Source organism: Hymenobacter sp. NBH84, assembly GCF_014217645.1.
In the GTDB taxonomy this organism is placed as follows: Bacteria; Bacteroidota; Bacteroidia; order Cytophagales; family Hymenobacteraceae; genus Hymenobacter; species Hymenobacter profundi.
Genome location: NZ_CP043648.1, coordinates 1 through 57,113, shown reverse-complemented (window position 1 = coordinate 57,113; position 57,113 = coordinate 1). Strand labels below are relative to the sequence as shown.

General features: G+C 60.3%; 55 protein-coding genes (1 of these 55 running past the window's edge). 39 read left to right on the top strand and 16 right to left on the bottom strand.

The window, feature by feature from the left end:
* From F1C16_RS22025 to F1C16_RS21985, 9 genes are all read left to right on the top strand, one after another.
* A protein-coding gene (locus F1C16_RS22025) for a heavy metal translocating P-type ATPase (RefSeq protein WP_185284663.1) crosses the window boundary here: on the top strand, positions 1-281 show its 3' portion. 1,789 nt of this gene lie to the left of the window's left edge; 281 of the gene's 2,070 nt are visible here — the last part of the coding sequence; its start codon lies beyond the left edge, outside the window; it ends in the stop codon at positions 279-281.
* A 27-nt stretch (positions 282-308) separates the two neighbouring features.
* Positions 309-995, top strand: a complete 687-nt coding sequence (locus F1C16_RS22020; protein ID WP_185284662.1) for a DUF305 domain-containing protein — start codon at positions 309-311, stop codon at positions 993-995.
* A 186-nt stretch (positions 996-1,181) separates the two neighbouring features.
* Complete coding sequence (locus F1C16_RS22015; protein ID WP_185284661.1) at positions 1,182-1,532, top strand: helix-turn-helix transcriptional regulator; 351 nt, start codon at positions 1,182-1,184, stop codon at positions 1,530-1,532.
* Between the two features lie 29 nt (positions 1,533-1,561).
* Entirely contained in the window at positions 1,562-2,020 is a 459-nt protein-coding gene (locus F1C16_RS22010) for a DUF6428 family protein (protein ID WP_185284660.1), read from the top strand.
* Positions 2,021-2,092: 72 nt separating this feature from the next.
* Positions 2,093-2,866 (top strand): metallophosphoesterase, encoded by a 774-nt coding sequence (locus tag F1C16_RS22005; protein WP_185284659.1) that lies wholly within the window; start codon positions 2,093-2,095, stop codon positions 2,864-2,866.
* Positions 2,867-2,878: 12 nt separating this feature from the next.
* On the top strand, positions 2,879-3,373 hold the full coding sequence (locus F1C16_RS22000; RefSeq protein WP_185284658.1) for a GNAT family N-acetyltransferase: 495 nt from the start codon (positions 2,879-2,881) through the stop codon (positions 3,371-3,373).
* An 11-nt stretch (positions 3,374-3,384) separates the two neighbouring features.
* On the top strand, positions 3,385-4,491 hold the full coding sequence (arsB, locus tag F1C16_RS21995; protein WP_308461669.1) for an ACR3 family arsenite efflux transporter: 1,107 nt from the start codon (positions 3,385-3,387) through the stop codon (positions 4,489-4,491).
* A gap of 24 nt (positions 4,492-4,515) precedes the next feature.
* Positions 4,516-4,947 carry an arsenate reductase ArsC gene (locus F1C16_RS21990; protein WP_185284657.1) on the top strand — a complete coding sequence of 144 codons (432 nt, stop codon included), beginning with the start codon at positions 4,516-4,518 and terminating at the stop codon, positions 4,945-4,947.
* A 102-nt stretch (positions 4,948-5,049) separates the two neighbouring features.
* Entirely contained in the window at positions 5,050-5,235 is a 186-nt protein-coding gene (locus tag F1C16_RS21985) for a hypothetical protein (protein WP_185284656.1), read from the top strand.
* 57 nt (positions 5,236-5,292) lie between these two features.
* On the opposite strand, the gene F1C16_RS21980 is transcribed toward F1C16_RS21985, so the two are convergent.
* From F1C16_RS21980 to F1C16_RS21970, 3 genes are all read right to left on the bottom strand, one after another.
* On the bottom strand, positions 5,293-5,643 hold the full coding sequence (locus tag F1C16_RS21980) for a metalloregulator ArsR/SmtB family transcription factor (RefSeq protein WP_308461668.1): 351 nt from the start codon (positions 5,641-5,643) through the stop codon (positions 5,293-5,295).
* Positions 5,644-5,779: 136 nt separating this feature from the next.
* Positions 5,780-8,317 (bottom strand): toprim domain-containing protein, encoded by a 2,538-nt coding sequence (locus tag F1C16_RS21975; RefSeq protein WP_185284655.1) that lies wholly within the window; start codon positions 8,315-8,317, stop codon positions 5,780-5,782.
* A gap of 104 nt (positions 8,318-8,421) precedes the next feature.
* Complete coding sequence (locus tag F1C16_RS21970; RefSeq protein WP_185284654.1) at positions 8,422-8,832, bottom strand: hypothetical protein; 411 nt, start codon at positions 8,830-8,832, stop codon at positions 8,422-8,424.
* 493 nt (positions 8,833-9,325) lie between these two features.
* Here F1C16_RS21970 and F1C16_RS21965 point away from each other — a divergent pair, with 493 nt between their 5' ends.
* The 12 genes from F1C16_RS21965 (at position 9,326) to F1C16_RS21910 (ending at position 20,114) form a co-directional block, all read left to right on the top strand.
* Entirely contained in the window at positions 9,326-9,892 is a 567-nt protein-coding gene (locus F1C16_RS21965; protein ID WP_185284653.1) for a hypothetical protein, read from the top strand.
* Between the two features lie 102 nt (positions 9,893-9,994).
* Positions 9,995-10,375, top strand: a complete 381-nt coding sequence (locus F1C16_RS21960; protein ID WP_185284652.1) for a hypothetical protein — start codon at positions 9,995-9,997, stop codon at positions 10,373-10,375.
* A gap of 9 nt (positions 10,376-10,384) precedes the next feature.
* Positions 10,385-10,711 (top strand): hypothetical protein, encoded by a 327-nt coding sequence (locus tag F1C16_RS21955; RefSeq protein WP_185284651.1) that lies wholly within the window; start codon positions 10,385-10,387, stop codon positions 10,709-10,711.
* Positions 10,680-13,295: a VirB4 family type IV secretion system protein gene (locus F1C16_RS21950; protein WP_185284732.1), complete on the top strand. Its 2,616-nt coding sequence runs from the start codon at positions 10,680-10,682 to the stop codon at positions 13,293-13,295. The genes F1C16_RS21955 and F1C16_RS21950 overlap by 32 nt, the downstream gene beginning before the upstream one ends.
* Positions 13,292-14,410, top strand: a complete 1,119-nt coding sequence (locus F1C16_RS21945) for a hypothetical protein (protein ID WP_185284731.1) — start codon at positions 13,292-13,294, stop codon at positions 14,408-14,410. The genes F1C16_RS21950 and F1C16_RS21945 overlap by 4 nt, the downstream gene beginning before the upstream one ends.
* Before the next feature lie 20 nt (positions 14,411-14,430).
* Complete coding sequence (locus tag F1C16_RS21940; RefSeq protein ID WP_185284730.1) at positions 14,431-15,060, top strand: hypothetical protein; 630 nt, start codon at positions 14,431-14,433, stop codon at positions 15,058-15,060.
* Positions 15,061-15,124: 64 nt separating this feature from the next.
* Positions 15,125-15,889 (top strand): conjugal transfer protein TraK, encoded by a 765-nt coding sequence (locus F1C16_RS21935; RefSeq protein WP_185284729.1) that lies wholly within the window; start codon positions 15,125-15,127, stop codon positions 15,887-15,889.
* Positions 15,890-15,916: 27 nt separating this feature from the next.
* Positions 15,917-16,825, top strand: coding sequence for a DUF4138 domain-containing protein (locus tag F1C16_RS21930; RefSeq protein WP_185284728.1), 909 nt, complete (start codon positions 15,917-15,919; stop codon positions 16,823-16,825).
* Positions 16,826-16,871: 46 nt separating this feature from the next.
* Positions 16,872-18,251, top strand: a complete 1,380-nt coding sequence (gene traM, locus F1C16_RS21925; RefSeq protein ID WP_185284727.1) for a conjugative transposon protein TraM — start codon at positions 16,872-16,874, stop codon at positions 18,249-18,251.
* A gap of 26 nt (positions 18,252-18,277) precedes the next feature.
* Positions 18,278-19,165: a hypothetical protein gene (locus F1C16_RS21920; protein WP_185284726.1), complete on the top strand. Its 888-nt coding sequence runs from the start codon at positions 18,278-18,280 to the stop codon at positions 19,163-19,165.
* 6 nt (positions 19,166-19,171) lie between these two features.
* A complete protein-coding gene (locus F1C16_RS21915) occupies positions 19,172-19,711 on the top strand; it encodes a hypothetical protein (RefSeq protein WP_185284725.1) in 540 nt (179 codons plus the stop codon).
* Positions 19,712-19,727: 16 nt separating this feature from the next.
* Positions 19,728-20,114, top strand: a complete 387-nt coding sequence (locus F1C16_RS21910) for a hypothetical protein (RefSeq protein ID WP_185284724.1) — start codon at positions 19,728-19,730, stop codon at positions 20,112-20,114.
* Positions 20,115-20,354: 240 nt separating this feature from the next.
* Here F1C16_RS21910 and F1C16_RS21905 read toward each other — a convergent pair whose 3' ends face one another.
* The 9 genes from F1C16_RS21905 to F1C16_RS21865 form a co-directional block, all read right to left on the bottom strand.
* On the bottom strand, positions 20,355-21,692 hold the full coding sequence (locus F1C16_RS21905) for a type II toxin-antitoxin system HipA family toxin (protein ID WP_185284723.1): 1,338 nt from the start codon (positions 21,690-21,692) through the stop codon (positions 20,355-20,357).
* Positions 21,689-22,015: a helix-turn-helix domain-containing protein gene (locus F1C16_RS21900; RefSeq protein ID WP_185284722.1), complete on the bottom strand. Its 327-nt coding sequence runs from the start codon at positions 22,013-22,015 to the stop codon at positions 21,689-21,691. Before F1C16_RS21900 ends, F1C16_RS21905 begins: the two co-directional genes overlap by 4 nt.
* Before the next feature lie 273 nt (positions 22,016-22,288).
* On the bottom strand, positions 22,289-25,675 hold the full coding sequence (locus F1C16_RS21895; protein ID WP_185284721.1) for a hypothetical protein: 3,387 nt from the start codon (positions 25,673-25,675) through the stop codon (positions 22,289-22,291).
* Positions 25,626-26,876: a hypothetical protein gene (locus F1C16_RS21890; RefSeq protein ID WP_185284720.1), complete on the bottom strand. Its 1,251-nt coding sequence runs from the start codon at positions 26,874-26,876 to the stop codon at positions 25,626-25,628. The genes F1C16_RS21895 and F1C16_RS21890 overlap by 50 nt, the downstream gene beginning before the upstream one ends.
* A gap of 99 nt (positions 26,877-26,975) precedes the next feature.
* Positions 26,976-27,968 (bottom strand): DUF4396 domain-containing protein, encoded by a 993-nt coding sequence (locus tag F1C16_RS21885; protein WP_185284719.1) that lies wholly within the window; start codon positions 27,966-27,968, stop codon positions 26,976-26,978.
* 78 nt (positions 27,969-28,046) lie between these two features.
* The gene (locus F1C16_RS21880) at positions 28,047-28,676 is read right to left on the bottom strand and encodes a DUF305 domain-containing protein (RefSeq protein ID WP_185284718.1); all 630 of its coding nucleotides are present in this window, start codon (positions 28,674-28,676) and stop codon (positions 28,047-28,049) included.
* 111 nt (positions 28,677-28,787) lie between these two features.
* Entirely contained in the window at positions 28,788-29,414 is a 627-nt protein-coding gene (locus F1C16_RS21875; protein ID WP_185284717.1) for an AraC family transcriptional regulator, read from the bottom strand.
* Positions 29,415-29,419: 5 nt separating this feature from the next.
* On the bottom strand, positions 29,420-29,797 hold the full coding sequence (locus F1C16_RS21870) for a cupredoxin domain-containing protein (protein WP_185284716.1): 378 nt from the start codon (positions 29,795-29,797) through the stop codon (positions 29,420-29,422).
* A gap of 36 nt (positions 29,798-29,833) precedes the next feature.
* Complete coding sequence (locus F1C16_RS21865) at positions 29,834-32,179, bottom strand: heavy metal translocating P-type ATPase (RefSeq protein ID WP_185284715.1); 2,346 nt, start codon at positions 32,177-32,179, stop codon at positions 29,834-29,836.
* A gap of 400 nt (positions 32,180-32,579) precedes the next feature.
* On the opposite strand from F1C16_RS21865, the gene F1C16_RS21860 reads away from it, so the two are divergent.
* The 16 genes from F1C16_RS21860 to F1C16_RS21790 all read left to right on the top strand — a co-directional run bounded on the left by F1C16_RS21860 (position 32,580) and on the right by F1C16_RS21790 (position 48,841).
* The gene (locus F1C16_RS21860; RefSeq protein WP_185284714.1) at positions 32,580-33,047 is read left to right on the top strand and encodes a hypothetical protein; all 468 of its coding nucleotides are present in this window, start codon (positions 32,580-32,582) and stop codon (positions 33,045-33,047) included.
* 131 nt (positions 33,048-33,178) lie between these two features.
* Positions 33,179-33,310: a hypothetical protein gene (locus F1C16_RS23185; protein WP_258049200.1), complete on the top strand. Its 132-nt coding sequence runs from the start codon at positions 33,179-33,181 to the stop codon at positions 33,308-33,310.
* Between the two features lie 68 nt (positions 33,311-33,378).
* Complete coding sequence (locus F1C16_RS21855; protein WP_185284713.1) at positions 33,379-34,338, top strand: heavy metal-binding domain-containing protein; 960 nt, start codon at positions 33,379-33,381, stop codon at positions 34,336-34,338.
* 53 nt (positions 34,339-34,391) lie between these two features.
* Entirely contained in the window at positions 34,392-35,114 is a 723-nt protein-coding gene (locus tag F1C16_RS21850; RefSeq protein WP_185284712.1) for a DUF305 domain-containing protein, read from the top strand.
* 88 nt (positions 35,115-35,202) lie between these two features.
* Positions 35,203-35,760, top strand: coding sequence for a heavy metal-binding domain-containing protein (locus F1C16_RS21845; protein ID WP_185284711.1), 558 nt, complete (start codon positions 35,203-35,205; stop codon positions 35,758-35,760).
* A gap of 106 nt (positions 35,761-35,866) precedes the next feature.
* Complete coding sequence (locus F1C16_RS21840) at positions 35,867-37,111, top strand: TolC family protein (protein WP_185284710.1); 1,245 nt, start codon at positions 35,867-35,869, stop codon at positions 37,109-37,111.
* A 1-nt stretch (position 37,112) separates the two neighbouring features.
* Positions 37,113-37,739, top strand: coding sequence for a hypothetical protein (locus F1C16_RS21835; RefSeq protein WP_185284709.1), 627 nt, complete (start codon positions 37,113-37,115; stop codon positions 37,737-37,739).
* A gap of 12 nt (positions 37,740-37,751) precedes the next feature.
* Complete coding sequence (locus F1C16_RS21830; protein WP_185284708.1) at positions 37,752-38,897, top strand: efflux RND transporter periplasmic adaptor subunit; 1,146 nt, start codon at positions 37,752-37,754, stop codon at positions 38,895-38,897.
* 18 nt (positions 38,898-38,915) lie between these two features.
* Positions 38,916-39,419, top strand: a complete 504-nt coding sequence (locus F1C16_RS21825) for a nuclear transport factor 2 family protein (protein ID WP_185284707.1) — start codon at positions 38,916-38,918, stop codon at positions 39,417-39,419.
* A gap of 78 nt (positions 39,420-39,497) precedes the next feature.
* A complete protein-coding gene (locus F1C16_RS21820) occupies positions 39,498-42,719 on the top strand; it encodes an efflux RND transporter permease subunit (RefSeq protein ID WP_185284706.1) in 3,222 nt (1,073 codons plus the stop codon).
* A 10-nt stretch (positions 42,720-42,729) separates the two neighbouring features.
* The gene (locus F1C16_RS21815; RefSeq protein ID WP_185284705.1) at positions 42,730-43,314 is read left to right on the top strand and encodes a helix-turn-helix domain-containing protein; all 585 of its coding nucleotides are present in this window, start codon (positions 42,730-42,732) and stop codon (positions 43,312-43,314) included.
* Between the two features lie 116 nt (positions 43,315-43,430).
* The gene (locus F1C16_RS21810; protein ID WP_185284704.1) at positions 43,431-43,772 is read left to right on the top strand and encodes a four-helix bundle copper-binding protein; all 342 of its coding nucleotides are present in this window, start codon (positions 43,431-43,433) and stop codon (positions 43,770-43,772) included.
* A gap of 163 nt (positions 43,773-43,935) precedes the next feature.
* The gene (locus F1C16_RS21805) at positions 43,936-44,559 is read left to right on the top strand and encodes a hypothetical protein (RefSeq protein WP_185284703.1); all 624 of its coding nucleotides are present in this window, start codon (positions 43,936-43,938) and stop codon (positions 44,557-44,559) included.
* A gap of 127 nt (positions 44,560-44,686) precedes the next feature.
* The gene (locus F1C16_RS21800; RefSeq protein ID WP_185284702.1) at positions 44,687-44,896 is read left to right on the top strand and encodes a heavy-metal-associated domain-containing protein; all 210 of its coding nucleotides are present in this window, start codon (positions 44,687-44,689) and stop codon (positions 44,894-44,896) included.
* Between the two features lie 350 nt (positions 44,897-45,246).
* Positions 45,247-46,377, top strand: coding sequence for a DUF2231 domain-containing protein (locus F1C16_RS21795; protein ID WP_185284701.1), 1,131 nt, complete (start codon positions 45,247-45,249; stop codon positions 46,375-46,377).
* Positions 46,378-46,384: 7 nt separating this feature from the next.
* Complete coding sequence (locus F1C16_RS21790; protein ID WP_185284700.1) at positions 46,385-48,841, top strand: multicopper oxidase domain-containing protein; 2,457 nt, start codon at positions 46,385-46,387, stop codon at positions 48,839-48,841.
* Between the two features lie 486 nt (positions 48,842-49,327).
* On the opposite strand, the gene F1C16_RS21785 is transcribed toward F1C16_RS21790, so the two are convergent.
* The 3 genes from F1C16_RS21785 to F1C16_RS21775 all read right to left on the bottom strand — a co-directional run bounded on the left by F1C16_RS21785 (position 49,328) and on the right by F1C16_RS21775 (position 53,498).
* A complete protein-coding gene (locus F1C16_RS21785; protein ID WP_185284699.1) occupies positions 49,328-50,254 on the bottom strand; it encodes a toxin-antitoxin system YwqK family antitoxin in 927 nt (308 codons plus the stop codon).
* 136 nt (positions 50,255-50,390) lie between these two features.
* Positions 50,391-52,667, bottom strand: coding sequence for a TonB-dependent receptor domain-containing protein (locus tag F1C16_RS21780; protein ID WP_185284698.1), 2,277 nt, complete (start codon positions 52,665-52,667; stop codon positions 50,391-50,393).
* Positions 52,668-52,778: 111 nt separating this feature from the next.
* Positions 52,779-53,498, bottom strand: coding sequence for a TVP38/TMEM64 family protein (locus tag F1C16_RS21775; RefSeq protein ID WP_185284697.1), 720 nt, complete (start codon positions 53,496-53,498; stop codon positions 52,779-52,781).
* A gap of 159 nt (positions 53,499-53,657) precedes the next feature.
* On the opposite strand from F1C16_RS21775, the gene F1C16_RS21770 reads away from it, so the two are divergent.
* Together F1C16_RS21770 and F1C16_RS21765 are read left to right on the top strand one after the other, a co-directional pair.
* Positions 53,658-54,089, top strand: coding sequence for a DUF2141 domain-containing protein (locus tag F1C16_RS21770; protein ID WP_185284696.1), 432 nt, complete (start codon positions 53,658-53,660; stop codon positions 54,087-54,089).
* A 298-nt stretch (positions 54,090-54,387) separates the two neighbouring features.
* Positions 54,388-55,347, top strand: a complete 960-nt coding sequence (locus F1C16_RS21765) for a site-specific integrase (protein ID WP_185284695.1) — start codon at positions 54,388-54,390, stop codon at positions 55,345-55,347.
* 65 nt (positions 55,348-55,412) lie between these two features.
* On the opposite strand, the gene F1C16_RS21760 is transcribed toward F1C16_RS21765, so the two are convergent.
* A complete protein-coding gene (locus F1C16_RS21760; RefSeq protein ID WP_185284694.1) occupies positions 55,413-56,987 on the bottom strand; it encodes a hypothetical protein in 1,575 nt (524 codons plus the stop codon).
* Positions 56,988-57,113: the final 126 nt, after the last annotated feature.

The following is a 57,113-nucleotide window of genomic DNA, read 5'->3' as shown; positions in this document are numbered from 1 at the left end:
ATGCCACCATTGAAACGGCCGATGTGGTCATTCAAACCGACCACCCCAGTAAGATTGCCACCGCCCGGCGCATTGCCCGCGCCACCCACACGGTGGTGTGGCAGAACATCTGGCTGGCCTTTGGGGTGAAAGCCGTGGTGCTGGCCCTGGGCGCGGGCGGCCTAGCCACCATGTGGGAAGCCGTATTTGCCGATGTGGGCGTGGCCCTGCTGGCGATTCTGAACGCCGTGCGCATCCAGCGCATGGACTTCACCAGCAAAGGGGAATCGCCTCGCTCTTAACCCTGACTGACTTTATCAATTCTTATCATGAAACCGCACCTTGTTCTTGTAGCCGGCTTGTTGGCCGGCAGTCTCGCCGCCGCCAGCTGCACCTCCCGGCACGATTCCGACGAATACGAGCAGAAGGACCAAGCCGGAGCCAAGACGAAGCCGGTGCCGGCACCCGTGAAGCGGCCGACCTCCCTGCGTGACACCGTACAGTTACTGATGCAACAGCTCGACACGGTGCGTCGCATCGGCTGCTGGGACGAGGACTTTGCCCGCGTCATGACCGTGCACCACGCCGGGGCTCAGCGCCTGGCATCGGTGGAAATAGCGCAGGGCCAGGATTCAACCCTGCGGGCCATGGCGAAGCACGTGCTTAAAGGCCATGAACGTGACAACCACGTCCTCACGCTGGCCCTTACCCGCGAGCCGCCGGCGGGACAAGAATACCGCCCGGACAATACCAAAGACCCATTTGTGCGGCAGATGACTGCCGCACTGGGGCCCCTACGGGAGTTGCCGCCCGCTACTGGCAGCATTGATGCTGATTTTGCCACCCTCATGCAGTTCCACCACCAGAGCGGCGTAGCCTTAGCGCGGGTGGAGCTGTCTTTCGGCCGCAATGCGGAGGTCAAAGCCGCTGCCCGCAACATTGTTCGGGATGAGCAAGTGGAGGTCCAGCAGTACCAGCGCTGGCTGAAGGCCCATGCCATTGCGCCCTCCAACTAACTACTTCTTGCTGCACCAAAAAATAGGTAGCCAGTCATTTGTTCGAAATACGCCAGAGCCGTGTCGTCCATGCAGTTGCGCGGCGCCGGCTCAGGCTTTTTTTGGCCTTGTGAAAACTATTTTCCTTATGTCGCAAACTTGCGACATACTATGTCGTACATTTACGACATAGTTACTGACCTCTTTATGACAACCGCGAAAACCAAGGCCTTTACGATTGAGCAACAGCAGCTGGCCCGCGTGGCCAAAGCCCTGGCTCACCCCGCCCGGGTGGCCATCATTCAGTTGCTGGCCAGTAAGCAAACCTGCATTTCCGGGGACATTGCGGCGGAGCTGCCGCTCTCGCGCACCACCGTCTTTCAGCACCTGCAGGAGCTGAAAGCCCTGGACCTGATTCGCGGGGAAATTGACGGCCTCACCGTCTGCTACTGTTTGAATACCGAACTGCTGCGCCAGGTGCACCAGCAATTCACGGCCTTTTTCATCGAGGCCACGACGAGCGCGGCCTGTGGGCCGGCCGACGCCTGTGGCTGCTAACCATATCCTTCACCAAACCGCTCCAACCCATGAAAATCTCCGAAATGAAGCAGTCCCTGGCCAAACTCGACGCCGTTAACTTCCGCCTACCCACCGGCGACTACCTGCCATCCCACTTCCACGTGACGGAAGTAGGCTTAGTGAGCAAGCATTTCATCGACTGCGGCGGCGTAGAACGTCGGGAAACCGTGGCCAACTTTCAGCTGTGGGAAGCCGGCGACTACGACCACCGGCTGGCCCCGCAGAAATTCCTGCACATTCTGAAGCTCTCGGAGAAGATTCTCGGCAGCGAGGACCTGAACATCGAGGTAGAATACCAGCAGGACACCATTGGCAAATTCGGCCTTGCGTTCGACGGCACGGACTTCGTGCTGACGCCAAAGCAGACGGCCTGCCTGGCACAGGATGCCTGCGGCATTGCAGAACACCAGATTGCGCTCCCGCAACTGCAAAGCGCCTGCTGCACCCCGGGCGGCGGGTGCTGCTAACCGCACTTAACGGCGCTACCCTACTGGGAAGCGCCGTTTTGCTTTAATCCCCGCATTTCTTCTTGGTTTCTGATGACAATTGCCTTTTTCTCCGACGTGCACGGCAACCTGCCGGCGCTGGAAGCGGTGCTGGCCGATATGGAGCAGCGCCGCCCCGACATGATTTTTTGTTTAGGCGACCTGGTGGGCTACGCCCCCTGGCCCAACGAGGTGGTGAACGAGGTACGGCGGCGCGGCATCCCGACGCTGGCCGGCAACTACGACCAGGGCATCGGGCTGGCCAGCGAGAATTGCGGCTGCGCTTACAAAACCGATGTGGAAAAGGGACTGGGTGCGCAGAGCATTGCGTACACGAATCACATCGTCGGCCCGGACGAGCGGCGCTACCTACGCTACCTGCCCAAGCACATGCGGCTGGACTTTCAGGAGGAGCCCTGCACGCTGAGCCTGCTGATGGTGCACGGCTCCCCGCGCAAAATCAACGAGTACCTGTTCGAGGACCGGCCCGAGGCCAGCTTCCTGCGGGTGCTGGCCGATGCCAACGCCGACATCCTGCTATTTGGGCACACCCACAAGCCCTATCACCGCACGGTTGCCTACGAGCACGAGGGTGAAACCCGCTACCGCCACGCTCTCAACATTGGCTCGGTGGGCAAGCCCAAGGACGGCGACCCGCGGGCCGCTTACCAACTGCTGCACTTGAACGAAAACAGCAAGCTGACGGACCCTAACAGTGTGCGCTCGGAGCTGGTGCGGGTTGAGTACGACGTGGAGAAGGCAGCACTGGCCGTCGAGGCCTCGCCGCTGCCCAACGAATACGCGGACATGCTCCGCAACGCCTATTAAACTGATTCTGCCATGACGATTATTCCGATGACGGACGCCCACTGGCCGGCGGTAAAGGCCATTTACGAAGCTGGCATTGCGACGGGAAATGCCACGTTTGAAACGCAGGCACCGGCCTGGGAAGCATGGGATACCGCCCACCTGGGCCATAGCCGGCTGGTGGCGGTGGACGAGGCCGGCACGGTGCGGGGCTGGGCGGCGCTCTCGCCGGTGTCGAGCCGTTGCGTGTACGGCGGGGTGGCCGAAATCAGCGTGTACATCGCTGCCGAAGCGCGGGGCCAGGGCGTGGGCCGGCAAGTGCTGCAGGCCTTGATAGCGGATTCGGAAGCCCACGGCATCTGGACGCTGCAGGCCGGCACGTTTGAAGAGAACAAAGCCAGCATCGGCCTGCACACGAAGGCGGGGTTCCGGGTGATTGGGCACCGCGAACGAATCGGCCAGCACCACGGCGTGTGGCGCAACACAGTGCAGATGGAACGGCGCAGCCCGACCGTCGGCGTCGCTTAACACTACTCCTTATGATGACTTTGAATCAACCTTTGCCCGCCGCACCGGCTCCGGCCGCGCTGGCGGAAAAGAAGCTCTCGGGCCTGGACCGGGGGCTGACCCTGTGGATATTCCTGGCCATGGCGTTGGGCGTGGCCCTGGGCTATATGGTACCTGGCATCAACGGGGCCATCAACTACTTCTCGGTGGGCACGGTGAACGTGCCGCTGGCCATCGGACTTATTCTGATGATGTACCCGCCGCTGGCCAAGGTGAAGTACGAGCAGCTGCCGACGGTGTTCAAGAACATGCGCATCATCGGGCTCTCGCTGTTTCTGAACTGGATACTGGGGCCGCTGCTCATGTTCTTTCTGGCCATCTGGCTGCTGCCGGATAAGCCCGAGTACATGATGGGCCTGATTCTCATTGGCATTGCCCGCTGCATTGCCATGGTGCTGGTATGGAACGACCTGGCCGACGGCTCGCGGGAATACGCGGCCGGGCTGGTGGCCCTGAACTCCATTTTTCAGGTGCTGTTTTACTCGGTGCTGGCCTGGCTATTCATCACGGTGCTGCCGCCCTACTTTGGGCTGAAAGGCTACGCGGTAAACATCGGTATTTGGGACATTGCGCAGAGCGTGCTGGTGTACCTCGGCATTCCGTTCGCAGCGGGGTTTCTCTCACGCACTATTCTGCGCCGGCTGAAAGGCAACGCGTGGTACGAACAGGTGTTTATCCCGGCCATTAGCCCGATTACACTGGTGGCACTGCTGCTGACCATCGTGGTCATGTTCAGCCTAAAGGGGGAGGCCATCGTGCAGGTGCCGCTGGACGTGCTGCGCATTGCCCTGCCGTTGGCCCTGTACTTCGGCATCATGTTCGTGCTCAGCTTCGCGGCGGGCAAGTACCTGGGGGCTGATTATGCCGAGAATGCGAGCATTGCCTTCACGGCAACGGGCAACAACTTTGAGCTGGCCATTGCGGTAGCCATCGGGGTATTCGGGCTCAACTCGGGACAGGCTTTTGCGGGCGTGATTGGGCCGCTGATTGAAGTGCCGGCGCTGATTGCGCTGGTCAACTTGGCCTTCTGGTTTAGGCGACGCTGGTACGGCGGCAAGACCGTGGCCACGCAAGCTTAGTTCTCTTGCTTTACTTACCTGACTATGTCTGACAAGAAAAACGTGCTGGTGCTGTGCACCGGCAACTCCTGCCGCAGCCAGCTGCTGCACGGCTATCTGGAGCAAGAGCTGGGCGACCGGGCCGCGGTGTACAGCGCCGGTGTGGAAGTGCACGGGCTTAACCCTCGGGCGGTGCGCGTAATGGCCGAAGACGGATTGGACATCAGCCAGCACACCAGCAACCACGTGGACGAGTACGCCGCCGTCCCCTTTGACTATGTAATTACCGTGTGCGACCACGCCAATGAGGTGTGCCCGGTGTTTCCTTCAACGGCGAAAAAGCTGCACCACAACTTCCCGGACCCGGCTAAAGCCACCGGCAGCGAGGAGGACATCATGCAGCAATTCCGGACGGTGCGCGACCGGGTGAAAGCCTACGCGCACGACTTTGCGCGGGCCCAATTTCAAACAAGCTGAGGACGCGATGGGGAAGGCAAGAACAGCTCGTGCCTAGTGGAATTCTTCTGTCGAGCTAGCAGTTGAATATATAGGAGTCTTTTCCCCTCCTATCTGCCCATTATGGCGACAAACAAACCGGCCGGCGACGGCCACCGCAACGGCGCTGTGCGCGGCCGTTCGCAAGTATTCAACCCCGTCACGGAGCAATTTGTGAAGCGGAACACTGCCACGGGCCAGTTCATGGACGTGAAGCAAGACGGCACGCCCTTCAAAGGCGTACGGAAGGAGAAAGGGAGCCAATCGTAAAACGACTACTCTTTATTACTCAAAAGCGGCTTCGGGAACGGGGCCGCTTTTTTTGTTTTACCTCTCGGTGCGCAAAGGCGCCAGCGCTACCAGCACGTTACCGAAGAGTTGCCGCATCTGGGCCCACCGGGCAGGTGAAAGGCAATAGCACTCGCGGGGACCATCGGTGGCACTCTCCACCAGCCCGGCAGTTTTCAATTCTTTGAGATGCTGCGAAACGGTGCTTTGCGACAGCGGCAGCTCGGCTACTAGTTCGCCGCAGGTGCAGGTGGTGCGGGTAGCCAGGAGGCGAATGATGGCGACGCGGGCCGGATGGCCGAGGGCTTTGGCCACGGTGGCCAATTCCTGCTGGTCGGTGCTGAAAAGAGTGGCTTTGTTCTGGCGCATGCCGCGTTGTTCGAGCGCCACAGTTGGTAGCTTCGGTTGGTAAAAGTACGGCTAGGGGCTGCCGATAGGATCGAGCAAAAGCAAAACGAGGAACAAGCCAGCGCTCGCTCCTCGTTGCTTTTGACACGTCAGGCAGCTTAGCCAGTTAAGCGCCCGTCTACCGGGTGATTTCTGCGGTGCGGGTCCGTTTGAGGGTTATCTCCTGGCCCCGGCTAATGTCCTTTCGCTCGGCCCGGTCGCTGCTGTGCTCAATAACCTGGCTGCCCTTCTGGTTGGCCACTGCGTCGAGCGTTTGACTGATTTTGCCAATCTCGGGCTGGTCAGTCCGGTACGACACTTTCATTTCCGAGTGCCGGATACCTTCGGCGTCGGTGGTGCTCTGAATCTCGCCGGCTTTGGCACCACTGCTCGTGATAGCCGCTTTCACGGCCTCGGCTTGGCCACGCTCTCCCGCCGTGGTGGCCGGCTCGTCCACCTTGATAATAACCTGCTTTTCGCTACCCTGTGCACCGAGACGAGCTGCTGCGTTATCGGAATGGGTGGGCTTTTCGGCAACATCCTGGCTGCGGTCCCGATTGTGGGATTGGATGGCGGCGGCTTCCGCGGCGGCCTGACGAGCGGCGCGGTCGGATTCGCTTTCAGCAATGCTCACGCCGGCATACTTTTCATTGCCAGCCTCGGCGCGGGAATTGGTGTTGGTCACGATGGCGTGAATGATGGCAATGTCCGGCTGGTCGTTCCGATACGTCATATCAAACTCCGCCCGGCGGATTCCCTGCTCATCGATGGTGCTCCGGACCTCGCTCGTTCGCATGGAGTAGCCGGAATTATCCAGGATTTCCTTCCAAGCTTCGGCGCGGCCGGTGGTGCTGGCAGTTACCTCATCAATCTTCCACGTTGCGGTTTTCTCCTCGGCGGACGAGCCGGTGGGAATGTTGATAACGGCAGTGGGCGCGGCGTAACGCGCCCGGCCGCGAAGCTCCTCCTGCTCGGCTTCATCGACCTTGCGGCCAGTAGGAGGGGGGTTGTCGTTGATGTACTCCTTCAGAAGCACCAAACCGGCGTCTTTGGCATGAACAAACTGCGCGGTGTGTTCAGCTGCCTCTTGCTCACTGCGGTAAGAGCGGAATGGGCGCGAGTCGTCGGGGCTGCCGGCGTCGGCTACCGCCGTGCCCATTACGGCCTGAGTAAATCGTTTTTCATCCTCCTGACGCTCCTGCTGCGCCTCTGATTGGGCCTGGCGCTGCTGCTGCTCCTGCCGGCGCTGCTCCCGCTCGGCGGCGCGCTGCTGCTCATCGAGCACGGCTTGAGCACGTATTTGCTCGGCATTCATGCCCTGGGCCGTTAGCTCCAGGTCCCGGTTCCAGTCTTTGGCCTGCGGATAATCGACGCGAATAAAGGCTTCCTGCCCGCGCTCCTGCTCGGGCCGCAGCTGCTCCCGCTGGCGGTAAAGCTCCTGGCTGATTACTTCGAGTTGAGCGGTGTCGGCCCTGGCCACCGACAAGCGAAGGACAGTTTCCCGCTCGGTGCTACGCTGTACCTCCAGCTCAATAGTGGGGCCGGCTTCCCCGATTCCGTTCATCTTGACCACCCGGTCGGTGAGCTGCTGCACCTGAGCGGCACCGTTTTCAGCGCTGTCGTGGTGGTAGCTCACTTTGAGGGCCGTGTGGTACTTGTCGCTGGTAGCGTGCCACTCTACCGGCCGGCTGGCTTCTTTGTAGGCTTCCTGGTCGGCTACGGGAATCAGCGGCCGGGCCGGGTGCAACTCGTTCATGTAATTCATGTTGAACTGCCGCCCGCCGGCGTCGCGGTCATTGGCCAGCACGATTTCCTTGGGCTCCTGCTTGTCAATGACCCGCTGAATCAGGGCTACCTGCGCCTCGGTGGGAGTGCCGCTAGTCGCAATGTAAATCGTGTTTTTGGGGTCTTTTTCGTGCTTGAGCTGGTAATGCGAGAGCGAATCAATGGCTGATTCGGACACGACTACCCGCTCGACCGGCGTATCCTTGCCCTGCGTGGGGTGCGATACCCAAATGCCATTTTTAGGCAGCGGCAACAGGCTTTTGTAGTGCTCGTTCTTCTGCTCGACACTGGCCAGCCCCTGCTCGTTATAGAGGGGGAAGGCGGTGTTCTTGTGCTCGTTCTGCTGCGCCGTGAAGATGCGCCCCTGAAAAGCCGGGCTATCAATCGTGCTCTCGGTAATACCCCGGCCGTGTAGATAGGTGCGGTCGGTCAGCTCCTTGTTGACGCCCAGCACCTCGGCAATCAGCCGCGTTTTGCGGTCTTCCTGCTGCTGGCGCTCGTGGTCCGGGTCGCCCACGGGCAAGGCGCTGAGCCGGCTCACGTCGACCGGGGCCGCATAGATGCGACTCGGGGCAGGCCCGTCATTCAGGTACTCACGTAGCTGCTGCCGAACCTGCCCCAAATTCAGCCCGTGGCCGTGGTTGCCCCGGGTTTTCGCAAAATCAATGACGCTGCCCTTGTCGCGGTCGTCGCCGGTGTTCAGGTACACCTGATGGTCGTCTTTGCGGGTGACGATGAGTACCTCCCCGTCTTTGACGAGCTGGTGCCAATCGCCGCGCTTGCCTTCCTTCTTTACCTGGTAGCCCTGGCGCTCGGCATAGTCGACCAGGTCAATATCGCGCTTGAACCGGTCAAGCTCGGTGGGGTCATTCTCTCGGGTAGGTGCATTCATCGCGGGAAGCTTACTGGTGGTCGTTAGTGACCAGTAGCTCCGGGCGGGGAAAGTGAAGCGGTGGGTGGAACCGCTACGCTACCAAGAATACTATCCGGTCGTGGTTACGGGGCTGGGGATGCCGGCGGGCCGGCGGCGTGCTCGGAATCGGGGAGGGGAGGGGTGCCGCTGTCAAAGCATTTGAGCTGCTTTTGAAAAGTGGACAGGTCCTCCGAGCTGGCAAACAGAAAGCGTGGGCTCACGCTGTTGGGGGGAATCCGGATGAGCTCAGTGGTGACCGCAAGGCTGCGGAGCAAGCGCTGCAGCAGGCGGGGTTCTTCGCGTTTGAGGGAGTTGTTTTTAAGGCCAACGATGCTGGTATAAGGCAAATCGTGCTGGTCGCAAAACGATTTCAGCTCTCCTTTAGGAAGCATTAATAATCGGAACTGGGCGTAGCGTAAAACGTCGGCATAAGGAACGGAAAGTTGTAGGTCAGGGAAGCCCAGGGGGGCCGAAATGTGTGGCGATGGTACCATGCGGGGTGGTGAGGAATTAAGGGTGAAAGTGTGCTTAGGTGAACTTAAACGAAGGATAATTCACAAAGACACGAATTGCAGCCAATCGCTGCAAATACCCTAACACAAAACCCGCAGTAATACCCCGGACCCGGCTGGCAACTCCAAGGAGTTAGCCAGGCAGAACCCGGTCGATTGGTCCTAACGTAGAAACTTTTCAGAAGTTATAAAGAACCGTAAAAGAATTGTTTTAGAAATCTTTCAGAACTCTTTCAGAACTGTAATCGTAAGCAGGGCTCATATGAAAATGGCTCTGCTCATTGCTTTCGCACTTTTGTTCATAGGAGTGGTGTCCGGGCTGGCCTGGAGGCGTGCCAAGAACAAAGGGAAGAAGACGGACCTCGTAGCAAAGAGCAATCACAAATCAGTTTGGTCTTTTCACTACGGCCCGGCGTCTGTCATTCCTATCCGGGAAATAGCGACGGTGTCAGCGCGTCCTGCGGCAGACAGTCCCTTGACGCAGCTCATACCCGAGGACATTGAGGCGAAAGAGCAACAAGTAAAAGTCGAGGATGCTACTCGCATCGAGGAAACCCAGGCGCTCACCAAAGAAGGTCGGCAGCAACTCAGCGAGCAGCAAGACGAGGAAAATTCTACCCCTGCGCAAACCGCAGTGTCGTCGACAGACGCTCGTCCACCAGATGTTGAAGATGCCCCTGAAAAAGAGACGCCGGCGCCGCCGCTCCTTTCTTCTCGTCACGCTCCGGGCGCCAGGGTCAACGTGCTGGATTTGCTTGGCACCGATGAGGCAGCGGTGACCAAGGGTCAAGAAGCTGCCGCCGCTGAAGTGAAGCCGGTAGTAGGGGAGGAGCCAGCCAGCGAAGACGCCGAAGATGCTCCGGTGCCAAAAGCGCTCTTTGCCAACCCGCTGACGGAAGCGACGCGCACCAAAAACGACGAGGCCAACCGCCAGGCTGCGGTGGAGCTGAAGAAGCGCAACCGGGCAGCGTTACGCACGGGCACGGATGGCGAGAAAGCGGCCCTGGCTGCCCTGATAACCAAAGGCGCTGCCCCCAGCTAAATGCCGTCGCCGGCCTTTACAACTCACCTCTTTTCTGCGCATTTCTCACCCTGCTTTTTGGGAGATAAGCACCCATTACCAAACCCTCTTTCCATCATTCTTATGTGTAAGAACCCCCTCAATCTGGCGGCAAACCTGATGGTAGCCGGCCAGGCCTACCAACCATCCAAATGGGAGCAGCGCGGCTACGCCCTACTGACGGTGCTGGCCCTCTCCACCGGGGCGGCCCGAGCCCAAAGTGCCGAAGCGGCGCTGACACAGGTCAAGGAAAAGGTAATTGGCATCGTGCAGGTCATTTTCGCCATTATCCTCATCATCGGCCTGATTCGGGTGGTCATGAAGTTCATCCAGGGCTCCCCCGACGCGTTGGGCTCCCTGGGCTGGCTCGTGGGCGGGGTACTGCTCTGGTTCGGCTTTCAGCTCTTCAAGGATGATTTGGTCAGCGCCGTGGGTGGCAGCGAAGGCGGGGGCTTAACCAACTAAGCTGCTGCCATGCGCTCCTATAAATCCATCGAGCGGCCCGCGCAGGTCCTGGGCATGAACCTGCAGGACCTGGGCATCCTGGTGGGCCTGTTCATCGGCTCCGTGCTGCTGCTGGGCTTTCTGGGCATGGCGGTCAAGATTCCGCGCATGGTCTACCTGATGGTCATCCTGTCGGAAATCGGCCTCCTCCTGGGCCTGCGCTACCTCACCCGCACGCAAGCCCCTGGCTTCCTGATGGGGTGGCTCTCCTACACCTTCATTCAGCCCCGCCGCTTGGCCGTGGGGCCACTACCCACTCCCGCTCATGGCAAAAACACCCAAAACAACCGCGTTTAACGCGGTGATGCCGGTGCATTCCTTTGAAGAAAACAAGGTAGTATTCAAGGATGGCCGCGTCGCCGTGGGCTTCGTGATTGAGCCAGCCGAAATGGAAAGCTGGACGGTCGAAGACTACGACGCTTTCCAGACCGCGCTCGTGGGCGTGCTGCGCCCGCTGCCGGTGGGCACCATCGTCCAGAAAACCGACATCTACTACGACCGGCCCTACCGCGAGGACAAGACGCAGCAGACCTATTTCGAGGGCAAGATGAACAAGCACTTCTTCGAGCGGCTCGTGCTGTTCCAGAAGTCCTACCTGTTTCTCTCGTTCGCACCGGTCGATGTGAAAACCACCCGGACCAATGCCGTGAACGCGTTGGTGGCCCGGGCCGGGGAAGCCATCATCAAGAATCCCTTCGCGCAGCTCGTGCACACCCTGGAGGTGGCCGAAGCCAGCGCCGTGGAATTCACCCAAGGCCTCAAAAACCTAGGCGGCGTAGCGTTTGAGCGCATGAGCAGCCGCGAGATGCACCAGCTCTACCTGCAGTACTTCAACCTCAACTTCGACGGCCAGCCCACCCGGCAGGAGCGCGAAATTGGCAACGACCTGGGCACCCTCAGCGTCGGGGAGCACAAGGTCAACATCCTCTCGATGGTAGGCCAGGGCAGCGAGGCCCACGCGGCGGTAAAGAACAGCTACGGAGTTACCGCGCCCATGCTCTACCCGCTCACCCACGTATTGCAGTGCCCCCATGTGCTGACGCAAGCCATGCTCGTCCAGGACACCCGCGCTGAGCTCAGCAGCCTTGATACCGACCGCAAGCTCAACGCCTCGCTCTCGTTCCTCTCCACCCAGGACAATGCGCTGCGGGCAGCGGAAGTCGAGGAGTTCACTGCCGAAGTGCGGGCCGAGAACAAGCAGATTGTGGGCCTGCACCTCTCGCTGCTATTGTGGGACACCAACGACAACAGCCGGCGCGAAAACGTCGAGAAGGCGACGGCGGCGTTCCGGTACATGTTCGGCACTGAGAGCGTGGTGGAAAGCTACCTGGCTTTGCCGGTGTTCTTTGGCCTGCTGCCCGGCAACGCGTACCAGGTACCGGACCGCTGGCTTACCTGTTCCTCCGACCGGGGCGCGTGCTACACCCACTGGACGGCCACTTACAAGACGGACCCGGTAGGGGAGTACCTGACCGACCGGTTCCGCAATCTGGTGCAGGTAAACCTGTTCAACACGGCTCTGGACAACCAGAACGCTATCGTCATTGGCCCCTCGGGCTCGGGCAAGAGCTACACTTTCGGTAACCTGATTGTGCAGCGCTTCGAGAAAGGGGCCCGGCAAATCATCATGGACGTGGGCGGCACCTACCGCAACGTGCTGCAGTCGCTCAATGGCGAAGATTTTGACAACACCTACTTCGAGTACGACCCCGCCCGGCCTATTGAGTTCAACCCCTTCATCGTTCCCCGGGATGCTGCGGGCAAGTGGCTCTACAACGACGAGAAAACCAACTTCCACCTGGCCCTCTTGGCCGCGCTCTGGAAGGGTGGCAAGGATACCGGACTTGACAAGTCGGAGCGGACCATTCTGAGCCGCTTTCTGATTGAGTACTACGCCTGCCTGAATGAGAGTGACCGCTTGAACCAGCAGGACGAGGAGTTTCCGGGAATGGAAAGCTTCTACCGCTTTGTCGAGCAGTTCGACCACGAAATGCAAAAGCCCGTGGCGGTGCCCGGCGAAGGCCTGGAAGCCGACCCGCTGGACGGGGCCCGTCGGCAGTACCAGAAGAACCTGAAGTACATCGACATGCACCAGTTCTTCCTGGTGCTGGGCCAGTACATCACCGGCGGCCGCTACGAGCGGGTGCTCAACGCCCGGCGCGACGTGGATTTGTCGGAGTACCGGCTTATCTGCTTTGACCTGGCCAAGGTGCAGGCCGACCCGGACCTCTACCCCGTGGTGGCCATGCTCATCACCGAGCTGAGCCTGGACCTGTTCCGCAAATTTCCTGACGACACCAAGTACATCGCCCTGGACGAGGCCTGGACCATGCTCTCGGGCGTGCTCTCGGAATTCATCGAGTCGATGTACCGCACCATCCGCAAAACCAACGGATCGGTGACCATCATCACCCAGGGCATCACCGAAATCACGAGCAGCAAGATTGGCCCAGCCATCATCAACAACTCGGCGACGAAAATCATCCTGCGACACATCAACCCGGATTCGCTCGCCCAGCTGCAACCACCGCTTGGCCTGACGGGGCACGAGATGGACCTGATTAAGTCGGTGCGGTCCACGGATGCGCTGCGCGAAATCTTCATCAAGCAGGGTGCCAAGGGCAAGATATTCGGGGTGGAAGCCTCGCCCCAGCTCGATGCCATCCTCACCTCCAAGCCCATCGAGCGCAACTACCTCAACAAGCTGGTGAAGTTCTACCAGCAGACCAACCTCAAGCCAGTGCTCGACAAGAATGGCCGGCTGCAGCTGGACGCCGAGGGCAGCCCGCAGTACGAGGAAGTCAAGGTCCAGCGCCTGGACTACGCGGTAGATCAGTTTGTCGAAGATAAACAGGCCCGCACGGGCGTCTTGGCCAAATGAGCGGCTTCTACATAATGGTCGCCTACGGGGCCGACCCCGGGTTTCTGAGCGCCTGCGACCAGACCCTGCAAATCGTGCTGCGCGCCTGCCGCTTTATCACGCCCACGTTCATGCTCATTGCCCTGCTCTACACCGTCGGGCGAGGCTTTATCTCTGGCCACGGACTCTCCATGGACTGGGGGCCTATCCTGAAGGCGGTTTGGATATTCTTCCTGCTTTTCTTTTACAAAGAGCTGATTGACACACTCAGTTCGGGCGTGGCAAATTTTACCCGGCTCTTTGCCACGCCGGACGGGTCGACGGCTGCCTCGGCGCTTGGCGCGACCATCAGCAGCGCGGATACCCTCTCGCAGAAAACAGTGGTCGAGCAAGGAGCCGACGAAATCAGCAACCTGCTGAAAACCATCACCTCGTTCAGCCTGACCAACATTCTGCTGCAACTGGTGACCGGAGAAGTGGTGCTGCTGATTAGGCAAATCATGCAGTTCATCCAGCAGTTCATTCTCGGGTTTCTGTTTGTCTGCGGCCCCATTTCCATCTGCCTGTCGGTTATCCCCTCCTTCGGCCAACTGGCGATGAAATGGCTGCAAAACTTCCTGGCCGTGCAATTCTGGGGGCTTTCGTTTGCCCTCCTAGACCTACTCTATACCTTCTACACAGCCTCCAATACCACTTTTGGCGGCGTGTTCGCGGGGCCGGTGGCCGTCGAAAACGACACGAAGCAACTGGTGGTGTCGGTAGCCTTCATCATGCTTTACCTCATGGTGCCCTACCTGACCAGCCTCATCATTGGCTCCTCAGCTGCTCAGAGCTTTGTCGGCTCGGTTGTCGGCATGGCCGCTTCGGCGGCCGCGGCGGGGGCTGGCGTCTCGGCCGGCATGGCTGGTGGCGGTCACGGTGTATCCGGCGCTATTGGCCGCGCCATGGGCAGTGGAGGTAGCAAGTCGGGTGGGGGCAGTTCGGGCGGTGGTGATAGTGGCGGCAGCGGCTCAGGCGGCGCCGCACCGGCTCCGGGTGGGGGCAGCTCAGCTTCAGCGGGGCTGCCGTCCATCACCATGTCGGACGCGCTGAATCCTTCTTACCGGCAACGGCCCTCCGGGCTGTGGACGGCTTAACAATTCACCTCTCCTTTCCCATGAATCACTCAACCCGTTACCTCGCCCTGCTGGCCCTGAGCTTAGCTACCTCCTGTCAATCCAAGGAGGATAAGGCAGCCGCTCAAATTGCCGATGCGCTACAAACCAGTGCCGAAAGCCCCACTGAACAAGCCAAGGCGGACGCTTGGAAAGCGGCAACCACATTGCCCCCGGCGCTGACGGCGTCGGCAGTGAACGTGCAACCCGGGGTAGCGCAGATGTTGCCGGAAGAAGGGTATTTAGAACTGATATCGGTCACCAGTCAAACGCCAGTCGCAGCTATTCTCGCGCTGCCGGCCGGCCTGAGAAACGCTCAACGCGGCTACCCCAAAGTAGGGCCAGGTTACCGGATTCCCTTTGAAGCGGTGCTGCGCTGGAAACCCATGGGCTTTGGCAAGACCAAGCCCGGCGTAGGTAAGCTGCAATTGCCCACAGTCAGGGATTCTCTACGCGGCTTTTTCATCAGCGAGATAGACCGGGGCGGCAAAGTGGTGCCGATGAGGCCGGCGCAACCCGTCAAGGTTCAGGGGGTGCTCTATGCCTATGCAAGTCCTGATGAGGGCAAGGGAACGGGCTTATTAACCTACCCCTACCGGGGGCTTCAAATCTCTTTGCCCCTCGCCAACTAGGGGCAGTGGGGAAGAAAATCCCGGCCTCCTAAACCACCTCTTGTTGACTTAACCCGCATTTTCCATGGATTCTGCCAAAAACCTAAGTACCTCATTCTCCACCATGCGCAACCTCGCGATGGGAAGCGTTTTTGCCCTGCTGCTCGTGTCCCTGGCGGCGGGCTTCCTGGTGTACCGCGCCTATGAGAACAGCGGCCGGCGCGTGTACGTGGTCGGCCAGACCGGCTCAGTGGCCGCGCTTTCCGCCCCCACCACCGAAACCCACACGGCCTACGAGGCCCGCAACCTGGTGCGCAACTTCATGCTGACCATGTTTGGGCACGACCAGTACACCTACAAGACCAACCTGGATGCTGCTCTGCCCCTCATTGAAGGTCGCGGGGGCCGGCGCATCTACGACGGCTTCACCCGCGGGCAGGTGCTCCAGAACTACGAGCGCTACGCCGCCCGCAACGTCGTGACGGTGGACAGCGTGAGCATCGACATGAACCACCGCCCCTGGTCAGGCCGGGTGTACATCAAGCAGCGCATTTTCATCGGGGGCGAGCAAAAGGAGCCCCTGCCGCTGGCCGCCAAGTTTAACCTGGCCGAAACCAACCGCTCGGATGCCAATCCCTACGGCATGCTGATTACCAACTTCGACTACATCCCCTATAACCCGCAGGTATCGCGGGAAGAGCTGCAGGCCCTGAAAGAGCAGGAAGCCGACCGCCAGCGGGCCCTGCTGGAAGCGCAGCGCAGCGCGGGGGCCGTGGCTCCCGAGACCGGCGATGCGCTGGCTTCCCCAGCTGTCCCTGGTCAGCCCTTGCCGGCGGCCCCGGGCAAATAAGCTTCTCCCACCCTAACGCCAATTCCTATGTCTTCTAAACTTCTGCTGGCCCTGGGCCTGCCGGTGCTACTGGCTTCGGCCGCGTCAGCGCAAACTACTTCTGCTACGTCCGCCATGCTGCGGCCGGCCTCCTCGGCGGTGCACGCCGCGCCGACCCTGCTGGACGTGGCCGTGTCGGATAGCTCGACCACCTACCTTGTGTTCAGCGGTCCCGTGTCGCTGGTCGACGTGGGCATGGCTAACAATTACCTGGTTAAGATTGAAGCCAACGCCGTGTTTGTGCGCGCCCGCCGCAAATCTGCGCCGCCAACGCCCCTGCTCATCCGCTTTGGTAGCAAGTATTGGATGGGGCGGCTGGTGTACGTGAACCGGCCCGTGCTGCAGCTCTACGACTTTCAAAAAGACGGGGCCCTGGGCATGAGCAGCGGCACCGGCTCAGTTGCGGGCTCAGCCCCGGAAAATGAACTGGCTTTGGACAAGGAGCGGGAAAAGAAAGCCGCCGTGGAGGGCAAGCTCACCAAGCTCCGCAAGTCGAAGGAGGAGCACCAGGCAGTGGCCGTGGTCGACAATGACTTAGTGCTCTCGCTAGCCAACGTGCGCAACGACAAGGATTTCACCTACCTGCGCTTCAAAGTCATTAACCATTCGGCCATCGACTACAACGTCGATTTCACCGATTTCCAACTGGTAGAAAATGCCCAGAAAAAGTTTCTAGCCAAGAAAAAGAACGAAGCGCGCCGCCCATTGGCTCCTTCGGGTGGCGGGGCCAACCAAGTCGTTTCGGGCCGCACCACCGGCTACCTCACTTATGCTATTCCCCTCTACGCAGCGACCGACCGGGGCTACCTGGAAGTGACGCTGCGGGAACTGAACGGGGCGCGGGTGCTGGTGCTGCCGGTGCCGTCGCGGGTTATCAATCGGGCTTCTACCATCTAACGCCGCACTTATGGAACCTGCAAACCCACATACTCTACCCCCATCTATGGGCTCGTCCGAGTCCGACGAGCAGGAGCGCTTTGGGCCGGAACGGCCCGCGGCGAATCAGGTGAAAGCGACTCCGCTGGAGGTGTTGCGCAACAACTGGATACTGCTGACCGGCCTGCTGGTCTTGCTGGTCGCCGGGGGCCTGTTCCTCTGGCTGCGCTCGGCCACGCAGGCCGCGCAGCAACACAAGGAAGTCGTGGCGGCGGCTTCGGAAAACATCGAGCCCGAAATCAAGGCCGCGCCCCAGACGCCGGCCGCAGCGGTTTCCCCTTCCGCGCAAATTGAGCAGCAGCGGCGCCTGGAGCAGGAAGCACAGAATGCCCCGACTCGTCCCAACACCGACGAGGTAGTAGAAGCCTTTGTGGCCGATACCATGGGTCAGGCCCTGCGTCGGAAGCGGCGAGCCGCGGCCGCCACGCTGGCTGCCCGTCGCCGGCAGGAGGAAGCCCGAATAGCCGCGGCTGACGTGGACACGATTGAAACGACGCTGCAGGACCCCACCACGGGGGCTTACCGGGCGCAAACGCTGGTGGTGCCCCGGCGTCGCCCCGGCCAGGTGGTGGGCACAACGGCCCGTCGGGTCAGCTCCCGGGCGGGCCGAAGCCTGCGGGCAGGCCTGTTGCCCGCGACCGATACCGACGGCACCCCATTTGAAACGGACCCCGACGTGCTGGCCATGCTGGGCAGCTCACCGCCCGAAACCCGCGCCGCTTACGAGCGCATGACCGGCAAGCGCTTTCGCGACCCCAGAGTTGCCGCGCAGGCCCTGGCCAATCGCGCCGGGGCGTCGGGCATGGATGGCTTTAATACCGTCAAGGTGGGCAACTCGGCCCGGATGATGGCCCAGGGCAACCAGGCTGAGCTGGTGCCCGACGTGTTTTTCAAGTGCGTTATCAACGGAGAGCAGAAAGTACGCACCGGCTCCGTCGTGATGCTGCGCTTGCAGGAAGATGCCGTGGTGTCGGGGGTGACTTTCCCCAAAAACTCCGTCTTCGCCGGCATTGCCAGCGTGGGCACCAACAACGTGATGCTGGAAGTCAACCGCCTCGGGCCCACCCGGGTCGCGGCCAGCATCTACGATTATAACTACATGCCCGGCATCATGATTGACCCGGTAAAGCGGATTGCCAAGGATGCCAGCCTCGCCGGCCAAGACCTACAGCAGCAGTCCATGCAGGAAGTGAGCACCGCCATCGACCGCTCGGCCTCGGCCGCCAACTCTGTGGTGGGCGTGGGCGGGCGCGTGGCCATGGGCGTGCTCAGCCGCCCGAAAACCCGCACCAAACTCCGGGAGGTGCTGCTGCCCGATGGCTACCCCATTCTCATTACCACGGCCGCCGCCGGCCAGATGGGGCCGGCTACGGCGTCGGGACGCTAATTTTTCCTTTCACCAACTCTACAACCATGAAAAAGACTCTTTTTCCGGCCCTGGTGGCCGTCGCGTTGCTGCTCGCTCCGGCCGGTAAAGTCCGGGCACAGATGGTAGTTAATGACCCGCTGCATATGGGCGTGCAGATTGGTGAGTTTGCCAAGCGCCTGCAGCAGTGGTCCTCCACGGTCCAGAACTACCAGGTCGTGAAGGATGCCCGTCAGATTGCCGGCGTCACGAAGGACATCACCAGCGAAGTCCGCAGCCTGACGCAGGAAGGATTGGATCTACAAAAGCAGGTGCAGGCCGACTTGCGGAAAGTGCAGAGCATCCAGGATTTGCGCCTTTCCAACCCGCAGGAGCTGTTTGCCCGCGCCCTGGCCATGTCCGGCCGGAGCCAGACCAACCAAATGATGCCGGTCTACGCCAAGGCCCAACGCCTGCGCCAGGCGATGCAGCTGACCAACCCTGCGCAGGACGTGAACACCATGTACGATGTGTTCTCGCGCTTCGGCACGAGCTCCTCCGACCCCAACGGCAACCTGACCAGCGACCAGTACCAGGCCAAGCGGGAGGAGTCGACGGTTTCCCTGTTTGCGGCCGAGGAGATGATGGCCAAGCGCAAGCTGGCGATGGCCGTGAACTACTACAAGATTGCCGACGAGATGACCGCGCAAAGCGTGGAAATGCAGGCCACACTCAAAAACCCTGGCCGCTACGCCATGACCGAGGGCGAGCGAATGGCGGCCCTCAATTCCTCGAACGATAACATGATTAAGGCCATGCAGCTGCGCGAGCAGGGCGACCGCCTGTTCATGGAGGCTTCGCAGGCCGGTCCGGCTCACCAGGCTGCCGAAGCCGTGTACGCCTCGACCCTGAGCCGGAACGCGCTGATAAAAATGGACCGTAATCGGCCCCGCTAGTACCGTATGAAAAAGCTACTTCTGGTGGTGCTCTTCCTGGCTGGGGCCGGCATTTCGCCGGCCTCCGCTCAGCGCCACGTTAAACACATTGCAAGCTGGGGTGCCCACGTCGGCCGCTCGGAAAAAGGCGACTACTACGAGCTGAGCTATACGCCCATGCTCACCAACCGCTTGGCCCTGCGCCTGAGTGGGGGCTACGAACATGGCACCCTGCCTGCGCGCGGGGAATACTCGGTTTACCAGAGCCGCGTGCTGCTGTCGCCTCAATTGTTCCGCCTCGGTGAGGTGGCCTATTTTCATCTGCTGGTGGGCGCGGGTGCCGGCTACGAGTGGACCAACCAAGACGGAACCGGGGAGCTGACTGCCAGTTCGGGTGAGCCCCAACGCTTCACTTATGGTCCGCAAGTGGGCACCGAAGCGGATTTCTTCCTGGGCAACCGGCTTTCGCTCGTGGCCACGGGCACCAAGGGCTACCTCTTCAACAATCCGCTCATCGACCGCTGGCCTGGCTTGGCCAGCGTCGGACTGCGCTATCACTTTCGTTAACCTCTCTTTCTGACCTATGAAACGACTTGCCTATCTCCTCCTGAATTGTGCCGCGCTGGTATTCTCCGCCGGCTGCTCGAAAGACGATACCATCCCCTCTGGTCCGAAAGAATACCAAGTAGAGTACAAGGTCACTTCGAACGCCGCGCAATCGGATTATTTAAGCTACACCAACGAAAGTGGCGGCAACACGACGCTCAACAATACGCCTCTCCCGGCCAGCTACCGGTTTAAGCGCACCTTGAAACAGGGTGATAACCTGACCATCCTGGCCAGCATCGACGGGGGCTCGGCGTCATCTGAAATCACCTGCGCTATTCTGCTGGATGGTCAAGAGGTAAAGCGGGAAACCGGCCGGGGCGTCGATGCGCAGGCGGTGCCGGTTTATGTCATTGGGCAGTAGGGGAGGTAATTTGCGCAACTCGCTCCTGTGAATAATCCGTCCTGCTTGGCACTAGGTGCGCGAGGCAATGGGCAAGATATGGCCTAAACGACCTCCCCGCTGAGCCCTTGGTGAGCCCATTACCTTGACGCAGGAGAAGCCCCGCCAGGGCATCTGCGGCGCATTAGCAGCTCTTTTGCACTCACGGTGTCTAAGTCGTGAGCCCTTGCTGAGCCCTTCGGCGTCCTAGCGTACTTACCGCTAGGATGCCGAAGGGCTTAATTGATTAAGGCCTTTGAAGAGTTGCAGGCGGTGCGTTTTGGCAATCGCCTGTTGCTGTTTTTTGGGCACTCCGGCTTCTGCCGCAAATGTGGGCCAGCTCGCTACCGCGTCGACCACCCGCTGGATTATCTCCCGGGGCTTTTTCACCAGTACATTCTTGGCCAGGTGCAGGAAATCTTCTTCCGTGAAATCGTCGACCTTGTCCGCCAGCTTCATCTGGTGCTGGCTGGACCATTGCCCCGTGGGGTTATAGGAATGCGTCACGTCGTACGCCGGGGACAAGCTCCACTTTCCCGCCGGGTTCATCAGGAAGGAGATGTTCTTGGTGTGATCGTCCTGGTTGCGGGCCACCACGTTGAACACCAGGCGCCGGTAGAGTTCTTCCACGGCCGGGTGCGGCAGCTGAAGTTTCCGCAAGACCTGAAAAGCCTGCTCGTAGGTATACTCTCCGGCCCGGTTATAGTCAAAGTGCGCCAGCCCGCAGAGCGTTTGCATGTGCAGCCGCTGGTTGCCGCCCGCCCGGTCGAATCGCCGCGTCATGAAGTGCGCCCGGCCGTTCTCTTCTTCCAATCGGCAATCGGTCATCTCTATGCCCGCCTGCCGGGCCATCAGGTGGTAGGCGTACTCGATGCGGCCGTACCCGGCCGGGTCGCCTAAGCTCGCGTTGGTTACCCCGTCAAGCTTGAGCAGCCAGTGTTCAAAGCCCTCGGGGGCATCTACCTGCCCGGAGCGGACTTCCTTGGTGGTGGCGTTATAGGCAATCACAGCCTTGGCCCGGGCGCCGCCGGCGGAAGTGCCCACGCTGATGATTTCGGCCAGCCCTTCGGCGGCGTTGGTGGCCAGCGACGTGTGCAGGCCCTCCCGGTTGGTCAGCACCTGCCGGGCAAATTTCACGAGCTCGCCCACTTCCAGCGCGGCGCCTTTCTCCAGCGCGGGCTGCGAGGCCGGTTCATACACCAGCGCGCCCATTCCCCGGTGGCCGAGGTAGCACAAATGCTCCACGGGCGTAAAGGAGGCCGCGTCCCTCCCTTTAGAAGCCAGCCAAGCGTCGATGAGCTGGCGCCCGTACCGGTCGGGCAAGCTGTCGGCCAACAGACCGGGCAGCCCCTGGTAGGTGTCGCGGCTAAGGGTTGGAAATTGAAAGGGCGGGGGCCGGCGCCCCTTGGGCAGCGGCATGGTAATCGGTGCCAGTTCCAAACCGGTTCGAATAAAAGCTGGCTCGTATTCAAAGACGCCAACGCGGCGTTTTTCGTCCCACAGCACGGCCCCTACGGGCTGGCCCCAGATAGATACTGTGGCCGTTATCAGGGCACTCATAATTCGGTTGTTGAAGTATCCTCGTTTCGGCGGCTGGCTCGCTGCCGCTGCTGGCGTGCCAGGCGCGCCGCTTGCAGGGGACTGATGGTGGCCGACTCTTCCAGCACTTCGAGCACATCGAGCCGCCCCAAAGCACGTAAGAGCTGCACCAGCGTAAGCGTAGAGGCCGGCCGGCCGTTTTCAACTTGGCTGATGGTCCGTCGGCTCAGGCCCGTTTGTACTGCCATCTCCTGCTGCGAGATGTCCTGATTCAGCCGAATAAGCTGCAGGTTGCGGCCAATTTCTTGTACCGCGGCTATGTCTGACAATGCGTACCAGTCCATAATGACACGTGTAAGTAGCATTAACTGCCATTATTGATGTTAATGCTACGCAAAGGTACCATTAACGGAGCTAATAGCAAAGGAACTAGCCATGCAATAGTGGTACGTATGTCTCACATTAAATGCTCATTTGCAACTTAATGATACGCAAAGCTCACATTATGAAACTTATTTCCATTACTTAGCGAAAACCCGTCGCTGTAAGGGGAAAAGGAAATCAGAGTACAATCTGAGTTTCCTTATTCGCTTTCACTGAAACGTAGGGGCAGGTAGTTACAACAAGGGATTGTGCTCGTCGTTGACATCGGTCTGCACATTAAACCGCTCATTCATGAACTCCCTCACTGCACTAGGATTAGGAAAGCGAGCGTTGTTCTCCAAGCCGAAGGCGCTTAAAGAAATAATGGGCATTTGCTCCAAGCTCATCCTAAATTCAGCCGATTGGAATGCCTCAAGAGGAAACTCCATCTGCAGTTCCACTTCATCTCGCTGCAGGACGCGCTGAAACTCCTCTTTCAAGGCAGCTTGGTGTTCCGCCGGCGTTGCAAACTTCCGCCCTTCAACTAGTCGGTTGGCTTTGTAGGAGAGCATGAAGTTCATCATGGCCACAACAATTTGCCAGTCCGGCCAGCCTTCTTCCCGCAGTGCTTGCAGCCAGGGGGCGTAGCCGGCGTCCAGCTTTAGGCGGGCGAGCGTCTGATGGATGTTGCGAACTGCTTTCTGAAAGCGGTTCCCAATGTTTTGGACGGCGGTTGAAGGATTGTATTTCTTGCTGAGGCCGGCTTTCGGCTGCATGAACCGATTAATCAACGGGAAATCGGGTAGGGCCGGCAGAGCAGAGAACGTATCGCGACCAAACGCCCCGAACGCTTTTTCGGAAAACAACGACCGGTACATGCGCTGGTAGGAAGTTGCCTGCATGGATTTTGCCCCCAGGTTACTCTCCGTAAAGAGGCCCCAAAACGCCTCGTTGTACTCGGCTACGGGCAGTAAGCTGATGTCCTGCAGAATGACTTTGAGCGCAACGCTGACGAATGCAACCCCCATTTTCACGTCTTCATAGTCCGAGCTGTCAACCCGCTGCACAAAGGCCTTCCACTTTGCCTTTCCATTGTCCGGCAACTGTTCGGGCTGGCGAGGAGTGTCGGTAATTTCCAGGGTGAGGTCAACAAGGCCGCTGGGCAAATGAAAGTCAACCTTGGAAAGCGCTATTTCCACCAGCAGCACCTGAAGCATGGCGCAGAAGTCCTCGCCCAGGGCAGTCATTTCGTACGAGTTGGAAAAGTGCACGTGCCATTCTATTCCCAAGGCGTGAAACCGAACGGTACGCTCGGGCCCCATGTCGTTAAGCGGCGCATCCGCAAAATTCTTGGTGAGGCCGGCTCGTAGTTTAGGCTCCGGCAAGTCAGCCTGAAGCACGGCCAGCAATTCATCCAGGTACTCTTCTTTTAAGTACCCGGCTTCGGATAATTTGGCTTGGGTCATGACCTGTAATTCCGGGGCCAGAAGGGGCACGGCGTACAACAGAAAGCCATAGTTCATGATGCTTTTCTGGGGCATCTCGGCCCCCTCCGCGTCGATAGGCTCAGGGTCGAACTCGTGCCGCGTCATCATGTAAAGCTCAAAGTCCAGCAAAGCGCTAAACCAAGCGCCCTGGACGAAATCTGCGTGGAAAACCATGCCGATTCCTTGGGCAATTCGCTTCACTAGTTTGCGACTGCCTTTGTGCCAGCTGACCCACGTGGCCCACAGCCCATAATACTTCGCTGCGAAGTGCATGTCCAAGGCGCCGTAGACCTGGGCAATGTTAAGCAAGGCCAGGGTATAGCCCTCGAACGTTTCATCCTGCAGCCACAACGCTTTGGCCTCGTGAAAATCCCGCAGTGCTTTGAGTAGGGCCGTGGGGGTTTTAGCCTTCAGGTAAGCGGTGCCTGAAGCCACCAGGCGGCGGGCCCGCTCATGCGCACCCCGCTTCTTTTCGACCACGGCGTCAAGTCGGCCAACAAACTCTTTGAATGCCTCAATCAGCACCTCGTTCTCCTCCTCGTCCATCTGAATTAACAGGCGGATGTGCGTGTGGATACGGTTGCTCAACTGCGTCGCATTGTAGAGGCGGGCCTCGTCCAAATTCGTTAACAGCTGCTCCAAAGGCGCCATAATTTTGGCCACGTTCTCCTCACTCCGGTCTTGGCTGCCCGCAAAAAAGTAGAAATTAGCGGAGCACTCCAATAGCCGGCACAAGTCCGAAGCATTGCTCGTTTGGCTCAGGAGCTGGTCCAGCTGCCGCTTGAATTGCTGCAGCCACCCGGCGGTTTCTTCGGGGGTTAACGCGGACTTTTCGTTCAACGCCGAGGCCGTTACCAGGAAAAGCAGGCTTTGAATATCCTCGAAATCCCCGGCGGCGGTGAAGGCGGAAAAGTCGCTGAAGTATTGCCGGATGTAATCTTCCAGCCCGAACAAATCGCCGAGAGCTGGCGACAAATACTCGGTGGGCCGCATTCGGAGCCAGATTAGCTCGTAGAGCCCCTTTTTTCGAAATTCGGGCTGCTGTTGCAACGCCGAAATGTACCAGGTGAGCAAGCTAATCCAGAAGGCGTCGTGGGATTGCAGATTCTTGGCGGCACGGCAGTAGGACACGGCCTGCAGCACCTCGTAAAATTCGCCGAGACGAAAATCCGCTGGCTGGCCGATTTCATTCCATTTGGTGAATACTTCGTGGTACCACAGGTCTTCCAAGGTACCCGCCTGGAGCAGCAGGTTCGTGAGTTCCCCGTTAACCAGCTTGCGGTCCTCAGGTGCCTGCTCGGAGGCTTTAATATCTACCCGCATGCAGAGCATGCCCAAAAAGCCCTTGCGCCGCTCCTTGGGCATGTCTGGCAGCTGCGCCACCAGTTCTTCGAGGCGGGCAATAGTGCCCTTGAAGGCCTCGTCCGGGCTCAGGCCATCAAAGCGCCATTTAATACGGCGCGTAAAATCGTCCCAGTCCTGGTCCGTAAGCATTTGGAAAACAGCAACTGCCTCCCGTAACACCTGCTTTTCTGCCTCTATCAGCAAGATGGCCTGCGCGTCCTCCGCTTTCTTTTTCAGCCTTTCAGCAAATTGGTCAGCCAATTGCGTGGTACGCTCTTCCACATAGGACGTGACGAGTGCCTTTACCTTTTTAGCACATTCGGTGAGCAGGGAATCAGGAAGAGCTTCTTGGTTGGCCACCCAGCGGCGCAGCAAATCTGACTCATTGCCCTCGCGGTGCTCCGCAATGCGGCTGTTGGCTTCAAAAACAAACTCCTTGTCCTTAGCCGCATAATCCGTCTTCACGTGCAGCATAAAGAAGTGCGCCACCGCCTTCTGTATCTCCTCGCTACGAAAAGAAAAAGGGGTGGAGTACAGCTTTAGCTGGCGGAATGTAGCGGCTTGCGTTAGCTCGTTGTGCTGAAAGATATCCTCTTCATAGTCGCAATAAATTGCTTCGTCAACTTGGTCTAGATAGTTCTCAAGCCACGTTTCAACGGTTTTGAACACCTGGTACTGATACCCCCGCATGGAGGCGCTGGCATCGGTGTTTTTTGCAAACAGGAAGAGTTTAGAAATGCTCATTGCGCAGTAAAAGCTATTAGCCGACCGAACGCGCAATCTTGCGCATGGCGGCCGGCGAATCACCAAACTTGCACAGCGCCTCGCAGTGCTGGCGCAGCTCCGAGAACAGGATGTAATGAATGGTCGCCCCGGCGGCCCGGATGGCTGGCCGCGAGAGTTGGGCCTGCACTTCCTTCTCGCGGGCATCGGGCACGACCAGGTACAAAGCCGTTTCGTGCTCGGGCATGGAAAACGCCAGGTCCGTCAGGCGCAGGATGCCGCTGTAGATGCTGGTGCTCTTCTCCACTTCGAAGGCGGCCACCACCCGGCTCGTGCCGGGCGCAAACCACACGATGTCGATGAGGCGAATGGTGCTGGCCACGTCGGCGGGCACGGGCAGCTCGGGGTGTTGGTCGAGGCACAGAAACGAGAGCTTCTGGCCTCCGCAGAGGCGGTTGCGGTCGTTGATGGCCGTGGTCACGTCGCAGCCCAGCGCCTTGCCGATGCGCAGCAAATGGTGCTGCATCTCGGTGTGCTGGTTTTCTTCCTGGGCTTCGGACTGCACCTCTTTGTGGCGCTTTAGGGCCTGCTGTTGGTACTTGTCGCGCTCCTCGTCGGTGGTAAACTGCTGGTCGCCGGCAATCATCTTCTTCACGCCCACGTCGAAGAGCAGGCCGGCCAACGCGCCGTAGTCCAGGCTCAGGTGCTGGCGGTGCGCCAGGTTCAGGTCGCGCAACTGCTCACGCATGCGCAGGTACTCGGACCAGGAGCCCAGCTTGATTTTCTGGCCAAACAGCGCGTTGAAGCCGTTGACGATGGCCGTGTTGCAGGGCGGCATCAGCGTGGGGTGCAGGAAATACAGGATGCTGGCCACAGCCGGCCCCAGCCCCTTGATTTTGCGGCGGTCAAGGATATCGATTTCCTTGAGCAGCTGCTGCTCGGTGGTAGCAGCTAGGCAGCTTTCCAGAAATTGTCCGAAGGCGCGCTTGTTGTCCTCGTGCTCGTAGATGTCGGGAATGCGCAGCTTGGGCTTCCAGTAGAAGGGGTGGGCCGCGCCCTGAAACACCTGCTTTTGCTCGCTGATGACGCTGAGCACAAATTCAAGCGAAGTGCCCTTGAAATCGTTGCCGAAACTGCCTGCTTTGATGTCCTTGACTACCTGCTGCACTCCGCGCCGGATGGAGCGAAAGGCCTTCAACCGTTCCTCGTTGTTGATGAACCAGGTATTGTAAACGGACTCGGTATCGGCTTTATAGGATTGGATGAGGGGCGGCAGTGCGGCAGACATAAAAGGGAGTAGGGCTAATAAAGCAGCTAATTTGCACAGAACTCGCGCCCCAATCACTATGCTGCCGGCGCGGGGCGACGCATTCCCCGCCCGCGTTGACTACATCCGGTGGCCCGGCATCGGCATACCAGGCATTTCGCCCATTGTTTCTCCCGGCCGCATGGATAAGTCGCCGTAGCGGGCGGCCACGTAATACCCCGCCGCCAACATGAGCAGGGTGAGCAGGGTAACAACGGCTTTGCGCAACCCGGAAACCTGATTGCCCCCGCTCAGGTCCATGCCCGGCATCGCGGCCATGTGGTGCCCGGTACCTGGCGGAGATGCTGCTTGGCCGTGGCTCATACCGGCCATGCCCGCCATTGTCATCGTATGGCCCGCGTGCGCGGAAGCCACCCCTTCCTCCGGCGACCCACCTTTGCCCAGCGCCCGTTCGGTGCCCATGCCGTGCTTGAGCTTGTTCTTCACCAGCCAGTAATTCACTGGGTAAGCCACCGCCACGCCCACCAGCGTCGCTGCCGACATCGATGCCCAAAACCAGGGCGAAGTGGCTTCCATGGCCCGCATGTCCCGGCTCATCAGAAGTACCATGGTGGGCAGCATGCCCGCCATCATGGCGTTCATCGACATCCACTCCGGCAGAAACGACTCGCGCACGGCTTCCCCGTAGCTTAGACCCATCATGTCCTTCATGAACAGGGCCTGGAAAATGAACAGCCCGAAGGCAAAGCCGGCGGCGTACTCCAACCAGATGTCCACGCCCATGCGCAGGCCGAAGTAGCCGGTGATGGCGGCCGCCACGATGATGCCGGTGGCGTCGCCAGCCGCGCAGTGAATAGTGGAGCCCACCGCCTGCTTCCACATGGGGGCCACGAACTGCTCGTGGGTTCCCGGCGAAGGCTCGCGACACGAAAACCAGTACACCAGCAGGCCCACCGGCCCGGTGTAAAGCGTCACCAGCACCCAGCCCCACTTCATCACCTTCATTTCCGGAGTACTGGTAAACAGGTCCCAGGCCACATAGGCCACGGACAGGGCGGTCAGGGCAAACCAGAGCCAGAGCAGCCAATCCGGAGCCCAGGGGGTATCATGCATTTCCATGGAGGCGGGAATTAAAGTAAAAAAGCAGCGAACCAAAGGGTCCGCTGCTTAGGGTTGAGCGTGAAGGAACCGCTAGTATTTTTTATTGGCCAGCAGCCAGTCCTGCAGCATTTTGATTTCCATTTTCTGGTCCGTGATGATTTGCTGGGCCAGGGTTTTAGTCGTGTTCTCCCGTCCAAGCTTCAGCAGCGCATCCGAATTTTCGATGGCGGCCTGGTGGTGGTCAATCATGAGCTGGGCAAAATCAAAGTCCGCGTCGCCCGTTAAGGGGCGCAAATCCACGGCCTTCATCATCTGCATCATGTTCATCATTTGCAGGGTGTTGAAGTCTGGCACGGCCGGGGCGTGCGCCGGGTGGCTTGACAGGAACGCCGTGAACTGGGCGATTTCGGCCTGCTGCTTGTCGATAATCGACTGGGCCATGGCTTTCATCTCGGCGTTCTTGCCGCTTTTGAGCTCCTCCTGGCTGTTTTTGATGGCCACCTGGTGGTGCATAATCATCATGGAGGAGTAGTCGTTGTCCGGGTCGCCGGTCTTGGGCATGGCTTCCATCATGGCCATGGACTCGTGCATATTGCGCATGTAAACGCTCTCGTCGTGGCCGATGAGTTCAAGGCCATCGGAATCGTCTTTGTTACACGAGGTCAGGGTGCCAAAGGCCAGCAGCGTAGCCAGCAGGGGAAGTCGAAGGGAACGTAACATAGTAGTGGGGTTCGGTTCAGAACGATGGAGAAAATGCTCCCCCTTCTTAACGGACTAAGCCCCACCTTGTATGCTCACAATTCGCCCTCCGGCGTTGTAAAGTTTCCAGCGTTACGCCAAATCATGCAGGCTCAGCCGGCCCGCGCTGCCGGGCCCCAGGGCCTGAAAGTCGGACGGCGACATGCCCGTCACCTGCCGAAACTGGTTGGTCAGGTGGGCCGCGCTGCTGTAGCCCAGCAGCCGGGCCACTTCGGCCACCTTGGCATCCTGGTAGCTGAGCAGCTCCTTGGCGCGCTCTACTTTCTGGCGGATGATGTACTTCTCCAGCGTCAGGCCCTCGCGCAGCGAGAACTGGTGCGAGAGATAGGCGTAGGACCGGCCCAGCCGCTCGCTGATGAAGTGGGAGTAGGTCTGGTAGGGCTGCTGCTCGGCCGGGGTGTAGTGGATGAGCTCCACCACCAGGGCCTTCACCTGCTCCACCAGCTGGTCGCGCGGGTCGTCGACGAGGGCGAAGCCAGACGCCTGCAGGGCGGCTTCCACCGCCGGCTCATCCACCGGGCTGCCATCGGCCATGCGCACGTTGGCGGCCCCTAAGGCCACGTTGTCCACCACCAGCCCGGCTTTTTCCAGTTCGCGCTGCACCACCCGCAGGCAGCGGGGGCACACCATGTTGCGAATGGAGAGGCGGGTGGCACCGGCCGCGGGGGCCGGCAAAACCGAAGTAGCGGACTGCAGCATCACACTTATTTAACGACCAAGCTCCCCCGCAGCATGTGCATGCCGCAGGTAAACTCAAAGGTACCGGCTTGCTTGGGCAAAAACTCAATGGCCGTGGTTTTAAAAGGGGCCAGGTCCCGCCGGATGTTGAAGTCGGGCAGTAGCAACTCTTCCGAGCAGGTGCCTTCCTCGTCGCGGTAGAAATTCAGCTGCACGGGCTTGCCGTGCTCGACCTCGATGACGTTGGGCGAGTAGCCGCCCTTCACCACGATGTCGACCTGCTGAATGCCGGCTGACGACGACACCGCCGTGGCCACCCGGTGCGGCGCCAGAAAGAAAAACCAGCCGACAAACGCCAGCAGCCCCACCCCCACCAAAGTCACAATTATCTGAGCAGTATCCATGAGAACGAGAACAAAAGGGAAAGAATGAGCGCGGCGCTAGGCCGTGCGCTTATAGCCGCGCAGGCGCAACGAGTTAGTGAGCACCGACACCGAGCTCAGGGCCATGGCCGCGGCCGCCAGCATGGGCGAAAGCAGCCAACCGGTAAATGGATACAGCAGCCCCGCCGCGATGGGAATGCCCAGCGTGTTATAGATAAAAGCAAAAAACAGGTTTTGCTTGATGGTGCGCATGGTTTGGCGCGAGAGGTCGATGGCCGTCACCACGCCCTGCAAGTCCGAGCGCATGAGCGTGATGCCGGCCGCTTCCATGGCCACGTCGGTGCCCCCGCCCATGGCCAGCCCGATGTCGGCCTGGGCCAGGGCCGGCGCGTCGTTGATGCCGTCGCCCACCATGGCCACGGTGCGGCCCTCGGCCTGTAGCTCTTTCACCTTGCTAGCCTTGTCGGCCGGCAGCACTTCGGCGAAGAAGCGCTTGATACCGACCTGCTCGGCCACCTTGGCGGCCGTTTGCTGGTTGTCGCCGGTCATCATCACGACCTCAATGCCATCGGCCTGCAGGGCCTGAATGGCGGCCAGACTCGACTCGCGCACCGTATCGGCTACCCCAATCAGGGCGGCCACGTGCCCCCCAATGGCGGCGTACAGCACCGTTTTCGCCTGGCTCAGCAGTTGGGCGGCAGCTTGCTCGGTCTCACTGGAAAGCACCACGTTATGTTCACTCAGCAGGCGCCGGTTGCCGAGCAGAATCACTTGCCCGTCGACGGTGGCCCCGGCGCCCCGGCCCTCGTAGGCCTGAAACGCAGTGGCCGTTACCGGCATACTTCCTGGAGTAGCCCCTTGCGCATCGGCGTAGCGCACCACGGCTTCGGCCAGGGGATGCTCGCTCTGCCGCTCCACGGCCGCCAGCAGCGGCAGCAGGTGCGCGACCGAATCACCGTTGGTGGGCAAAAAGTCGGTCACGGCCGGTTCGCCGCGGGTAATGGTGCCCGTTTTATCCAGCAGCACGGTGGTTACTTTTTCAGCTTTTTCCAGGGCTTCGGCGTTGCGAATCAGCACGCCGTGCTCAGCGCCCTTGCCGGTGCCCACCATGATGGCCGTAGGCGTGGCCAGCCCCAACGCACAGGGACAAGCAATGATAAGCACGGCCACGAAGTTGACCAAGGCCAGCGGCACGCGGCTGGCTTCGGGGGCAAAGTCAAACCAGAGCACGAACGTGGCAATGGCAATCATGATGACCACGGGCACAAACACGGCGCTGACCTTGTCGGCCAGCTGCTGGATGGGCGCGCGGCTGCCCTGCGCTTCTTCTACCAGCTTCACTATTTGGGCCAGCATGGTTTCAGCGCCCACTTTACTTACCCGGAAGCGGAAGGAGCCCGTTTTGTTGAGGGTGGCTCCAAATACGTTGTCGCCCTCCTTCTTCTCGACGGGCAGACTCTCGCCGGTGAGCATGCTCTCGTCCACGGCCGAGTGGCCGATGAGCAGCACGCCATCGGTGGCCACTTTCTCCCCGGGGCGCACCACTACTTCGTCACCTACCACCACCTGCTCGATGGGCACATCTACTTCCTGACCGCCCCGCACCACGCGGGCCGTTTTGGCCTGCAAACCCATCAGGGCCTTGATGGCGGCCGAGGTCTTGGACTTGGCCCGGCTCTCCAACACCTTGCCCAGTAGAATCAGCGCAATGATGGTGGCCGTGGTGTCGTAGTACACCTCCGGCATGATGCCGTGCTGCATAAACCAGTGGGGAATCAGCGTAGCTGCCAGGCTGTATAGGAAGGCGGCGCCGGTACCCACGGCAATGAGGGTGTCCATGCTAGCGGTGCGGTGCTTCAGGCCGTTCCAGGCCGACACGTAAAACTCCCGGCCGCTATACAGCAACACCGGCAGCGTCAGCGCCAGCAGCACGTAATTGAGCACGGGCGTTGAGATGCGGCTCATCATGGCGGGCCACAGCATGAGCATGCTAAGCGGCATGATGAGAAGAGCCAACCCCACGGCCACCTGAAAGCGGCGCTTCAGGTTCTCGTAAGCGGCGGCTTTACGGGCGTCGAGCTCCTCGTCGGAAGCCAGCACGTTGGCGGCCACGGCCGGGCTGGCCTCGTGCACGCCGTAGCCGGCCTGCTCCACGGCAGCTTTCAGACCGGCACGGTCAATCTGGCCAGGCAGGTACTCGATAGTGGCCTTTTCGCTGGCCAGGTTGACGGTGGCACTGGTGACGCCGGGTGTGCGGCTCAGGGCCTTCTCTACGAAGTTGGAACAGGAGGCGCAGGTCATGCCCTCGATATTGAGCGTTGCCGTTTCGGACCCGGCGGCCGGCGCCGGGGGAGGGCCAGCCGGAACCGGAGGCGCCGAGGGGTGATGATGAGTGGTTTCCATAGGAAGAATGATTCTGGGGAGCCGCACAATAGGCGGCCAGCAAAACAACATCATCTAAACTCCTTTCGGTTGGCAATAGATGTATAGAATTGGGCTTTGCACTTGCAACATTCGTGGCCCCCGCCAATATTCTGCCGCGGTTGTACATAATTAAGCTGCCGAGCTTGTAAGATTTCCAGAATTGGAAGTCGGCAGACTACAGTGGCAAAGCCTTGGCCAGCGGGCTGGAAGCCGCACTACAAGCCTAAAGCCTGCATTTTCAACCACCTATGTAAGCAGCAAAACAAGCCATTGCCTAAAAGGGGGCTTTCCAACGAACGGCGAACCTTTCAAACCTTTCGAATAATTTTGTCGTTGCTTCGTACCAATGTTCCGACTCAAGACCCATTCTAGACGCACGATGGCGGCCTCCTTACTGGTGGTCTTCCTCAACGTGTTCTTTGGGCAGGTCGTCTGCGCGCTGGCCATGCCCGCCGCGCCGGCCGTCGGACATCAGCACAAGCACCCGACCGGCACGCCGGCGCATAAGCACGAGCACAAGGCGCCGCATTCCCACGGGAAAGCGCACGGCGCTACCGCCAAACACGAGCACCACGACGAGGAAGCCCCGGCTCCACACAAGCACGGCTCCAAAGGGGCCTGCTGCCAGGACGATGCCGCCGCCGTGTGGGCCGCGCTGGCCCACCCCCCGAAAGCGGGCATTGAGAAGATGACGTTTATGCCGGTGGCGTTGCCCCCGGCCCCGCTGGCCCTGGTGGTCCGTTTTCAACAATGGGACCGCACGCGGCCCGTGCTGCTGGTGGCTCGCCGGCAGCTGAAACCCAAAATACCCGACATCCGCATTTTCATCCAGTCCCTGACTGTCTGATTGCTCCGACGCGCTAAGGCTCGCGCCGGCACAGCTATGCTGTGTCCGGGGCGGGCCTTTTCGTTTGCCCGTCGCGCCGCCTAAGCCGGCTTTCCTTCTCCTCTATACTTCCGGGTTTACCCTTCTCCGCAATGAAAGATTGTTGCGAACCGGCCGACGGCCCGCCACCCCGCGGCCCGCTCCGCCGGCTGCTCACGGGCCTGCTCTATGCCGTGCTGGCGGCTGCCCTGGGCTTCGTGCTCTGGCAGCAGTGGCGGGCCTAACCCCGGCTGCTGCTGCCCCCGGGGTCGCCAATGCTGGCGCCCCCCTTTTCTCACCCACACTCCATTTTATGTTTCGCTTACCCGTTTCCCTGCTGGCCGTGGCCAGCCTGTTAACCGTGGCCAGCTGCTCGTCCGATTCCGCGTCGAGCAGCGCCACCAACACCGTCACTACCCCTACTGCAGGACCGGCCGAAGGCACGGCTGACCACGCTAGCGGCCACACTTACGCCTGCCCCATGCACCCCGAGGTGACCAGCACCAAGGAAGGGGAGACGTGCCCCAAGTGCGGCATGAAGCTCGAACACAACGATAAGGTGGCCAATGGCAAGACTTACGCCATGAAGTTTGAGCCGCAGCCCATGCAGCCCACGGCCGGCCAGCCCTCGCAACTCGTTTTCACGCCGCAGGAAGTGGGCAACGAGGCCGCGCCTGTACCGCTGGCGTTGGTGCACGAGAAGAAAATCCACCTCATCATCGTGAGCAAGGACCTGGGCCAATTCTATCACGAGCACCCCGAGTACACCGCGCAGGGCAACTACAGGGCCGCCTACACCTTCCCCAAGGGCGGCGACTACGTGCTGTTTCAGGACTACACGCCCACGGGCTCGGGCCACCAGTTGGGCCGCCAGCCCATCTCGGTGAAGGGTCCGGCTTACGCGCCAGTCAAGTTTAAGAACGACGACATGCAGTGGGCGAAGGATGGGTACTCGGCTACCCTGACGTTCGACAAGCCCCTGAACACCGGCCAGCTGCTGGGCATGAAAATCAACATCAGCAAGGATGGCCAGCCCGTCACCGACTTGGACAACTACCTCGGGGCGCTGGGCCACGTGGTAGTCATCAGCGAGGACACCGAGCGCTACTTGCACGTGCACCCCAACGACCAGGCCGACAAGGGGCCCGCCATCGGCTTCAACACCACCTTCGAAGCACCCGGCCTCTACCGCGTCTTCCTGCAGTTCAACCACGGCGGCAAGATTCACACCGGCGACTTCACCATCAACGTGAAGGGCCCGGCCTCCAGCTAAGGCCAAGGCACCGCATCAGTTCCTTTTCCCAACCCTCAACCATTCCAAAACCCATGAAAAAGTCCGCTTTTTTCCTCGCCGCCCTCTGCTCGGGCTCCCTGCTGGTGGCCTCGTGCAGCAGCGACAAAACCGCTGATACCACGACTACGACCACCGAAACGACCGCCACCGACGCCACTGCTTCAGGCGACATGGCCGGCATGGACCATTCTAAAATGGCCGAGGGCAGCGCGGCCGGCGACTCGCCCCTGATGGCGTCCATGAACGACATGATGGGCAAGATGAGCGCCATGAAAATGAAGGGCAACACCGACCACGACTTCGCCCACATGATGCTGGAGCACCACAAGGGCGCCGTGGCCATGGCCGACATCGAGCTGCGCGACGGCAAGGACGCCACCATGAAGCAGCTGGCCGAGAAAATCAAGGCCGACCAGCAGAAGGAAATCGGGGAGATGGCTCCCATTGCCGAGCGCCTGGACTCCGCCCCGAGCAACTACAAGCCCATGGACCCGGCCGACCCCTTCACCAGCAAAATGAAGGCTTCGATGGACGACATGATGAAAAACATGCCCAAAATGGTAGCTGACCCGGACATGAATTTCAACATGATGATGACGGTGCACCACCAGAGCGCGGTGGACATGGCCAAAGCCGAGCTGGCCCACGGCAAGGACACCAAGCTCAAGGAGATGGCTCAGAAAATGATTGACGCCCAGCAGAAGGAAATCGCCGAATTCAAAGCCTGGCACGACAAGAACGCCGACAAGATGTAATCCGAGACGCCGGCAGCAACGCCCAAAGAAGGCAGGTGCCGGCGGCCTCGTTCTCACCCTTAACAACCCCCTCAATACTCCTTTTCCCATGAAGCTTTTTGGAATTTCCCTGGCCGCAGCGGCCCTTTTCGCCTTCGCCCCCCTGGCCTCGCAAGCGCAGCATGCCCACGCCGCTGGCAAGGCCGATGCCCACATGGCCCCCGGCGAAACCCACGCCCACGTGGCCCCGCACGGTGGGGTAGTGCGCTCCGCCAGCCCCTACCACATGGAGTTGGTGCAGCAGGCCGGTGAGCTGCACATCTACCTACTGGCGGCGAAGATGGCTCCGGTGCCCAACAAGTCGCTCTCGGGCACAGTGATGGTGCAAACCACCGACAACAAAACCACGACGGTAACCCTGGTAGCCGGTGGCACCGACCACCTTGTGGCCAAGCTGCCCGCCGGGGCGAAAGTGCGCACGGCCATCGTCAGCCTGAAGGCCGACGGCAAAGCCATCAATACCCGCTTCGACAAGCTCGATGCGGCCGCCCAGGGCAGCAAGGCCGTGGGCGCCGCCTACGAGTGCCCCATGAAGTGCGAAGGCAGCGCCAGCACCAAGCCGGGCAGCTGCCCGAAGTGCGGCATGGCCCTCGTGAAAAAGGCGTAGGCAGAGCCTGTTTTTCGGACGCAGTGCGTCCGGACCCTCTCCTGCGTCTCGGGCCGCTTGCTGCTGCAACGGCGGGCGGCCCATTGACGAGCTCTAACCTGATACCATGAAGTACCCTAAAATGAAACGTGCGACGCAAGGGCTGCTGGTGCTGGCGCTGCTGCTCGGGCTACTCCCGGAAGTTGCGCGGGCCCAAACCGCCATTAGCCTCGACAGCGCCGAAGCCCTGACGCTGCGCCGCCACCCGCGGCTGCGGCAGTCGGACCGCGAAATCGAGGAGCAACGCGCCCTGAAGCGGGGCTCCTTCGCGCCCGCCAACCCGGACTTTCTGTTCTCGGCGCCCACGGGCGAGCGGTGGGCCCCCGGTGTGGTGCAGACCATCGACCTGCCCAATGTCTACCGGCGCCAGCGCCAGGTGGCGGAGGCGGGCATCACCCTGGCTGAGCGCAACCGCGAGGTGAGCCGGGCCAGCGTGCTACGGGACACCCGCTTGGCCTACCTGAGCCTGCAGTTTGCCGAAGCGCAGGTACGCCAGCTCACTTATCAGGACAGCCTGTTCCGCGTCTTGCGCGTGGCCACGGAGCGTCTGTTCGCGGCCGGCGAAGTCACGTCCCTGCAGCGCATCAGCACCGACGCCGAAGCCCGGCAGGTGACGGTGCAGCTGCAGCAGGCCACCGAAGACCGGCGTGCCGCTCAGCGCCGCCTGGGCTTGCTGCTGGGTCAGCCCACGGCCACCCTGACCACCAGCACCGACCTGCGCCGCAGCGGCCCCGAGCTGGTGCAGACCGGCGGGGCACTGCTGAGCAGCCTCCCACCCGAAGACAGCACGGCCCTGGTGCGCAGCCCCACGCTGGCCGCCGCCACCCAGAACGTGGCCCTGAGCCAGTCGGGCATCAGCCTGGTGCGGGCCCGGCGCACGCCCGCGCTGACGGTGGGCTATCAGAATCAAGCGTTTGAAAACTCCGCCCTCAAGTACCGCTTCCAGTTCGGCGTGTCGGTGCCCATCTGGTTCTGGACCTACCGCTCGCAGCTGCAGGCGGCCACGGCCCGCTCGCAGGCCGCTGGCTACCAGCTGCAAGCGCAGCGCCTGGAGCTTAGCACGCTCTACCAACAATCCCTGGCCGATACGCGCAAGTTCTCGGCTTCGCTGGGCTACTACGAGCAGACCGGCGTGCCGCAGTCGCGGGCCATCATCAGCCAGTCGCAGCGCCTGTTCCGGGCGGGCGAAATCAGCTACCTCGTGCTGATTCAGAGCCTCAACCAGGCCTTTACCATTCAGAATACCTACCTGACCACCATTCGCGACTACCGTCAGGCCCTCATCGAACTTAACTACCTGCGGGGTGAATAACATGAAACAACTCCTGATTTTGCTGCTGGGCCTGCTCCTGCTGAGCGGCGCGGCCTACGCCCACGGGGGCGAAGACCACGGCGACGGGGCCAAGGCGTCGACGCCGGCCGGCGCGACCTCCTTCTCCGTGGCGGCGCTCTCGGAACAGTTCGAGGTGCTGCTGCGCTACGAGCCGCTGGAAGGCGGCAAGCCGGCCGACCTGCGGCTGTTCCTCTCGGATTACGCTACCAACGCTCCCATCAAAGGCGCCAAGCTCACGCTCACCAACCCGGAGGATGCGAATCTGAAGTGGGCCGTGACGGAAAAGGAGCCGGGCGTGTACCTGGTGGAGGGCCAGTTTCCGGCAAACAAAGCCTACAGCTTCGCGGCCAACATCGTGGCCGGCGACAAGGCCGATTTAATGCTGCTCGAAGGCATCAAAGTGGGAGAGAAGCTGCCCGTAGCGGCCGAGGTCGCCCACGCCGACGGCTCGCTTTTCTCTTCCTGGAAAACCATTCTGGCCCTGGTCGGCGCCTTCGTGCTCGGCATCGGCCTGACGGCCCTGCTCATGCGTCGGCGGCGCCCGGAGCCGGTGCTGCAGACCTCGGAGCAGGCCCTGACCGCCAGCCGCCGCACCCCCATTGCTTAAAGCTCAACTGACATGAAAACCAAACATAAATTCCTGGCAGCCACGGCCGCGGCCGGATTGGTCCTGACCGTGCTGTTGCCGCCTCCGCGCCTGGTCCAGGCCCACGGGGGCGAAGACCACGGCGGCACGGCCAAAGCCAGCACCGGCGTGGCCCTGACCGACGAAGTGCTGCTGCCCAAGGAAAGCCAGTTCCTGTTTCAGGTGCAGACCTCTTTGGCCGGCTTCTCCACGACGTATAGCCGCGCCACGCTCTACGGTACGGTGTCGGCCGCCGCCGGCGGCGAAGGCCGCATCGTGGTGCCCCAGGGTGGCCGCATCGTGAGCCTAGCCGCGCAGGTAGGTAAGGCCGTGCGCGCCGGGCAGACGCTGGCCGTGATTGAGCAGACCCTTGATGCCACCCAGCAAATCGGGCTCAGCACCGAGCGGGCCAATGCCCAGGCTGAACTGCGCGCGGCCCAACAGGACTACGCCCGCCTGCAGAGCATCGCCGACATCGCCGCCCGCAAGGACGTGGTGGCCGCCGAGCTGCGCCTGCGCCAGGCCCGGCAGAACGCCGGCATACAGAATGGCCAGGCCAGCCAGCGCCGGGTCAGCATCACCTCGCCGGTGAGTGGCACCGTGGACGTGTTCAACCTCGCCGTGGGCCAACAAGTCAATCAGGGCGACGAGCTGTTCCGGGTCATCAACCCCGGCAAGCTGCGGGTGGAAGCTCAGGTGTTTGCCCAAGACCTGGCCAAAGTCACGCCGGGTGCCGTGTTTCGGGTGGAAGGCCTGCAGGGTCAGCCCGGGGTGCCCGCCCGCCTCGTGGTATTCAGCAACGTGGTGAACCCCGTCAATCAGGCCCGTCAGCTGGTGCTGGAGCTGGATGCGCAGGAAGGCAGCGCCTACCGCGCCGGCCAGGCCGTGAACGTGCAGGTAGTGGGCCAGACCGGGGGCGGCAAGCCGCAGCTTACCGTGCCCACCTCCGCCATTACCGACTTGAATGGCAAGCCCGTGGTGTTCGTGCACACCGAGCCGGAGCGCTTCAAGATACGCTACGTGCAGCCCGGCGCCGCGAGCGGCGAGCAGACCGTGCTGGTGCAGGGCCAGGTCAACGAAAACGACCGGGTGGTTACGGCCGGCACCTACCAGCTCAAGTCCATTTACCTCAATCAGTAATTCCCTCCCTTCCTTCCTATGCGCCGTTTCCTCCTTGCCCTGCTCGCCGTCCCCGCTTTATCAGCCCCGGCCCTTGCCCAAACCACCGCACCCGCTGCCGGGACTGCTCCGGCTGTTTCGGCCGACGAAGCCGCCGTGCGGGCCGTGCTAAAGCAGTACCAGCAAGCTGTACAAAAGCTCGATACCACCGGCACTACCCGTTTGTTTGTGACCAACTCCGTGGTGCTGGAATCGGGCAGTAGAGAGGGAACCTACGCCCATTACCGGGACCACCACCTGGGGCCCGAGCTCAAGGAATTCAGCTCGTTTACCTACAGCGACTACAAGGCCGACGTGACGGTGGACGGCTCCTATGCCTTCGCCACGGAAAGCTACACCTACACCATCGGGCTGAAGAAAGGGCCCAAGGACACGGCGGTGCCGGCCCCCATCAAGCGGCGCGGGGTGGCCACCAGCGTGCTGCGCAAAAACGCAGCGGGCCAGTGGCAGTTCGTGAGCAACCACAACTCGGCGCGCAAGTAGCCGCTCCCTCCCCTGGCCGGGGCACCCCTTACCTGACTCGTCGCGGGCTTGCGCCCGACCGGACTTTGCTTTTTAACGATGCTTGACAAGATAATTCGCTTTGCCCTGCAGAACCGCCTGCTCATGCTGGCCTTTGCCGTGGGCCTCATCATCGCCGGCACCTATACAGCGGGCCAGCTGCCCGTAGACGTGCTGCCCGACCTGGACCGCCCCCGTGTGACCGTGTTCCTGGAAGCCCCCGGCATGGCCCCGGAGGAAGTGGAAGCCCTGGTGACGCTGCCCGTGGAAACGGCCCTGAACGGGGCCACGGGCGTGTCAGCCGTGCGCTCCAACTCGGCCATTGGCCTGGGCATGGTGTTCGTGGAGTTCGACTACGGCACCGACATCTTCACGGCTCGCCAGATTGTGAGCGAAAAGCTGCAAACCACCGGCGAGCAGTTGCCCCAGGGCATCACGCCCGTGCTCGGCCCCATCTCCTCGGTGATGGGCCAGATAATGCTGGTGGGGCTGTCGGGTGGTAAGGAAACCAAGGCGGCTGATTTGCGCACGCTGGCCAACTACACGGTGCGCCAGCGCTTGCTGAGCATCCCCGGCGTGGCCCAAGTCATTCCCATTGGCGGAGACAACCTGCAGTACCAGGTTCTGCTGGATATGCCCCGGCTGAATGCCACGGGCTTGACGGTAAACCAGGTAGAAGAGGCGCTGCGCAAGTCCAACCTGAACACCACCGGCAACTTCTTTGACCGCAACGGCTCGGAAGTGCTCATCCGCAACCTCGGCCGCCTGCGCTCGGTGCAGGATATTGAAAACATCATCGTGGGCTACCGCGAGCAGTCCCCCATCCGCGTGGCCGACATTGCCAAGGTGGAGTTTGGCGCCCGCTTCAAGCGCGGCGACGGCAGCGTGAACGGCCAGCCGGCCGTCATTCTGAGCATTGAAAAGCAGCCCGGGGCCGCCACCGTGGGCCTGACCGAAGCCGTGGAGAAAGCCCTGGTGGAGCTCAAGCCCTCGCTGCCCAAGGATGTGCAGGTGAACACGCGCCTGTTTAAGCAGTCCGAGTTTATTGAGTCGTCCATTTCCAACGTGGAGGAAGCCCTGCGCGACGGCGCCATTCTGGTGGTCATCGTCCTCTTTGCTTTCCTACTGAACGTGCGCACCACGTTTATTTCGCTGGTGGCCATCCCGCTTTCCTTGCTGGTGACGGCGCTGGTGTTCCGCTTTGCCAGCATCAGCATCAACACCATGACCTTGGGCGGTCTGGCCATCGCCATCGGCGAGCTGGTGGACGACGCCATCGTGGACGTGGAAAACGTGTACCGGCGCCTGCGCGAAAACAAGCAGCGCGCCAATCCGCAGCCGGTGCTCAAGGTGATTTACGCCGCCTCCTCAGAGGTGCGCAACTCCATCGTGTACGCCACCATCATCGTGGTGCTGGTATTCCTGCCGCTGTTTGCGCTGGAGGGCATGGAGGGCCGCATTTTCGCGCCGCTGGGCATTGCCTACATCACCAGCATCGTGGCGTCGCTGTTCGTGTCGCTGACAGTCACGCCGGTGCTGTGCTACTACCTGCTGCCCAAGATGAAGCAGATGGACCATCCCGAAACCGATGGGGGCTTGGTGCGCTGGCTGAAAAAGAAGGACACGCGCCTGCTGGGCTGGGGCCTGCAACATCCCAAGCTGGTACTGACCTCCACGGCGCTGCTGTTCGTGATGGCCGCGGCCATGGTGCCCTTCTTCGGCACCGAGTTTTTGCCCCCCTTCAACGAAGGCTCGCTGACAGTCAACTTCTCGGCGCCCGCCGGCACCTCGCTCACCGAGTCCAACCGCCTGGGCACCCTGGGCGAGCAGCAGATGCTCAAGATTCCGGAAGTGGCTTACACCGCCCGCCGCACCGGCCGGGCCGAGCTGGATGAGCACGCGGAATCGGTAAATAACTCGGAAATCGAGGTGGCCTTTAAGACCGAAGAGGAGCTGGAGAAGGAAGGCAAAACCATGCGCAGCCGCGACGAAATTCTGGCCGACATGCGTCAGAAGCTTAGCCTCATTACGGGGGTGAACGTGAACATCGGCCAGCCGATTTCTCACCGCCTCGACCACCTTTTGTCGGGCGTGCGGGCCCAGGTGGCCATTAAAGTATTCGGCAATGATTTGCTGGAGCTGCGTCGCTACGCCAATGAGGTGCGCTCCGCCGCCAGCACAGTGCCCGGCGTCGTGGATTTGCAGGTCGAAAAGCAGGTGCAGATTCCGCAGCTGCTGATTCGGCCCCGCGACGAGGCCCTGCGCGCCTACGGCATGGAGCGCGGCGAAGTGGTGCGCGACCTGGAAACCCTGTTTCAGGGCGCTGTGGTGTCGCAGATGCTCGACGGGCAGAAGCGCTTCGACCTGGTGGTGAAGCTGCCCGAAAACCAGCGCAACGACATCGCCGCTATCGGCCAGACCCGCATTGAAACGCCTTCCGGGGCCATGATACCCGTGAGTCAGGTGGCCGAAATCCTGTATGAACCGGGCCCGAACACCGTCAACCACGAAAACACCCAACGGCGCATCACCATCTCGCTCAACGTGGCCGAGCGCGACCTGGGCTCTACGGTGAAAGAGATTCAGGCCAAAGTCAACCAGCAGGTCAAGCTGCCGCCGGGCTACTACCTGACCTATGGCGGGCAGTTCGAGAGCCAGCAATCAGCCTCCCAGAAGATACTCTGGCTGAGTCTGTTTTCGCTGGCCGGCATTTTCCTGGTCTTGTTCTCGCACTTCAAGTCCAGCTACATGGTGGGGCAAATCATGCTCAACATTCCGCTGGCCCTGATTGGCTCGGTGGTGGCCGTGCTGCTCACCGGCGGCACGTTCAGCATTGCCTCGCTCGTGGGCTTCATCACCCTGACCGGCATTGCCTCGCGCAACGGCATCATGATGATATCGCACTACATCCACCTCGTGGAGCACGAGGGCGAGAAGTTCGGAATGCCGATGATTATCCGCGGCTCGCTCGAACGCCTGGTGCCCGTGCTCATGACAGCCCTGGTGGCCGCCCTGGCACTGGTGCCCCTCACGCTGGCCAAGGACGCGCCCGGTAAGGAAATCCTATACCCCGTGGCCACCGTCATCCTCGGCGGCCTGCTCAGCTCCACCTTCCTCGACATCATCGTGACGCCGGTGGTCTTCTGGCTGGTGGGGGAGAAGGCCCTGGCGCAATACTTCGCTTCCCACCAGGAAGTGGGCCTGGACGACCACCCGCAGGAACTGGACGCGCAGCCGCTGACGCCGCCCGCCGACCAGGACGCTTTATCTCCGGCCCTGTAATCCACCTCCCATGGCCTCCACGCTCCTCTACATCCGGCACATGGTCTGTGTAAAATGCATCCTGGTGGTGCGCGAGCAGCTTGTGGAGCTTGGGCTGGTGCCGCTCCGGGTGGAGCTGGGGGAGGTGGAGCTGCGCGATGACGCCGCGACTATTGACTGGGCCCGGTTGCGGCAGTGCCTGGAAGCAGAAGGCTTTGAGATTCTGGACCAGCTTTCCCCGCAGCAGCGGCTGGTGGCCCAAATCAAGGAAATCATCGTCCAGCTGCTGGCCACCGAGCCGGCGGCGTTGCGCAGCGGCCACTTTTCGCGGCAGCTCAGCCAGCGGCTGCAGCGGCGCTTTGCCTACCTGAGCGACGTCTTTTCCGCCACCGAAGGCCTGAGCCTGGAACAGTACGTCATCCGGCAGCGCGTGGAAGCGGCCCGGCGCCTGTTGCGCGAAGGCACCCTGCCCGTGGGCCGCGTGGCGCGGGAGTTAGGCTACAGCAACCTGGGGCACTTGTCCCGGCAGTTCCAGCGCGAAACAGGCACTTCGCCTACCGAGTACCGGCAGCATTGCCTGGCCACAACGGTAAGTCAAGTGAGCGGGGAGCAATAGAATGCTTTTGGCAAACCGTATGAATTATGCATGGAAGTGCTGGCAATCGTGCATAACAAGGGGGGCTATTGGGAGTAAACGCTTGTATACCATTACCCACCTAATTTCCTCTTCTCATGCACGCTCAAAACCAATCCCTGCTCGACGCCCTCAACGCCTGCATCGCCTCGTGCGAACACTGCGCCACCGCCTGCCTCAGTGAGCAGGACGTGCAGATGATGGCCCGCTGTATCAGCCTCGACCGCGACTGCGCCGACATCTGCGCCCTGACCGCCCGCTTCCTGGCCCGCGGCTCCGAGCACGCCCAGCACCTGCTGCGCGAATGCGCCGAAATCTGCAAGGCCTGCGGCGATGAATGCGAAAAGCACGGTGCTCACATGCAGCATTGCAAGGAGTGCGCCGAGGCGTGCCGCCGCTGCGAGCAGGCCTGCCGCCAGGGCATGAGCGTGGCCGCCTAAAGAACTCAGCCGAGAAAAAAGGCCAGTCTCCGTAAGGTAGACTGGCCTTTTTGGTGCTTACCAGCCATCAAATCATGTAAGTGGTCGGCGCAATTCTGTACCACTTTCGCTCGGCCAGTTGGTACTTTTGAACGCTCCCATTTAGCGCTAAACCTCTACTGGTATGACCTTGGCCCCTTCCGTTCGTAAGCTGATGCTCACGGCTCACATTACGTTTTCAGTAGGCTGGCTGGGGGCGGTTGCCGTATTCCTGGCGCTGGCCGTAACGGGATTAACCAGCCAGAATGCGCCACTGGTGCGGGCTTCGTACCTAGCCATGGGCCTGAGTGGCTGGTTTGTCCTTGTGCCCTCCAGTTTCGCGGCCCTGCTCACGGGTGTAGTGCAGGCAGTTGGCACCCCTTGGGGTCTGTTCAAGCACTATTGGGTGGTCGTGAAGCTGCTGCTGACCGTGGCTGCCACGGTGCTGCTGCTCGTGCACATGCAGCCCATCAGCTACCTGGCAGAAGTAGCCGCCAAAGCCGACCTGTCCTCGACGGAGCTGCGCGGCATGCGGCTACGGCTGATTGCCGACGCCGTGGCGGCCTTTGTCGTGTTGCTGGCGGCTACGACCATTTCGGTGTACAAGCCCTGGGGGCGCATTGGCAACTGGCTGCAGCAGCGCAAACAACCCGGCGCGGTGGCCGCTGTGCCCACCTCTTGGGGCCAGTATGTGCTGCTGGGACTGCTCGGCCTCGTGGTGGTGTTTATCGTCGTGCACCTGCTCGGTGGCGGGCTTGGACACCATTAGGGCTGCTGGTATACAAATCATGTAAGCTGCCAGCGCAATTCTGTACCCTTGGCGGCGCACCCGCCGCTACCTTTCAGCGTTACTTATTTGAAACCGACCCGCTCGGCAGACCTTAATTTACCTCTCCATGAAAACCCTTCAGTTTAAGACCAATATCAATTGCGGTGGCTGCATCAAGGCTGTTACGCCCACCCTTAACCAGGAAGCCGGCGCCGGCAACTGGCAGGTGGACACGGCCAACCCCGACAAGATTCTCACCGTCACTTCCGACAAGCTGACGCCCGAGCAAGTAGTGCAAGCCGTCGAAAACGCCGGCTTTAAGATTCAGGCGGCCTAAGCATCCGCGCTGCTCCTTGTTCAAACGCCCGGCTCTGCCGGGCGTTTTTGTTTCCGGCCCCGTTCTATTCTTCATCCGGTAGAAAGTGAGAATTATGTAGCTCAGGCGTGTAATAGCAGCAAACATTGACCTGGGCAGTCATCGTAAAGGACGCTAAAGGCGACTCTGGTCTTCGCCTGGGGTTAGCCCGTTAAGCAATTAGGCTAGAACCCGCCAGTAGGCGAGGCTACCATTTATGTAGCCCAGGCACTCCTGCGGCGCTCTTATCCGGGAAACAGCGTTGATGGTGGCCGTTTGACCAGGCATTCAGCGCTTTTCGCGGCTTCCCAACTGACCTTTTGCCTGCGCCTATGTTTTCAGATTTTCCCAACCTGCACCCGCTCGTGGTGCATTTGCCCATTGTCTTGCTGCTGCTCAGCGCCGGCCTGCAGGCTTTGCTCGTGTACAAGGACTGGCCCCCGGTGAAGTGGATTACCATGGGGGTGATGGCCGGCGGCTTTCTCGGGGCGCTAGCCGCCAGCACCGTGTTCCACGCCATGCCCATGGGCCTGTCGCCCCGGGCCACTGCCGTGTTTGAGGCCCACGAAAAGTTCGCCAGCTACACGCTGTGGCTTTCCGGTATTACGTTGCTGCTGGCCGGAGTCGGCACGTTTTTCAAGATTCAACGGCGGGCCTACGAAATCCTGGTGCTGGTGTCGGCCGTGGCCACGGCCGGGGTGCTTTCGGTAGCTGGGCATCGCGGGGCGCAGCTCGTCTACGTCGAAGGCGTTGGGCCCCAGGGCCGCCTGCTCGATAAAAGCCACGGCCACGGGGGTGGGGAAGCCATGCCCGCCATGGATATGGGGGCTGATAGCCACGACGAGGCGGAAGGGGCCGACGACCACAACGGTGGCAAGGCTCCCGCTTCGCCCAGCCCGAACGCCGCCCCGGGGTCAACCGAAATGCCCGGCATGGACATGAGCGGGCCAGCACCTGCCAAAAAGGGCAGCAGCACCTCACCCGGGGCGATGGGCACCATGGATATGCCCGGCGGCAAGCCGGCTGGTCAGGGTCGGCCGGGTTCTCCTAAAAGCGCAATGCAGGAAATGCCAGGCATGACCCGGCCCGCCTCCAAAAGCGCCCAGCCCATGCCCGCGGGCATGGATATGAGCCGCCCGGCCAAGCAGAAGCCCATGAATGCAATGCCCGGGATGGAGAACATGCCGGGGATGAGCCAGCCGAAATCAGGCGCGAAAAAGCCGGCCACAACCCAACCGGGCATGGAAGGCATGGGCACCATGGGGGATATGCCGGGCATGAAGACTCCAAGCCCGAAGCAGCCCAAGCAATCCATGCCGGCGATGGGCAATATGAGCAACATGCCCGGCATGGAAAAGGGCCAGGCCATGCCCCAAATGAGCATGCCCGCCAACCCCATGGACAAGTTCCGCTTCGAGGACAACAATCCCGCCCGGAACAAACCCAAGAATGCTAAACAGTAATGTACTGATGAGATTATTTGCTCTGCTATTCTTTGTGCTTGGCTGGCTGCCCCTGGCCGCCCAGATGCCCCAGCACCAGGCCATGCCCAAAGGCAAAGCTGCCAATGGCCTGGCGACGCCTCCCCCGGACCAGGACCTGCGGGGCCACGTGGTGACGCCCCGCACCGGCCACGCCGGCCAGCGGGTCGAATACGACCTGTACGTGGACGAGCGCCAGGTGAACTACACCGGCAAAACCCGCTTGGCCATCGCCATCAACGGGCAGATTCCGGCCCCCACGCTGCGCTTCACCGAGGGCGACACGGCCATTATCCGGGTGCACAACCAGATGGGCGTGGAAACCAGCATTCACTGGCACGGCATCCTACTGCCTAACCAGTACGACGGCGTGCCCTATCTCAACACGGCCCCCATCGAGCCGGGCGGCATGCACACCTTCACGTTTCCGCTCATTCAAAGCGGCACCTACTGGTACCATTCCCACACCATGCTGCAGGAGCAGAACGGGCTCTACGGTTCCATCGTCATCCAACCCCGGGAAGTGAAGTACGAGCTCAAGGAGTACGTGCTGTTGCTTTCCGACTGGACCGACCACCCGCCCAAGGAAGTGCTGCGCTACCTCAAGCGGGCCGGCGAGTGGTTTGCCGTGCAGAAAGGCGCCACCCAGAGCTACGGCGAAGCCATTGCAGCCGGCTACTTCAAGGACAAGGTCAAGCAGGAGTGGGGCCGCATGCCGGCCATGGACCTGACCGACATCTACTACAACAAGTTTCTCACCAACGGCCGCGAGAAAAGCTACTACCCCGACGCCAAACCGGGGGAAGTCGTGCGCCTGCGCATCATCAACGGCAGCGCCTCCTCGTACTTCTACCTGCAGTACGCCGGCGGGCCCATGCAGGTCATTGCCGCCGATGGCATCAACGTCGAGCCCTTCCCGGTGTCCAAACTCGAAATTGCCACGGCCGAAACCTACGACCTGCTGGTGACCATTCCGCCCACGGGCGCCGCTGAGCTGCGGGCTACGGCCAACGATATCACCGGCTACTCCTCCAGCTACTTAGGGGCCGGCGAGCCGATGAAAGCGCCCGACCTGCCGCGCATCAACTACTTCCAGATGATGCGGGAGATGGGCAACATGACCGGTATGGACATGGGCGGCAACGGCCAGATGGACCCCAAGGGTGGCGGCATGAAGGGCATGGACATGAAAGGGGGCAGTGGGGATATGAAAGGCATGAATATGCCCGGCAACCCGCCAGAGCAACAGCCCGCGGCCCCGGCCATGAAGGGCATGAACATGCAGAACGGCACCATGCCCGCCGCCACGGCTCCCTCGCCCCAAAACCGCCCGATGAATATGCAGGAAAAGAGCGGCAAGAGCATGGGCACCATGCAGGACAAAGGCGGCAGTATGGCAGGCATGGACATGGGCGGCGGCATGGCTGGTATGAGCATGGGCAGCGACTTCAACTACAACCAGCTGCGGGCCCTGAACCCGACCACGCTGGATTCAACCCGGCAGTGGCGTGACATCAAGCTCACGCTCACCGGCAACATGCTGCGCTACGTGTGGTCGTTCGATAACAAGACCTTATCCGAGGCCGATAAAATCCCCATCCGCCGGGGCGAGAACGTGCGCATGACCTTCACCAACCTGACCATGATGCGCCACCCGCTGCACCTGCACGGGCACTTCTTCCGCCTGGTCAACGCCCAGGGCGCCTACTCGCCCATGAAGCACACCTTCGACATCCCGGCCATGGGCACGGTCACCATCGAGTTTGAGGCCAACGAGCAGCAGGACTGGTTTTTCCACTGCCACATCCTCTACCACATGATGGCCGGCATGGCCCGCATCATCAGCTACGATGCCAGCCCCCAGAACGAGTTTGCCAAAGGCAACTACCGTATGCTCAAGCGCGAAGACAACGCCGTGTATCCCTGGTTTGACCTGTCGGTGCATTCGCAGGGCGCCTACCTGGAAGGCAACCTTTCCAACAACCGCAACGCGCTGGAATTTGAGGGCCGCGTAAACTACCAGGGCAACTACGAAACCGAAACCCACCTGCTGCACTACCTCGACAAGCGGCAATTGTGGGCCGGCTTTGTCGGCTACGATTTCCGCGATAACAAAACCCTGCGCTCGGCAGAAGATGCCGAAGGCGGCAACCGCCGCACGGCGGAAAACAACCGAAACTTCCGCCGCCAGGCCGAAGTCGGGGTTTACTACCTGCTGCCGATGCTGGTGCGGGCCGAACTGCGCTCGGACCTGACCGGCCAGGTGCGCCTGCGTTTGGAACGCCGCGACCTGCCCCTGAGCAACAACGTGTTTATGGACATCAGCGCCAACACCGATAAGGAATTCACCCTCGGCTTCCGCTACATGGTCAGCAAATACGCCTCGCTGAGCACCAACTACGACAACCAGTACGGTTGGGGCGCCGGCCTCACCTTCCACTATTAGGCCAGTGCTCAACTAGGAGGGCAGCCGCATACACGACTCCCCGCCAGAATTGCATAGTTTATTGACAGGCAACCCACTACTACTGGCTTTCGATTGGTCTGGTAAGCAGGCAGTAAGACGCCTAAAGGGGAACCGGTACCCACGCTCCCTTTTTCAACGGGCCTATTGCTGCTCAAAAAGCTGGCTAACAGCGCTACCATTCATGCATACCGTGGAATTTGATAACCTGATTCGCCGCGCGGCGCAAGCCTTTAGGCCGTCCTCGGAAGCTGAAATTGAAGTCAGCTGGCAACACCTCCTCGCTGTATCCGGCGGGTTGGACTACCGATTGGGACAGGAGCGTCGTCAGCCTTGCTGCGTGGACCTGCCTGGCCCGCATGGCCGGTTGGCTGCTTCTGCGCCGCAAGGCCTGGTCGACATCAATTCCCGGGAAGGGCGGCCTAGGCACTAAAGCGGCGGGGCACAGGTGCGGGCTCTTTTTGCTTCTTATTTACAGGCCTGCACCAGGGCACTTACGCTCAGCGTAGCCGTTGCGTCGGTGGTGTAGTTGTCGTTGTTCACGCACACGAACAAGCGGCGCGTGCCGGGGGGCAACGTAATGGGGCGTGTTTCCTGCGGCGTGTTGAGCGCCGCCCGCAGGATAGTCTTGTCTTTGCTGATAGTGCCCTTGGTGTCTAGGAATTGCTGGGCGGCATCTTCGTCAGGCGTGATGTACCAGTGGCACTTGGTGCTGACGGTAGGCGGGGCGTTATTGCCTTGCTTCACCAGCGCTGATGCGGCGGTTCCTAACAGCGCCGGAGCCGCTGCCCCGCCGCTGCCAGCTACGGCGGCCACGGCCAGAGCCGTTGACCACGACACCGGGGGCTGGCCTTCGTCCCGCACATCGAGCTTGTACACGATGCCCACGGTGCCGTCCGGAATATCCACGATGAACACCTTACGGCTGGAGTGCATGCAGTTGCTGCAGTGAATGGAGGCATTGCTCAGCGGAAGGGCCTCGACCATCTTAGACCCGCACTTAATTTCCCGCCCGTCGGCGCGCCAGCTGCGATAGTCGGCCTGCTGCACCCCGTTCACATAGGTTCCACGGAAGCTCACTTGGCCGTTCTCGTGCCAGCCGCAGCATAGCCCGGTAGGCTTGTCGGGTGCTTCGCTGGCCATTTTGCCTTCCCACTGCTTTTTCCACGAAGGGTAGAAGTAGTCCCGGACGGTGCCCACCGTTTTGCCCGCGGCATCATGGCGGGCAATCCGGGCATAGGAAACCTCCTCCAGCGTCTCGGTGCGCTCCCAGTCCCGGTCAAAATACACGGTATCGGCCGGCGGCAGGCTGACGGCCGCCGGCTTGGGCCGCTGGGCCAGCGCGGGCAGGCAAATCATTAAGAATAAGGCGTGCAGAAAGTAACGTTTTGCCATACAGGAATAAGTGGTAGAAAAAGACGGAATGCGGTGGGTAAATATACCAGGCTGCCGCGCGTTCGCTGAACTCGCTCACGCAAAAAGGGGCCACTCGATTGAGCAGCCCCCTTTTCACAACTAGCAATTCGGTTGTTTACAGCGTCAGGCCCAGTCCCGCGAACCAGGTGCGGCCGTCGGCGGGCAGGATGCCGGGGCCGGGGTAGCCGCCCGAGCGCCGGGTGAAGTAGCGCGCATCGAACACGTTGTTCACGCCCCCGCTGAGGCGGTAGCGGCTGTCGCGCCCCAGCTTCCAGGTGGCGGAAAGGTCGGCCACTTGATAAGCCGGAATTACGCCGGTCTGGGCATTGGTGGGAGCAGTTTCCGTGTTGCTGGCATCAGCATACGCCTTGGCCACATGGCTGAACTGCCCGGTGATGGACAAGCCTTGGTGGGCAAAGGTGAGGCCGGTGCGCAGGGTTTGGCGCGGGGCATTCTCCACGTAGTTGCCCTCCAGGTTGCTTTCCACAATCTGGGTGCTGGGGCCCGTGCCCGTGAGCGTGGTCACGGGCAGGCTGCCGTAGCGGGCATCGAGCAGGCTCAAGGCGGCGAACAGGTCGAGGTGGGGCAAATTGAAGTTGCCGGTAATCGAGTGAATCAAGTCCAGCTCGGCGTAGGCCTCCAGCCCGTGGGTCTGGGTGCGGCCCAGGTTGGTGCGGAACTGCTGGGTCTGGCCGATGGTGCCGCCGGGCACCGGGCGGCGGATGGTGCCGATGCGGTCCTCGTAATTCAGGAAAAAGTAGCCCACGTCGAAGCGCAGCCAGCTCTTGAAGTTGCCGCGGTAGCCCACTTCGGCCGTGTAGCCGCGGGCGTCCTTCAGGTTGGGGTCGATGACATCCGAGGTAGCCGGCGGCACCAGGTCACCGAACAGCACGGGGCGGAAGGCCCGCGAGTAGTTGGCGTACAGGTTGGTCGTGGGCGACACCTGAAACTCAGTGCCCAGGCCGTAGAGCAGCACGTTGCGGCGGCTGGCCTGGTTGGGAATACGGTTCTCCGTGCCGTTGGCAGCCCGTCCCAGGTAGCCGCTGCCGGTGTTGCGCAGGTAGTCGTAACGGAGGCCCGGCGTGAAGCTCAGCCGCGTACCGGCGTGCAGCAGCAGCTCGGCAAATGCCGCGGCGTTGGTGGTCGTGAAATCAAACTCGTTGGTAAAGCGGCCGTCGCCGGTCAACGTTAAATCGAAATCCGAACTGGTGGTGCCGGTGCCGCGCTGGCGCCGGGTGGTCGTGGCACGGTAGGCCCGCAGGCCGGTGGCCAGGGTGTGGGTGCGGCCCAGGAAATCAACATCCTCGGTCAGGCGCAGCTCGGCGCCGAGGTTGCGGTATTCGTCGCGGTCCACCTGGCGGGCAGCGAACTGTCGGGTGCGGCGGTTCACAGTGTCCGGGGCGGGCAGGCCGGCCACAAAGCCCACGCTGCTGCGGGAAGCCACCAGGCCAAAGGTTTTCAGGCTCAGGCGGGTGCGCTCAGTGGCCTTGTAATCCAGTGTCAGGGCCGGAATCAGCCAGGGCGTGCTCAGCCAGTTGCGGCTGCGGGTGCTCTGGCGGCTGTCCTGGGCAAACTGTGCATCGGTCAGACCGCCCGGCTGCTGGAGCTTATCGGTCAAATAGCTCACTTCCGCACCCAGCGTCAGGCGCTCGGTCAGGGCCACGTGCACGTTGCCGTGCAGGTCATCGACAGTGAACTGATTGTAGGGGCGCCAGCCGTCGCCTTGGCGGTGGCGGTAGTAGGCGTAGTAGTTAACCTTGCCCACCGTGCCGCCTACGGCATTGTAGGAGTTGAACAGGCCGTTGGAGCCGGCCGTGTTGCTGGTTTCAATCTCAACCTTTTTATCACGGGACCCGCGCTTGAGCTCGTAGTTGAGCAGGCCGCCGAACTGCGGCCCGAACTGCAGGCCCGCGCCACCGCGCAACAGCTGAATGCGCTCCACGGCTTCCATGGGCGGGTTGTAATAGGCTTCGGGGTAGCCGAACGCATCGGCGCTCATGTCGTAGCCGTTCTGCCGGGTGTTGAACTCCCAGCTGCGGTTGGGACTCAGGCCCCGGGTGGCGATGTTGATTTGCTGGCCGGAGCCGTCGTTTTCCCATACCATCAGGCCGGGAATGCGGGCCAGCACCTGGCGCACGTTGTTCTGCGTCAGGTTGGCATTCACGTCGCGGGGCTTAATGAGCTCGTTGCGGCGGCCGGCTGTGAGCGTGGTGCCGTCGACGGGCGCGGCGAAGTGGGTGGCGGCGCCGGTGACGGTGACTTCGCTCAGGTTCTGGTGACGGGTAGTGTCGGGCGCAGCGGGCAGCCGCTGGGCCAACCCGGGCTGGCAAACGGCAGAAAAGGCAACACTGGCGAAAAGGCCAGCAAAAGTACGGTAAGGGAAAGAGCTCATCAGAGGGCCTTTGCGTGGAACAACGGCACAAAGGTACCCTTATTTAGAATCATTATAAATAACACTAATCCCCCTTATTGCTTACATAATTCCCAGTTTTGCCTGTTGGCCTCAGATAACCGGAGGCGTCGAACGCCGCAGGGCCCTTTGCAGCGCGCGGTTGAACAGGTAGTATAAGCCATACAGGGAAATGACTACCAGCGCGAAGAGCAACACTTTGCCGGCGGTGCCGGTATCGGGGTTTCGTAACAGGGCGGCCGCGTCCTGCGCTTTCGAACCAAGCCCGTAAAAAAAGAGGCTGCGCGGCAGCATGCCCAGCACCGAAGCCGCCAGAAACCGTCGGCGCTCCACCCGCAGCACGGCCAGCACAAAGGTCATCAGGGCAAAGGGCAGCACCGGGGAAATACGGGTGAGCACAATCAGCTGCCAGCTGTCGTGCTTGAGCTCCTTCATCACGGCATCGGCCTTGGGGAAGTGGCTCAAAAACGCCGTCATCTTCCCATGGTCCAGAGCCGAGGCTACCTGGTAGCCGATGAGCGCGGCCAGCGCGTAGGCGGCCACCATGCCCGGCAGGCCCGCCCAGCCAAAATAGAAGCCCGTGACCAGCGCCACGAACGTGGTAGGCGTGAGGGCGAAAGCCATGGTCAAGGCCGTCACAGCAAAGTAGAGAAAGGCCGGACCTAGGCTCAGGTCGGTCAGCAGACTCTGGTTGCGGTAGAGCATGTAGGTAGCCGACGAGCTGCCCAGTAGCGGCAGGGCCACGAGCAGCACCATGGATACCATGGTCGAGGCGTTCTTTTGGAGAAAGGTCTTCAGCAGGGATGGAATCATACGGCAGGTCTACTGGAGCAGCCCAGAGCGAAGGGGGCAACGGGGAACAAAAGGGAAAAAGAGAGGAGCACTAGCGGAAACTAATGCGGCACGGAAGGTGTAAGGGAGGCTTATAAGCCGCCTGCTATCAATGGCTTGCCCACCGTTTAAGTTGCTGCTATGACCTTGTTCACGTTTGCCTGGCTCGCTGCCGCCAACCTGCTGCCCGTTAGTGCCCCGGCACCGGCGGCGACCACCACCGTCACCGTGGTCGTGACCAAACTGCCGTCGAACAAGGCTACATTGAAGCTGTACTTCTACAACGTGAAGGCTAATTTCCTGGTCCGCAACCAGTACACGCTGCTCAAGCACATCAAGCCCGGGGGCAGCACCAAGGTCGTGTACCCCATTCAGCTGCCACCCGGCGAGTGGGCCATTGCCGCCACGCAGGACACGAACGAGAACGACCTGGTAGACCGCAACATGCTTGGCATTCCCACCGAGCCCTTTGCCTTGTCCAACGTCGGTCACCCGCGCTTTAAGGTGCCGACCTTCGAGGACTGCATGTTCAAGGTTAGCGGGCCGACTACGGTGACTATTTCCATGAAATAAGCCTGGGCTGGCGGACTTCCACCGTATTACTTGGACCATAAGCAAAAAGGTAGCCTCGCACGAGCTACCTTTTTTCGTGTCAGAGCCCGGACCTACTCAGTGATGAAAAGCTTACTTAACGTCAAGCCCACCCCGTAGTTTGTGCACCTTCCGGCCGATTTGCTTGCATAATTTCCCGTCATTGTAGCCATCAGCTTATTTACGTGATAGGTAGCGATTAGTGTTCCTTATCACTACCTATCCACTATCTTGCAAGCCCAACCCAAACTCGGGTGATGATACCTTATATATAGGCTACATGGAAAACTCTGGCGCACTCACGGCGCATCCCGTCGGGCATGGACTGGCGCACCACACCGGCGCGGCTGCTCGCTACGTCGAGGCCGGGCTGACCGGAGCACCGAATACGGCCCGGGCATACGGCGCCCACTTGAAGCGCTTCAGTTCCTGGTGCACGGAGCATGGGCATGAACCGTTGCCAGCAACAGTCGATGCGCTGGTTGGGTTTTGCACCCACTTGGCCCAGGCGGGCAAAAAAGTCGGCACCCTGGAGCAGCACTGTGCGGCCATTAGCAAGGCCCACGCGGTACGCGGGGTCGACTCGCCCACGGATGACAAGCAGTTCAAGATTTTCATGGATGGCGTGCGTCGGGTACACGGCGTGCGACAAAACCAGGCGCCGGCTTTTTCCCTCGCGCAGCTCAAGCAGTTGGTACGCAGTCTGGATGTGCAAACCGTAACGGGCCTGCGCGACCGAGCCATTCTGCTTCTTGGGTTTACCGGTGCGTTTCGCCGCTCCGAGTTGACGGCGCTCAATGTGCAGGACCTGCGATTTACGGAGGAATGCCTCGTCGTATCGCTGGGTAAGAGCAAAACCAATCAGCTGGGCGACTACGAGGAAAAGGCGATTTTCTATTCGCCGGAACCGGCCGTTTGCCCGATTCGCTCCTTGAAAGCATGGTTGGAGCAACTGAAACGCAGTGAAGGGCCAGTGTTCGTGATGCTGCGCAAGGGCAATCGGCTCACCACCAACCGCCTTTCTGACCAGACCATCAATACCTTAGTTCAGCGTTACCTGGGCCCAGGCTATACCGCTCACTCCTTACGCGCATCCTTTGTTACCGTGGCCAAGCTGAATGGAGCAGATGACAGCAAAATCATGAATCAGACGAAGCATAAGACTAGTGCGATGATTCGGCGGTACACACGGCTCGACAACGTGCAGCAGCATAATGCCGCCAAAGAATTGGGCCTTTAATTTGATTAACTAAAGTTAAGTCCCAACATGCATGATTCCTGTACTTGGCTAAAACAGGATAATACTTATTGGGTTAATGAGAAGTTAGCTGCTTTAACCAGGAATGGATGCATCCGTTCCGCAACGACATCAAGCTGTTCAGGGTCAAGTAGCCGGCGCTTATGAGTAAGGTTAACCATCTTGGCATCAAAGTCAATTCCATGTGTCTCCTCAATGGCTAAAATTAGCTGCGACTCTCTCGGCTGATTATCAACAATGAATTGTAACATTAATGGCAAATTCTCTTTATCCTGCCCTTGCTGATTGGGGGCATCTATAACTATTGGGCAGTAAGCCGAGGAACCATACTCACGGGCTAAGTGCAAAATACTATAATAGTATGCCATCAGTGCTCTGGGTTTAGCACTTCCTGACTCCTTGATAGTTGAAGTCATTGCTTTGTAAAACTTTTCCTTGAGGGAAAGCACGTTTAAGCCGACTAAGAACTTAGACATATATCCTAGATATTTTCCATTGATAAGTTCTTTACGCTCTTTGTCTTCAGAACCCTTCATGACATCCTCATAGCGTTTCTTCTCAATCAATACCTCCTTAAGTCTTTCCGTATATAGTGCAACCTCTTCCTCAAGCATATTCTTGATTTCCCGCTTACCCTCGCTAGCAATCAAGTCTTTGAGCTTTACTTCTTCTTTTTTAACCCCTAGATGTTTCTCTATGTCAAGGATTATAGAGTTGGTATTGCTATACTGTTCCGAGGCTATTGATATGTTGGTGTCAATAGCTACTAATTCCTCCTTCAATTCAGTTATCAAGTCTAAGCACTTCTGCTCATCTTGAGCCATATCGAAGCGCTCAGCAAACGAGTTATCGTATTCCGCACCACAGCTTGGACACAATACTACATCATTAAGGGTTTCTACTGCATATGTGTAATCCTCCTGAGTTTCTTCAAGAGCCCGTCTAGTTATCTCTAACTGAGCATCGACGCTAATTCGCGCATTATAATGATGTGCTAAATCGTGTTTGATTTTGTTTTGCGAAGCATTCAAATCTTCGCAAACGACTAACAAATCAGACAATTCCTTCTGGAATTCTTCGATACTTACACTAAATTCAGTTTTAGCGATTTTTTCCTTCAGGTTTGCGAGAAGGCCTTTTACTACTTTCTCTTCAGTTGAGAGAACTTTTATTTTCTCATCAATTAGCTTTATTTCTCCTTTCGCTTCAAAGAACTCATTAGGTCTGAGCCCTGTATGGTAGCTAACAAGGTCGCCTTTTGGATTAGGTAAATAAAGGCGGTCGAAAGAAGACCAGTTTTTGGCCCAACCCAAATCTTGGTCAACATAATAAGGCAAGAAGAGATATGCTGGCGGGGGTACAACTATTTCTGCCTTTTGATTTACTAACTTGATTTTAAAATCAAATAGGTTTGCTAAGACGCTTCCTAGCTCGGAAACTTTGGTGGACTGAAATTCTACTTCTCCCTCCGAATTGAATAGAGTAAAAAAGTTACCCTGCTTCATCATAGAATAGGGAACCCTATCTACTGTGAAGCGAACTATAGAAACCACTTCTGCATCCTGCCAGCTTGGATGTAGCTGGTGCGGCTGTGCTCCAAATGTATAGTAGATGGATTTCATCAGGCAAGATTTGCCTGTACTATTCATTCCCACTATCACTGTCCTTCTTTTGTCGAAGGTTAGGCTTAGGGCGCTTTTTTCCTTTTGGGATAGAAGCAGTATCTCTTTTAAGTAAAATGCCTTCAT

Coding starts and splice junctions, on each gene's coding strand:
- F1C16_RS21865 (WP_185284715.1), bottom strand. CDS start 32,179: ATGGAAACCACTCATCATCACCCCTCGGCGCCTCCGGTTCCGGCTGGC.
- F1C16_RS21780 (WP_185284698.1), bottom strand. CDS start 52,667: ATGAGCTCTTTCCCTTACCGTACTTTTGCTGGCCTTTTCGCCAGTGTT.
- F1C16_RS22020 (WP_185284662.1), top strand. CDS start 309: ATGAAACCGCACCTTGTTCTTGTAGCCGGCTTGTTGGCCGGCAGTCTC.
- F1C16_RS21915 (WP_185284725.1), top strand. CDS start 19,172: ATGAAAAAGCTACTTCTGGTGGTGCTCTTCCTGGCTGGGGCCGGCATT.
- F1C16_RS21875 (WP_185284717.1), bottom strand. CDS start 29,414: ATGCTGCAGTCCGCTACTTCGGTTTTGCCGGCCCCCGCGGCCGGTGCC.
- traM (WP_185284727.1), top strand. CDS start 16,872: ATGGGCTCGTCCGAGTCCGACGAGCAGGAGCGCTTTGGGCCGGAACGG.
- F1C16_RS21985 (WP_185284656.1), top strand. CDS start 5,050: ATGGCGACAAACAAACCGGCCGGCGACGGCCACCGCAACGGCGCTGTG.
- F1C16_RS21815 (WP_185284705.1), top strand. CDS start 42,730: ATGGCCTCCACGCTCCTCTACATCCGGCACATGGTCTGTGTAAAATGC.
- F1C16_RS21820 (WP_185284706.1), top strand. CDS start 39,498: ATGCTTGACAAGATAATTCGCTTTGCCCTGCAGAACCGCCTGCTCATG.
- F1C16_RS21845 (WP_185284711.1), top strand. CDS start 35,203: ATGAAGCTTTTTGGAATTTCCCTGGCCGCAGCGGCCCTTTTCGCCTTC.
- F1C16_RS21955 (WP_185284651.1), top strand. CDS start 10,385: ATGCGCTCCTATAAATCCATCGAGCGGCCCGCGCAGGTCCTGGGCATG.
- F1C16_RS21765 (WP_185284695.1), top strand. CDS start 54,388: ATGGAAAACTCTGGCGCACTCACGGCGCATCCCGTCGGGCATGGACTG.
- F1C16_RS21790 (WP_185284700.1), top strand. CDS start 46,385: ATGAGATTATTTGCTCTGCTATTCTTTGTGCTTGGCTGGCTGCCCCTG.
- F1C16_RS21825 (WP_185284707.1), top strand. CDS start 38,916: ATGCGCCGTTTCCTCCTTGCCCTGCTCGCCGTCCCCGCTTTATCAGCC.
- F1C16_RS21970 (WP_185284654.1), bottom strand. CDS start 8,832: ATGGTACCATCGCCACACATTTCGGCCCCCCTGGGCTTCCCTGACCTA.
- F1C16_RS21890 (WP_185284720.1), bottom strand. CDS start 26,876: ATGTCTGCCGCACTGCCGCCCCTCATCCAATCCTATAAAGCCGATACC.
- F1C16_RS21885 (WP_185284719.1), bottom strand. CDS start 27,968: ATGCATGATACCCCCTGGGCTCCGGATTGGCTGCTCTGGCTCTGGTTT.
- F1C16_RS21910 (WP_185284724.1), top strand. CDS start 19,728: ATGAAACGACTTGCCTATCTCCTCCTGAATTGTGCCGCGCTGGTATTC.
- F1C16_RS22005 (WP_185284659.1), top strand. CDS start 2,093: ATGACAATTGCCTTTTTCTCCGACGTGCACGGCAACCTGCCGGCGCTG.
- F1C16_RS21835 (WP_185284709.1), top strand. CDS start 37,113: ATGAAACAACTCCTGATTTTGCTGCTGGGCCTGCTCCTGCTGAGCGGC.
- F1C16_RS21905 (WP_185284723.1), bottom strand. CDS start 21,692: ATGAGTGCCCTGATAACGGCCACAGTATCTATCTGGGGCCAGCCCGTA.
- F1C16_RS21990 (WP_185284657.1), top strand. CDS start 4,516: ATGTCTGACAAGAAAAACGTGCTGGTGCTGTGCACCGGCAACTCCTGC.
- F1C16_RS21840 (WP_185284710.1), top strand. CDS start 35,867: ATGAAGTACCCTAAAATGAAACGTGCGACGCAAGGGCTGCTGGTGCTG.
- F1C16_RS21945 (WP_185284731.1), top strand. CDS start 13,292: ATGAGCGGCTTCTACATAATGGTCGCCTACGGGGCCGACCCCGGGTTT.
- F1C16_RS21830 (WP_185284708.1), top strand. CDS start 37,752: ATGAAAACCAAACATAAATTCCTGGCAGCCACGGCCGCGGCCGGATTG.
- F1C16_RS21880 (WP_185284718.1), bottom strand. CDS start 28,676: ATGTTACGTTCCCTTCGACTTCCCCTGCTGGCTACGCTGCTGGCCTTT.
- F1C16_RS21920 (WP_185284726.1), top strand. CDS start 18,278: ATGAAAAAGACTCTTTTTCCGGCCCTGGTGGCCGTCGCGTTGCTGCTC.
- F1C16_RS21795 (WP_185284701.1), top strand. CDS start 45,247: ATGTTTTCAGATTTTCCCAACCTGCACCCGCTCGTGGTGCATTTGCCC.
- F1C16_RS21940 (WP_185284730.1), top strand. CDS start 14,431: ATGAATCACTCAACCCGTTACCTCGCCCTGCTGGCCCTGAGCTTAGCT.
- F1C16_RS21785 (WP_185284699.1), bottom strand. CDS start 50,254: ATGGCAAAACGTTACTTTCTGCACGCCTTATTCTTAATGATTTGCCTG.
- F1C16_RS21960 (WP_185284652.1), top strand. CDS start 9,995: ATGTGTAAGAACCCCCTCAATCTGGCGGCAAACCTGATGGTAGCCGGC.
- F1C16_RS22000 (WP_185284658.1), top strand. CDS start 2,879: ATGACGATTATTCCGATGACGGACGCCCACTGGCCGGCGGTAAAGGCC.
- arsB (WP_308461669.1), top strand. CDS start 3,385: ATGATGACTTTGAATCAACCTTTGCCCGCCGCACCGGCTCCGGCCGCG.
- F1C16_RS21810 (WP_185284704.1), top strand. CDS start 43,431: ATGCACGCTCAAAACCAATCCCTGCTCGACGCCCTCAACGCCTGCATC.
- F1C16_RS21975 (WP_185284655.1), bottom strand. CDS start 8,317: ATGAATGCACCTACCCGAGAGAATGACCCCACCGAGCTTGACCGGTTC.
- F1C16_RS22010 (WP_185284660.1), top strand. CDS start 1,562: ATGAAAATCTCCGAAATGAAGCAGTCCCTGGCCAAACTCGACGCCGTT.
- F1C16_RS21860 (WP_185284714.1), top strand. CDS start 32,580: ATGGCGGCCTCCTTACTGGTGGTCTTCCTCAACGTGTTCTTTGGGCAG.
- F1C16_RS21850 (WP_185284712.1), top strand. CDS start 34,392: ATGAAAAAGTCCGCTTTTTTCCTCGCCGCCCTCTGCTCGGGCTCCCTG.
- F1C16_RS21770 (WP_185284696.1), top strand. CDS start 53,658: ATGACCTTGTTCACGTTTGCCTGGCTCGCTGCCGCCAACCTGCTGCCC.
- F1C16_RS21760 (WP_185284694.1), bottom strand. CDS start 56,987: ATGAAATCCATCTACTATACATTTGGAGCACAGCCGCACCAGCTACAT.
- F1C16_RS21855 (WP_185284713.1), top strand. CDS start 33,379: ATGTTTCGCTTACCCGTTTCCCTGCTGGCCGTGGCCAGCCTGTTAACC.
- F1C16_RS21950 (WP_185284732.1), top strand. CDS start 10,680: ATGGCAAAAACACCCAAAACAACCGCGTTTAACGCGGTGATGCCGGTG.
- F1C16_RS23185 (WP_258049200.1), top strand. CDS start 33,179: ATGAAAGATTGTTGCGAACCGGCCGACGGCCCGCCACCCCGCGGCCCG.
- F1C16_RS22015 (WP_185284661.1), top strand. CDS start 1,182: ATGACAACCGCGAAAACCAAGGCCTTTACGATTGAGCAACAGCAGCTG.
- F1C16_RS21870 (WP_185284716.1), bottom strand. CDS start 29,797: ATGGATACTGCTCAGATAATTGTGACTTTGGTGGGGGTGGGGCTGCTG.
- F1C16_RS21775 (WP_185284697.1), bottom strand. CDS start 53,498: ATGATTCCATCCCTGCTGAAGACCTTTCTCCAAAAGAACGCCTCGACC.
- F1C16_RS21900 (WP_185284722.1), bottom strand. CDS start 22,015: ATGGACTGGTACGCATTGTCAGACATAGCCGCGGTACAAGAAATTGGC.
- F1C16_RS21800 (WP_185284702.1), top strand. CDS start 44,687: ATGAAAACCCTTCAGTTTAAGACCAATATCAATTGCGGTGGCTGCATC.
- F1C16_RS21935 (WP_185284729.1), top strand. CDS start 15,125: ATGGATTCTGCCAAAAACCTAAGTACCTCATTCTCCACCATGCGCAAC.
- F1C16_RS21930 (WP_185284728.1), top strand. CDS start 15,917: ATGTCTTCTAAACTTCTGCTGGCCCTGGGCCTGCCGGTGCTACTGGCT.
- F1C16_RS21805 (WP_185284703.1), top strand. CDS start 43,936: ATGACCTTGGCCCCTTCCGTTCGTAAGCTGATGCTCACGGCTCACATT.